The organism is Pseudomonas sp. SWRI92 (genome assembly GCF_014268685.1).
Taxonomy (GTDB): domain Bacteria; phylum Pseudomonadota; class Gammaproteobacteria; order Pseudomonadales; family Pseudomonadaceae; genus Aquipseudomonas; species Aquipseudomonas marvdashtae.
In genome coordinates this window covers 634388-691630 of record NZ_JABWQY010000001.1, presented here as the reverse complement: position 1 = coordinate 691630, position 57243 = coordinate 634388, and the positions used below count along the sequence as shown (strand labels likewise).

The window sequence follows — 57243 nt, the reverse complement described above, 5'->3', positions numbered from 1 at the left end:
ACCTTTAGCCTCCTGCGACCCTTTAATAAACCTGCGAACGCCGCAACTGCTCGATCGCGTCGATCAGTTCGTCATAGGACACCGGCTTGCCGATGTGCTGGTCGAAGCCCGATTGCTTGGATTTTTTCAGGTCGTTGGACGCGCCGTACCCGGTCAGGGCAATGGCGGGGATATGTTTGACGTGGGGCAACTGCCGCAACGCCTCCATCAATTCATGGCCGTTCATCACTGGCATGCCCAAGTCCGAAATCACTACGTCGAAACGGGCGTCCCTGGCTGCTTTCAAGGCTTCCTGCGGCTGGTCGAAAGCGAGGACATGGGCGTCTTCCATCTCCAACAGCAACTTCAGGGTATCGAGCACCTCGGGGGAGTCATCCACCAGCAGCACCGTCAAGCCGCTCAGGCGTCCGGATTGCTCCTCGCAGGCTTGCGGCGCGGGGACCATCTCGGCGTTGCTCAACGGCAGGCGAATGGTGAACGTGCAGCCTTTGCCCAGCCCTTCGGATTTGACTTCGACACTGCCGCCATGGGCTTCGGTCAACTGCCGTACCAGGGACAGACCGATACCGAGCCCTTCGCGTTGATGCGTGGCGTGCTGGGTCTCGGCCTGGCCAAACAGGTCGAACACCTCGCTCAGATGCTCCGCCGCGATGCCGACGCCGGAATCCTTCACGTCCAGGCGCGCCATGCGGCCGTCGTGGCTGGCGACGAGTTGCACGCGGCCACCGCTGGGGGTGAATTTCAGTGCGTTGTTCACCAGGTTCCAGATGATCTGCTCCAACCGGGTCGGGTCTGCGTTGATGATCAGCTCGGTGCCGGGCCCTTCGGGTAATTCCAGGGTGACCTTGTTCGGATGGTTATCGTTGATCACCACGGTGTAGATGTCTTGCAGCACGCGGGCAAGGTTGACTGCCTGGCGCTTGAGCTTGAGTTTGCCGGTGCGCACCCGCGCCACGTCCAGCAGGTCGTCGATGATCCGCGCCTGGCTGGTGACCGCGTCGCAAATGGTGTTGACCGCCTTGGCCGCCGCGCTGACCGACTTGGTCACGGGCAGGCGCCGGAGCAATTCGGCGTTGAGCTGGATCAGGTTCAGCGGGTGCTTGAGTTCGTGGGACATCACCGCGAAGAATTCATCTTTCAGGTGGCTGGTGTTCTGGGTTTCCATCAGCCGCTGGGTCTGTTCTTCGTGCATGCGCTTATGGCCGGTGAGGTCACGGGCGATTTTCACGTAGCCCTGCAAGTGGTCGCCTTTGAGCAGCGTGACTTCGCCGCTGCAATAAAAACGGCTGCCGTCCTTGCGTTGGTGCCAGCGCTCATCTTCGCAGCGGCCGTTGACGCGGGCGGTGCTCAGTTCGGTTTCCGGAGCGCCAAGCGCGCGGTCGTCAGGGGTGAAGAGAAAATCGTAATAGGCCCCTTCGGCTTCAGCCTTGGTGTGGCCGAAGATCAACTCGGCCCCGGTGTTCCAACTGGTGATCACACCATGCTCATCCAGCAGGATGATGGCGTAGTCCCGGGTGCTTTCGGCTACCAGGCGCATGCGCTCCTCTCCTATGCGCAGCTCGTCCTCGGCTAACCTGCGCTTGGTGATATCGATGAAGGTCAGCACGGTGCCGTCGATATGGTCCTCGCTGGAGCGGTATGGCAACAGTCGGGCGATGTACCAGCGACTGTCGTTGCTGCTGACCTCGCGCTCGATCATGTTCAGCGACTCGAACACTTGGGTTGCGTCCGCGGCCATGCCCGGGTAGTCCAGGCGATGGGTGATGTCCAGCAGCGAGCGGCCGGTGTCCACCGGCAGCATGCTGAAAATATCCGTGGCCCTCGGCGTAAACCATTTGATGCGCATGCTGCGATCGACGAACACCGTGGCGATGTCCGTGGAGGCGATCAGGTTGGTGAGGTAATCGTTGATCTTGTCGGTTTCTTCGACCTTGGTCTTGAGCTCGTAGTTGACCGTCAGCAGTTCTTCATTGATCGACTGCAGCTCTTCCTTGCTGGTTTCCAGCTCTTCGGTGGCCGAGCGCAGTTCCTCGTTGATGGCCTGCATTTCCTCGTTGGAGGCCTTCAGTTCTTCGCTGGATACCTCAGCCTGCTCGATCGTGTCCTGCAGGTGCACTTTGGTCCGCTGCAGCTCGCGCTCTAGGGTCGCCAACACCTGGTTTTCAGTCTGGCTGGTGATGGCGTCGGCCTGCAGGATGGGATCGGCTTCCTCCTCCTCGAACAGTACCAGTACGAACTCGCCGTCGGACTGGTCGTCGCGATAAGGCTGCACCAGCAAATCCACCAGGTAGCGTCGCCCGTCCCGCTCCAGATTGACCTGGCGGGATTTGACCGGCTGGCCGTTCTGTTGGACCTGGAACAGCGCGGTGCGGATCTCCAGGCGCAGTTGCGGGTTGACCAAGGTCAGCAAGTTACGCGACAGCTCGCCGCCTACATGGCGCAGGAAACGACCGGCGCTTTCGGACATGTGCATGATGTCAGCGTTGGCATCGACAATCATGCTGGGCGGGGCGGCGTGCTCGATGGCGCGCAGGTGGATATCGGAAAATGACACTTTGCGCACCACCGGTGCCAGCGGCGCGGCCGGCGAGGCGCTGCTGCGCACGTAACCGCCACGGGGCATGGTTGGCGTGCGGCGGCTGCTGGCGGTGCCGTACTTGGCGCGGAAAATCCGGTTGCGCTTGTCCACCGGGGCGAACAGTTCGTGGCAGGCATCGGCCGATTCCGACGAGCCAAGAAACAGATAGCCACCCGGTCGCAAGGCGAAGTGGAACATTTGCAGGATTTCGCGCTGCACCTCGCGGTCGAGGTAGATCAGCAAGTTACGGCAGACGATCAGGTCGATCTGGGAGAAGGGCGGGTCAGACAGCAGGCTGTGCTTGGCGAACAGTACGCGCTCGCGGATTTCCTTGCGCACCCGATAAGACGCGCCGTCCTTCATGAAGTACTGGCGCAAGCGCGTCGGCGGCACGTCGGTAATGATCGCTTCCGGGTAGGCGCCGTTACGCCCGACGGCTATGGCGCGTTCATCAATGTCGGTGGCGAAGATCTGCAGTTTGGCCGAGCTGTTCTCGTGTTGCAGCTGATCGCTGACCAACATTGCCAAGGTATAGGCTTCTTCACCGGTGGAGCAGCCGGCCGACCAGACGCGTATTTCCTCGGGCGGCGCACTGGCCGGCTCGAGCGGTTGCAGCAGCAGGGGCAAGACGTCCCGTTCCAAGGCCTCGAACGCATCGCGGTCGCGAAAGAAATTGGTCACGCCAATCAGCAGGTCGCCCAATAGCGCCTTGGTTTCTTCCGGATGGCCCTGCAAATATGCGTAATAGGCGCTCAGGTCCGGCTGGGCGGTAACCTGCATGCGCCGTTCTATGCGGCGCAGCACGGTGGCCCGCTTGTAGTGTTTGAAGTCGTGCCCGGTGCCGGACCGCAGCTGGACCAGGATGTCATGGAGCAACTGTTCGGCGACGGCGGCCTCACGTTCCGACGTAGGAGGCTGGGTATGGATCTCCGGGTCATTGGCGGTCGGCAGGCGGATGGCCTGGGAGTTGCGCCAGATCTCAAGGAGTTTTTGCGGCATCTCCGCAACGGGCAACACCAGGTCGACCATCTGAGTGTCGATGGCCGCTTGCGGCATGCCATCGAATTCCGCGTCTTCCGGGGATTGCGCGAGGGTCACGCCGCCTTGCTCCTTGATCCGCGACAGCCCCACCGCGCCATCCGAGCCGGTACCCGACAGCACCAGGCAGAAGGACCGTTCCTTGTGCACGTCGGCCAGGTCACGAAAGAACAGGTCGATGGCTACGTGTCCGCCCTGGCGTGGTTCGGCCGGGGAAATCTTCAAGTAACCGTCATTCATCAACAGTTGATGGGCCGGGGAGATCACGTAGACGTGATTTTTCTCGATAGGCACCGTCTCGGTGACTTGCAGCACGGTCATCTTGGTCGATTCCTGGATGATTTTATCCGCGACGCTTTGATGATCCGGTGCCAGGTGCAAGACGACGACAAACGCCATGCCATTGTCCTTGGGCATGTGTTCGAAAAATTGCTTGATGGCCTGCAATCCACCCGCGGAGGCACCGATTCCCACTACGGGGAAGTCCAATTCGCTGGGGCTCAGCTCTCGTCGTTGCGGCACGTTGGGAGAGCGTTTGCTAGGAGATGACATATAAGTTTGGCCTTAAAGGGCGGCGGGGCGGTCCGGCGCTGCCGACTCGATTTCATTGATACAAAAACTCGCAGGATAGTCGGGTTGCGCCAAGATTGCGAAAACGGACGCCTGCAACGCCGCCCCTCGGGGCATTGTGCGCCTTCAAGGCGAATCAGCCTACCGGCACGCGAAGGTACTCCGGCTGCAAGTAGTTGAACCACAGCAGGATCATTTCCACCATGATCGTCACCAGCACCAGCAAGCCGACACCCCAGACGCTGGCCGAGTACAAAAGGCCTTGTTCCTTCTTCAGGTTCATGAATTTCGGCAGCCCGACGAACAGCAAGAACGTCGAATAGGCCGACGCCGCCAGCAGCACCGCTACGGCCAGCCATCGGCTGGGATAGAGGCCGCAGATCCCGGCGAGGAAATAGGGTGTAGCGGTGTAGGCCGCGAATCCGATGCACTGGTTGATCGAGGGGCGAGCTTCGAACGTGCGCGACATCCAGCGGATGAACAGCCCCATCAACGTGACGCCAATGACAATGGTCAGGTACAGCAGCGCGCACAACTGCAATGCGCTGGCGCGACTCAGCCTCACCGTTTCGTTCTCGGCCAGGCTCCAACCGGTCCAGGTGGTGCCGATGAACAGGCACACCGCCGGAATCAGTGCGAGCAACAGCAAATGGGCCAGGTAGTGGTGTGGATGAGCCTGTTCCTGCTCGCGAATGTCCACCCAGGCGAATTCGGGATGGGTGAACAGTTTGACGAAAAGTACAGACATGACGACCTCCTGATCAGGGACAGCCTCCGCAATGAGGCTCATACCGTTATGAGGTACGGGATCGGCCGGGGGTTTCATTTATTTGGCCGGGCGGCGCGACGGCGCGATAAAGGGAATGATTCAAAACGGCAGGGGTCAACCCATCAGCATCCATGAAGGACTGTATGCCATGACTGTTGCCCAATCCCTGGTTGATTACATGCGCGAGCATGACTTGCGCCTGACCACCGCTGAATCCTGCACTGCCGGGCTGATCGTCACGCTCCTGGCCGAAGTGCCGGGCAGCGGTTCGCTGATCGAAAGCGGCTATGTGGTGTATTCCCCGGAAGCCAAGCAGCGCTTGCTCGGCGTTAAGCCGCGCACCATCGACACCTTCAATCTCACCAGTCGCGAAGTCGCCGAGGAGATGGCTCTTGGTGCGCTGTACGACGCCAACGCCAACGTCGCCGTCGCTACCACTGGCCTGCTCGGGCCGGACGATAAGGACGGCATACCTGCCGGCACGATCTGCTTTGCCTGGGCGTTCCAAGTGAACGGCCAGCGCGCGCTGTTCAGCCGCCAGGAACGCTTCTTTGGCGACCGTCACCAGGTGCAACTGCAGGCCAGCGAGTACGTCTTGCAGCAGTTGCCCCGGTATCACCAACGTGCCGTGGCGGGTGAACGCCGCTAGGAGAGTGCGCCCATGACCGATCAATGGGAGCAAGACGACCACCGTAGCCGCGAATTTCCGGTGCGCGAAGACATGGTGTACCAACATAAGGTCTGGCGGTTCGAGCGGGTGGGCTGGTACGTATTGGTGCTGTTGGTCATCCTGACCCTGCTCGGGCTGTTTTCCCGCGGGCCGTTGAGCAGCCGCGAACTGCAAAGCGCTGACGGCAACATTAGCGTCGAATACGAGGCGTTCCATCGCAACGGCTCGACCAATCCGATGGTCCTGCGTCTCAAAGGCGCGCCCAACGCGGTGCTGGAAGTCGAGCTCGGGGGCGATTGGCTGGAGGCGTTCGATGTCCAGAGCGTGCAACCGCAGCCCATACGCTCAGCTGCCGCCGGGCAGGGTGTAAAGCTCTGGATCCAGGCGGATAGCCAGGGGCAGGCCAACCTGCGCCTGTCATTGCTCAGCGAAGGCGTCGGGACTTATCACAGCCGCATCGTTATTCCTGGCGGGGCGACAGTGAGCTTCAATCAATTCATCTTCCCTTAGGTGACGTATGGATTCGGTACTGCGAGCCGCCGTTATGTATGCGGTATTGATGGTGTTGTTCAAGATCGCCGGCCGACGTTCGCTGGCGGAGATCACCACCTTCGATTTCGTCCTGTTGATGATCATTGGCGAGGCTACCCAGCAGGCGTTGCTGGGGGACGATTTCTCGCTGACCAACGCGTTCATGGTCATCGTCACACTGATCGCCATCGATGTCGGATTTTCGTTGCTCAAGCTGCGTTCCAATTGGGTGTCGCGGCTGATCGACGGCGGGCCGACGATCATCGTCGAGGACGGCCGCATCCTTCAGGGGCGCATGCGCCACGCCCGGCTGGTGGAAGCGGACATCATGGAGGCGGCACGCTCGAGCCAGGGCATCGAGACCCTGGAGCAGATCAAGTTTGCGATTATCGAGCGCAACGGCAAGATTTCGGTGATTGCCAAGGAGTGAGCTGACACCGTTACTGTGGCTAAGGAACTTTTGTGGCGAGGGGATAAATCCCCTCGCCACAAAAAGTCCCCTCGCCACATACATTTAGAGGATCGGCTTGCCGCCCGTCACCGCGTACCGCGAGCCGGAGATGTAGCTGGACTCATCCGACGCCAGCAGCACGAAAATCGGCGCCACTTCCACCGGCTGGCCAGGACGGCCCAGCGGTGTCTGGGAACCGAAATTCTGCACCTCTTCTTCGGGCATGGTGGCGACAATCAGCGGCGTCCAGATCGGTCCTGGCGCGACGCTGTTGACCCTGATGCCCTTGGACCCGAGCATTTGCGCCAGGCCACCGGTGAAGTTGGCGATGGCGCCCTTGGTGGTGGCGTAGGCCAGCAGCGTCGGCTTGGGCATGTCGGAGTTGACCGAGGTGGTATTGATGATCGAACCCCCGGCCTTCATGTGTGGCACGGCGGCCTGGCAGATCCTGAACATCGCCGTGATGTTGATATCGAACGTGCGCACCCATTCTTCGTCCGGGATCTCTTCCAGGGTCTCATGGGTCATCTGGAACGCGGCATTGTTGACGAGGACGTCGATGCGCCCGAAGCGCGCCACGGTCTCATCGACGACCTTGCGGCATTGCCCCTTGTCCGCCAGGTCACCGGGTAGCAACAGGCATTGGCGACCGGCCTCTTCGACCCAGCGTGCGGTCTCCTTGGCGTCCTCATGTTCATTCAAGTAGGAAATCGCTACGTCCGCGCCTTCTCGGGCGAAGGCAATCGCCACGGCGCGCCCGATGCCGCTGTCGGCGCCGGTGATCAGGGCGATCTTGTTCGCCAGGCGCCCGGAACCTTTGTAACTCTGTTCGCCGCAGTCCGGGTAAGGGTCCATCTTCTGTTGGCTGCCGGGCACGGGTTGGCTTTGTTTCGGGAAAGGTGGGGTTGGGTAGTTGGCCATTGTCGTTCTCCATCCAAGTGGTTGCGATGGAGGGTGGACTGCGGTTTTTTGGCCAGAGTTCGGTCGGATTTCCCCAACAATCGATGAGCGTGGCAGAGGCGTTTCGTCGACTGCCCAGGGGCTATCGGTGAACGCAGGCGACGCCGTATTCTCCAAACGGGATACGGCTTGAAAAGGAGAAGGGCATGTTCAGTCACATACAAATCGGTGCACGTGACCTGACTAGAATGGTCGCGTTTTATGATGCCGTCCTCGGTTGCCTGGGATTGGAGCGCATGCCCAGCGAAGACGATTCGGGCCCGCCCGGGGAAGGCTGGCATCAGCCCGGCAAACATTGGCCGCAGGTGTTCGTCCAGGTGCCCATCAACGGCCTGCCGGCCACGTGGGGCAACGGCATGCAAGTCAGCTTCGCCGCCGACTCGCAGCAGGCCGTACGCGACGCCTGGGAGACGGCGATCGACATGGGCGGCTTCGACGAAGGCGCCCCGGGCCCGAGGCCGCAATATTCAAAGGATTACTACGGCGCCTATTGCCGGGATCCGGAGGGAAACAAGCTGTGCTTCGTGCATACGCCGGATATGCATGACTGACCCCGGTCTGAAGTGATCCGCTCCTGTGGCGAGGGGATTTATCCCCGCTCGGTTGCGCAGCGACCGTAAGGAAAACGGGGCCGCTGCGCGACCCAGCGGGGATAAATCCCCTCGCCACAAAAGGGCTCATTGTCGGCCTGATCAGCTCCTGGCCTTGAGGCTGCGTTCCATCCGCGCGATTCCTTCTTCCAGCAACGCCCGCGGGCAACCGAAGTTCAGGCGCACGAATTGTCCTGCGTCGTCAGCAAAATCCAGCCCGGCGCTCAGTCCGACCTTGGCATCCTTCAGGAAAAACCCTTGCGGATCGTCCAGCCCCAGCGCCGAGCAGTCCAGCCACGCCAGGTAAGTACCCTGGGGCACGGTCATGGTGATGCCGGGAAGGCGAGTCTTGACCGCCTCGACCAGATAATCGCGGTTGGCCTGCAAGTAGCCTTTCAACGCGTCGAGCCACGGGCCCGCTTCGCTGTAGGCGGCACGGGTCGCTTCGAGGCCCAGGGCGTTGACGCTGTCGACCATGCCGGCCCTGGCGCCGTTGACGCGCTCGCGCAGCTTGGCATTCTGGATGATCGCGAACGAAGTCTTCAGCCCTGCGATGTTGTAGGCCTTGCTGGCCGACATCAGCGTGATGGTCCGGTCGGCAATCTCCGGGCTGAGGGACGCGGTGGGGATGTGCACGCGGCCATCGAAGCACAGCTCGGCATGGATTTCATCGGAGATGATCCAGGCGTCCTGCTCCAGGCAGATGTCCGCCACGGCCTTGAGTTCTTCGCGCCCAAACACCTTGCCCAGCGGGTTGTGCGGGTTGCTCAGCAACAGCGCGCCGCCGCCGCGCAAGGCGTCGCGCAGTTCGGCCAGGGGGGTATGGAACTCGCCATCGACCGGAGTGAACGCCAGCTCCACCTTGTTCAGGTGCCAATGGCCCGGCGCCTGCCGTAGAGGAGGGTAGTTCGGGACCTGCACCACGACGTTTTGCTGCGGCTCGACCAAGGCATGCAACGCCATGTTGAACCCCGGCTCGACCCCCGGCAGGAACAGGATCTGCTGCGCCTCGACGCGCCAGGCGTATTTGCTCCACAGATCCGCCACGATGGCGGCGCGCAGGTTGTCCTGGGCCACGCTGTAGCCGAGCATCGGGTGCTCCAGGCGCTTGCGCAGCGCATCGATGACCACTGGCGGTGCGGCGAAATCCATATCGGCCACCCACATCGGCAATACCTCGGCTGGATAGCGGCTCCATTTGGTGCTGCCGGTGCCGTGGCGTTCGAACACCAGGTCGAAATCGAAAGTCATCGTGGTTCCATCAGTCAGGGAGTCGGAATCGCGCCATCATAAAGCAAAGAAGCTGAACAAAAAGGTTGGTAGCTAATTGCCATTAATTGGTCGCAATGCGCTACAGTTTCGTCCCGAGACGTCGATACGCCGACGACGGACACCCGTTCATGACAAGGACAGCCCCGATGACATCGCCCCTGCGCTTTAACGATCACTACCGCAAAGCCGATCGCATCATGCTCGGGCTGCTCTGGCTCACGCTCTTGTATTCGCTGGGCCTGGCATTTCTTCATTCGACCTTCACCCAGGCATTGCTGATCGGTGCACCGACGTGCCTGCTGGCCACGCTGCTCTACCGCGGCCTTGGCGGCACCCGTGCCATGCGCTGCATCATCGCCATGGCGCTGATGGTCATGGCGGCGCTGCACATCAACCAGACTCGCGGCGTGATCGAGTTCCACTTCGGCATCTTCGTGCTGCTGGCGGTGTTGACGTTCTATCGCGATTGGCTGCCGATCGTCGTGGCCGCCGCCACCATTGCCGTTCACCACGTCGGTTTTCATTGGCTCCAGCATCTGGGATACCCGGTATTTGTGATGGATGCCCACGGTGGATGGACGATGATTTTCGTCCATGCCTTTTATGTCGTTGTCGAAAGCGTGATTCTGATCTACCTGGCGAACCAGAGCCTGGCCGATGCAACGGACAACCAGGACGTGCTCGACAAGGTGCTGGCCGCCGCTGCGCAGTTGAGCCGTGACCCCGGTACACAACGCAGCCAGGGCGTGAAAGTCTCGTCCGGCGAGCGTTTCGACCATTTCCTCGCGCAAGTGACCCGCCTGGTGGACGGCGTGGTACGCGACACCCGCCAGCTGTCGGACCTCGGCCAGGATTTGTCCCAGGTCGGCCAGACCCTGGAAAACGGTGCCCGGCACCAGTTGGACGAAGTGGCGCAGATGAGCGGCGCGATCGGCCAGTTGATGCAGGCCATGGAAAATATTACCGGCCATGTCGGCCAGACGCTGCAACGCGCCGGACAGGCCAACGAGCAAGTCAACCGGGGGCGCACCACCGTTGACCAGACCCGGGAAGATATTCTCGAATTGGCGGGGCGCATCAACCTGACCAATGAAACCGTGCAACTGCTCGCCGAGCAGGCGCAGCAGATCGGCCAGGTGCTGGACGTGATCAACAGCATCGCCGAGCAAACCAACCTGCTGGCCCTCAACGCCGCCATCGAGGCGGCCCGCGCCGGTGAGCAGGGGCGCGGGTTCGCCGTGGTGGCCGACGAGGTCCGGACGCTGTCACAACGGACCTCGACATCCACCACGGAAATCCAGCAGATCATCGCCAAGCTGCAACAGGGCAGCCGCCAGGCCGCCATCGCCATGCAAGACAGCCGCGAAGGGGTCGAGCGTTGCGTGTCCGCCAGCCAGCAGGCCTCGCAGCTGCTGCATGCCGTCGTGGAGGACATCGCGGTGATCAACCATTTCAACGATCTGATCGCCAGCACGACCCAGCAACAGTCCGCGGCGTCAATGGGCATCAATGAGCGGCTGCAAACCGTGCAGGCCGTGGCCGAGCGCAACGCCGACAACATCGCCGTGCTGACCCGCAGCAGCCAATGCCTGCCGCCTTTGGCGGAGCGGCTGGCGGCGCTGGGGCAGGCGTTTCATGGGACAGACCGGCAGCTTGGGCGAAAATAGCGTCGATACGAACTGATGATCGTTCCCACCCTCTGCGTGGGAATGCATCCCGTGACGCTCCGCGTCACCCCCCAGAAGCGGAACGCGGAGCGTCCCTGGCGGCGTTCCCACGCAGGAGCGTGGGAACGATCGACGATCGACGGGTTGTCACTTGCTTGCGACTACGCCAGGTTGAACGGCAACTGCCGCAGCGGTTTCCCGGTCAGGCTCGCAATGGCGTTGGCAAATGCCGGGGCCAAGGCGGGCAGGCCGGGCTCGCCCATTCCGGTCGGCGGCTCTGCGCTGGGGACGATGTGGACGGCGATCTGCGGCATGTCGGTAATGCGCGGCACGCTGAAGTCGGCGAAATTGCTCTGTTGCACGACGCCATCCTTGAGCGTGATCGCGCCACCGGGCAAGCACATCGACAGGCCCATCAGGGCTGCGCCTTGTACCTGGGCCTCGACACTGCGCGGGTTGACCACCAGATTACAGTGCACGCCCGCCGTCACGTTGTGCAGCACGGGACGACCATCCTGCACCGAGGCTTGCACCACATAGGCCACCACCGAACTGAACGACTCGTGCACCGCCACGCCCCAGGCCTGGCCGGCCGGCAGCTGGCGTTTGCCGTACTCGCTCTTGTCCACCGCCAGTTGCAGCGCGGCGCGATGGCGGGGATTCTGGTCGCCGAACAGCTTCATCCGGTATGCCACCGGGTCCTGTTTCGTCGTACGGGCGATTTCGTCGATCAGCGTCTCCATCACGAACGCGGTATGAGTAGAACCCACGCTGCGCCACCACAGCACAGGCACGTTGAGCTTGGGGTGATGCACGGTCAGTCGCATTGGCAAGGGATAGGGATCACGCATGCCTTCCGTCGCGGTGGGGTCGATGCCGTTCTTTATCTGCCCCGCGAACGGGGTGCCGACGAGGATGGACTGCCCGACCAGGGCGTGATCCCACGCCAACACCTTGCCGCTGTCATCAAAGCCGATGTGCGCGCGGTGCAGATTCAGCGGACGGTAGTAGCCGCCCTTGATATCGTCCTCGCGGCTCCACAGGGTGCGGATTGGCGCATCAAGCCCCGCAGCGCGCGCGGCCTTGGCCACTTCACAAGCCTGCACTGCAAAATCATTGGTCGGCACGCCACGACGACCGAAACCGCCGCCCGCCGTCTGTACATTTACCTGGACTTGCTCGGGCTTGAGGTTCAGCACCTTCGCCGCTGCCGCGGCGTCGCCGCCTGGGAACTGGGTGCCGACCCACAACTGGGCGCGGCCTTCGGATAGCTGAACAGTGCAGTTCAACGGCTCCATTGGGGCGTGGGCCAGGTAGGGGAACACAAACTCAGCCTCCAACCGATGCGGGGCCGAGGCGAGGGGTGTCATGTCGGCATCGAAATGGAGCGCGCCGGGTTGGCCGGCCAGCTCACGGTACTGGGCCAGTTGTTTTTCCGTGTCGACCTTTTCGACTTTAGCCACGTCCCATTCGACCTTCAGCGCATCACGCGCAAGTTTTGCCTGCCAGTAACCGTCGGCGACCACGGCAACGCCTTCGGCACCGCCGTCCAGCGGCACGCGCAGCACGGCTTTCACGCCTTTGGTTGCGCGCGCCGCGCTGTCGTCCAGAGACGCGATCCTGGCACCGAACACCGGCGGGCGAGCGACCACGGCGGTCAGTTGTCCCGGCAGACGCATGTCGATGCCGAAATCCTGCTGGCCGCTGCTCTTGACCTTGGCATCGAGGCGGGTGGTGGCCTGGCCGATGATGCGGAAATCCTTGGGATCCTTGAGCGTGACTTTCTCCGGCACGGGCATCGCCATGGCGGCTTCGGCCAGCTCGCCGTAAGTCGCCTTGCGGCCACCCGGGCCCAGCACTGTGCCGTTTTGCGTGGTCAGGCTCGCGGCGTCGACGTTCCAGCGCGCGGCTGCGGCGGCGAGCAACATGGCGCGGGCGCGGGCGCCCAGTTCGCGGTACTGGGTGTAGCTGTTCTTGATCGAATTGGAGCCGCCGGTGAGATGGATGCCAAACGCCGGGTCCATGTAGGCCGCATCGTTGCTGCCGTTGCGCGTGCGCACCAGGGTCCAGTCGGCGTCGAGTTCTTCGGCGAGGATCATTGGCAAGCCAGTCTGCACACCCTGGCCGAACTCCAGGCGATTGATCGTCACGGTGACTTCGCCGTTGGGCGCGATCTGTACGAAGGCCAAAGGTTGCTGAGTGGGCTTGAGCGGTCCTTCGCTAGCGCCATTGGCCTGTTGCGCCAAGGCGAGGTGCGGGAACGCGCCCAAGGCCAGGCCGCCGATGCCGACGATCTTGAGAAAGCTGCGCCGGGGCAGGGTGGCTGGGCCTTCAGTCCCGTCGCGATCCAGCAGGTGTTGCAGCGCGCGCGGCAGCTCATTTGGAAAAATCTCGTTCAGCATGGGCTAGCTCCTGTCAGGCGAGGGCTTTGGCGGCATCGGCCACTGCGGCGCGGATGCGGGCGTAAGTGCCGCAGCGGCAGATATTGCCGGCCATGGCCGAATCGATCTCGGCCGGCGTAGGTTGCTTGCCCTTGGGCTGGGCCTTGAGGAACGCCGTGGCGCTCATGATCTGGCCGCTCTGGCAGTAACCGCATTGCGCCACGTCGTGCTTGACCCAGGCCTCATGCACGGCGCTGCCCACCGGGTCGCTGCCATCGGTCGCCGCTTCAATGGTGGTGATCTTCTTGCCAACCGCCGCGGCGATCGGCGTCACGCAGGACCGGATGGCCTGGCCATCCAAGTGAACGGTACAGGCGCCACACAAGGCCGCACCGCAGCCGAATTTGGTACCGGTCATGCCCAGCGTGTCGCGCAAGGCCCAAAGAATCGGGGTACCGGGGTCTACGTCTACCGTGTGCTCACGGCCATTGATATTGAGGGCGCTCATTGTCGGACCAGCTCCAGAAGGTTTGGCACCGATTAATATAGAAAGCATCGGCTGGGATAGCTTGCACGATCCGGTCCGATGATTGCCCAATCTTGCAAAAATACCCTGTAGGTTTGGTTGGCAGTGAGCAAGCCTGAGCGCATGCGCTCAGGCGGGTTGCTCAGGGGCGGGCCGGGACAGACAAAACAACAACCCCGGCTCGGCCCTGCGCGCGACGAGCGTCCATCCGTGGGCCTGGGCGATCTCCTGGCAGATCGTCAGGCCCAGTCCCGCGCCGTGGTCGCGTCGATGAGCGCCGCGCCAGAAACGGGTGAATATCTGAGCGAGTTGGCCTTGTTCAACCCCGGGGCCCCAATCGCGCAGGGTCAACGTATCTGCGCTCAGCTCAACGCGTATCTCGGTTTCGGCAGGGGCGTGCTGGATGGCGTTTTCCAGAAGGTTTTTCAGCAGGGTGAAGAGGGCGCTGCGGTCGGCCTGCCAAGGCGCTTGCGCATCTACATGGCCCGCCAGGACGACGCGCACATTGGCCGCATCGGCCATGCGTTGCAGATAACTGGCGGCTTCCTGGGCGACCTCCATGACATCCACGGCGGCGAGGCTGTAGTTGTGCGCTTCGCTCGTCTCGGCCAGCAGCAACAGTTGCTGGACCTGGCGGGTCATGTGCCGGGCATCGTCGAGCAGCGAGTCGCGGCCCTTGCTGGGTTCCATCAATTCGATCTGGGCGCGGATCAACGCCAGGGGCGTCTTGAGCTCGTGCGCCGCGGTCGCCAGGAATTCCTGCTGGACGCGGTAGCCATGCGCCAGGCGCTCAAGCGCACTGTTGAAACTGGTCACCAGCGGCGCCACCTCGGACGGCACGGCCTTGACCTCCAGCCGCGAGTGCAAGGAGCGCGGGGAAATGGCCGCCGCTGATTCCGAGACCTCCCGCAAGGGCTTGAGCGCATAGCCCAAGGTAAAGTAGGCGCAGGCGCCGAAGACGAAAAGCAGCACTAGGCTGAACAGGACGATTCCGGCGCCCATGAACGGCCAGGCGAACCCCTCATGCAGCAGTTCCATGAGCCGTTCGCTGGCGGCGAATTGCAGATACCAGACCTTGCCGTCATGTTCCAGCGGGGCGGTGGCGGCGTACATCAGGATGCCTTCTCGCTCGAATTTGAAGCGCGACTGCTTCGTCGGATGCTCCGTTGCAACGGACGACCAGAACGCCGCGTCAGTGGACGTCTGGACGACGTTTGCCTCCGAATCCAGCACGCGGTAGCCGATTTCTGCCCCCAGGCTCTTGAAGGTCCAGATCCGGTCACCCTCGCTGTTGTCGAACCCGGTGGGCCGGCCGGTAGCGTCGAACAGCAGCTTGCCGGACAGTTCATGGGTGCGCTCGGCGACGTCCGTACTCAGCAGGATGTCGCTCCTGGAAGTGACCAGTGCGAACACGCCGAGTGCAATCAGCAAAATGCTCAATCCCACGCCCGCGACGTAGGCAAGCAGCACCTTGAAGCTGATGCTATTGCGCCAAGTCGTCCTGACGAAGGGCATAACCCAGGCCTCTCAAATTGACTATCCGTTGATGGGAGCCGATCGCCAGCAGCTTTCGGCGGATACGATGCAGGGCCACGTCCAGGGCGTTCGGCGTCACGGCTTCGCTCAGGCCCCACGCAGCCGCCTCTATGGCGCTGCGGCGGACGATTTCACCGGGTTTGCGCAGCAGCAACAGCATGATCTGCATTTCCGCAGGAGCCAGCGGCACGCTGCCTTCGGTGCTGCACATGATGCCCGTGTCGGGTTGCACGCTGAGGTCGCCGTGGGCAGGCGCCAATGGCCGGTGTTCCGCCGGGCGACGCAGCAATGCCCGTACGCGGGCAACCATTTCGTCCATGGCGAACGGCTTGGGCAAATAATCATCCGCCCCGGCGTCGAGGCCTTCGACCCGATCATGCAGCGCGTCCCGCGCTGTCAGGACCAGGCACGGCAGGCCCAGCCCGGCAGTGCGCAAACGCTGCAGCAGGACCAGCCCATCGCCGTCCGGCAAGCCCCGATCGAGGATCAGCGCCTGGTAAGGCACCTGCTGGATGGCCGCCCAGGCGGCATCGATGCGGCTGATGACGTCGACGGCGATCCCGGCGCTCGACAAGCCTTTGCTCACCAGGTGCGCCAGGCGTTCATGGTCCTCGACCAGCAGAATGCGGCTCATCAGAAACGGTACAGGTAGCCGAACAGCACGCTGTTCTCGGTTGATCGATCCACCAGCGGGCTGTCCTTGATTTCATCGGACAGGCGCGTCGCCTTGAGGTCCAGGAATACGGAGTGATGATCATCGAACATATAATTTCCACGAACGCCGAATTCGGTATTGATACCGGACTTCGCATCATAGGCCGCCCGGTCGGCGCGAGCTTCACTTTCGCGAACGCCGAAGTAGTAGTCGACGTATTTATCGTCCTGCCATAGGGCCGCCAGGCGTGGCGTCAGCATGATGTGCTCGCCAAATGTCCACGACCTCTCCAGTCCCAGGGCAAAGCGCTGGCCCTTGCTGTTGCCTGAAACGTCGGCCAGCCACTCGGCGCTGACATCGGCCACCTCGTTGCGCCATTTCACCTTGGCGCCTGCCCAGAAACCACCGTCGCGATCGCTCATGCCATCGAGAATCCGCGCGTCATCGTCGTCGTAGCCGCTGAAGTCGTACTCGCCGACGATGCTGAATTCGAGCTGTTGGGTCTCGCTGAGGTCCAGGCCCGGCAACTTGATCTCGGCGGTAGGGCCGAATACCCGCACATATTCATTCTCAAAGTAGATCAGCGGCAGGACTTCACTGTCCCGGTCGATGCCCTTGTACGGCTGCTGGCTGCTGACCGCACCCACGCCAAGCCCCCATTGGGAACCTTCCGGCTCGTCGGCGCTGGCCGCCATTGACGCGCACAAGCCCAGCACAAACACAGAGGTGGCCGTAGTCAGCCGTGTCGCAATTGAATTTTTCGAGGTGGGCAAGGGCATGGAACGCATGACGGTCTCCAGATCAATAGGATGAAAGCGTCCCTATCGTTGAAAACTTCTTCTTACTGGACACTTACCGTTGGGTCTGGATAACAACCTTTTCGCTGGTAAGAGTTCCGAAAGGTTCCCTGTCGGATAGTGGCCGCCTCAAGCAATCACGCGGCCTCTTGCGCAGGAATACGATCCCCATGAAAAAAAAGACACGGCATGTCGTTCTGTTTGTCGTGACCTTGGCCTGCGCCATCGTCGTCGTGATGATGACCGTTTCGCCTGGCGCGGGCCCCGATAGCGCCGAAGTTCCGGCCAGGCCTGCGCTCACGGTGGCCGTCACCCAACTCCAATCGGCCATGCAGCCGACCCGCGTCCTGGCGTATGGCAACGTCATGGCGTGGCAGGAAGCGAGCGTCGGCACCGAAGCCGATGGCTTGCGGTTGGCCGAGGTCAAGGTGAACGTCGGCGATGAGGTCCGGCGCGGCCAGGTGCTCGCCACATTTGCTCCGGAAACGCTCGCCGCCGAACTCGCGCAGCGTCGCGCCGCCACCGCCGAAGCGCAGGCGACGCTCGCCGAAGCACGGGGCAATGCCCAGCGCGCCCGGGAGCTGCAATCGAGCGGGGCGTTATCCAAGCAACAGGTTCATCTGCACGTGACGGCCGAACACACGGCGCGGGCGAGGCTGGACGCGGCCAGGGCGCTGGAGCGGCTGCAACATCTGCGCCTGGCCCAGACTCAGGTCATGGCGCCCGACGACGGGGTGATTTCCGCGCGCAATGCCACGGTGGGTGCGGTGCTGCCCGCCGGCCAGGAACTGTTCCGGCTGATTCGCGACGGTCGGCTCGAATGGCGCGCTGAAGTCGCCGCAGCGGACCTGGGTAAATTCACTCCCGGCCAGTTGGTGCGGGTGATCGCGGCCAATGGTGAGGCTATCGAGGGCAGGGTGCGCAGGGTCGCGCCGACGGTGGACATGCAGGTACGCAATGGTTTGGTTTACGTCGACCTCCCGGCGGGCACCGCGGCGCGTGCCGGGATGTTCGCGCGCGGCGAGTTCGAGGTCGGCACCGAGCGGATGATGACGCTGCCCCAGAGCGCGGTGCTGCAGCATGACGGTTTCAGTTACGTCCTTCAGATCGGACCCGAGTTCAAGGTGAGCCGGGTCAAAGTGACGGTGGGACGCCGCGTCGGCGATCGCGTCGAGATCATCGGCGGTATTGACGGCACGGCGGCCGTGGTCGAGGCCGGTGCCGGCTTTCTGGCCGAGGGAGACCTCGTGCGGGTGGTCCAGTCGCGCAGCCATCCGAGCAGCAACCCAGCCAGCCATTCGGCATACAGCCTGACACGCGGGAGCGCGAAATGAGCCTTAATCTATCGTCCTGGTCGATCCGCAATCCGACGCCTTCCGTCCTGTTGTTCCTCTTGCTGACCCTCGCTGGCTTGATGGGTTTCTGGAAGATGAAGGTCCAGAACTTCCCCGATGTCGACCTGCCCATGGTCACCGTTTCGGTGGAGCTGCCCGGCGCTTCACCCGAACAACTGGAAAACGATGTGGCGCGCAAGATCGAGGATTCGCTGGCGACGGTGCAGGGCGTCAAGCATATCCAGAGCATCTTGACCGACGGCAACGCCGATATCACGGTCGAGTTCCGCCTCGAGAAGCCCACGCAGGAAGCGCTGGATGATGTGCGCGACGCCGTCTCCCGGGTACGGGCGGACCTGCCCGCCGACCTGCGCGACCCAGTGATCCAGAAGAACGAGCTCGCCGGCTCGCCGATCCTGACCTACACGGTGGCGGCCACGCGCATGGACGACGAAGCGCTGTCCTGGTTCGTCGACAACACCCTCAGCAAGACCTTGCTGGCGGTGCCTGGCGTGGGGGCGGTCAATCGTGTCGGCGGGGTGACCCGGGAAATTCGCATCGACCTCGACCCGGCGCGCCTGCTGGCGCTGAACACCACGGCGTTGGACATTTCGCGGCAACTGCGCCAGATCCAACAGGAAGCCTCGGGCGGTCGTGTCGACCTGGGCGGGACCGAGCAAACGGTACGCACCCTTGCCACGGTGCAGTCGGCCGAGGAAATCGCCTTGCTTGATGTGACCTTGAGCGACGGCCGGCGCATTCGGCTCGACCAGGTTGCCACGGTGTCCGACACCGTCGGCGAGCGCCGTTCGGCGGCATTCCTGGACGGCGAGCCGGTGGTCGGCTTCGAAATCCTCCGGGCAAAAGGCGCCGGAGAAATAGAGGTCGACGAAGGGGTGCGCGCGGCCCTCGACACACTCAAGGCGCGGCACCCTGAAATCACCATCGCCCAAGCCTTCAACCTGGTCGATCCGGTGATCGAGAATTACCAGGGCTCCATGCACCTGCTTTACGAAGGGGCGGCGCTGGCGGTGCTGGTGGTGTTCCTGTTCCTGCCGGATTGGCGAGCGACCTTCGTCACGGCAGTCGCGTTGCCATTGTCGGCGATACCGACTTTTGCGGTGATGCATTGGATGGGCTTCACCCTCAACATCGTCACGCTGCTGTCGCTGTCGCTGGTGATTGGCGTGCTGGTGGACGACGCCATCGTCGAGGTCGAGAACATCGGGCGACATTTGCAGATGGGCAAGAAACCCTATCAGGCGGCCATGGACGCCGCCGATGAGATCGGGCTGGCGGTGGTCGCCACGGCGTTTACGCTGATCGCCGTGTTTCTGCCCACCGCATTCATGAGCGGCACGGTCGGCAGGTTTTTCGTCCAGTTCGGCTGGACGGCGGCGACAGCGGTGTTTTTCTCCCTCGTCGTTGCCCGCCTGCTGACGCCGATGATGGCCGCCTACCTGCTGCGGGCGCCGCAGAAGCCTGAGCGCAGGCCGGCCTGGTGGCTGGCCCCGTATTTGTCCTGGGCAGGCTGGTGCCTGCGCCATCGTGCCGTGACCAGCCTCGGCGCCGTGGTTTTTTTCGCTGCGGGGCTGATGCTCGCGACGGTGTTGCCGGGCACCTTCATTCCGCCGGAGGACGACTGGCAGACCCAAGTGACCCTCACACTTGCGCCCGGCAGCAAGCTGGGTGACACACTGGTGCTGGCCGAACAGGCGCGGGAGCTTGTCGGACAGAACCCACACGTCAAGAAGGTCTACACCGCCGTGGGCGATGGCCGCGCCGGCGCTGATCCGATGGCGCCGGCCGGCAGCGGACTCGCCAATGTCCGCACGGCGGTGCTGACGCTGAACCTGACTCACCGCGACGACCGTCCGGGCCTGACCAAACAGCAGATCGAAAACCAGCTGCGCGAAACACTCACGGTTTTGCCTGGCGTGCGCGTCAAAGTCGGCATGGGTGAATCGGAAAACTATGTACTGGTGCTGGCTGGCGAGGACGGCGCCTTGCTCACCCGGCATGCGCAGAAGGTCGAACGTGAACTGCGCGGGGTGCCGGGCGTCGGCGGCGTTATTTCGACCGCCAGCCTGATGCGCCCCGAGCTGGTGGTCCGGCCCGATTTCGCCAGGGCCGCCGACCTGGGCGTCACCTCGAACGCAATCGCCGATACGCTGCGCGTTGCAACCTTGGGCGACTACGACCAGGAACTGGCCAAGCTCAATTTCAGCGAGCGGCAGGTACCCGTTGTCGTGCGGCTGACCGATGCCGCTCGCCAGGACTTCGAGACGCTGAAGCGGCTGCCGGTACCCGGTGCCCGTGGTCCGGTCGCGCTGGAGAATGTCGCAACGCTGGAAATCGCCAGTGGCCCCGCGCAAATCGAACGATTCGACCGCATGCGCAACGTCAACATCGAGATCGAGACGAATGGCCAGGCGCTGGGCGACATCGAGCAAGCCGTGCTTGCCCTGCCGAGCTTGCGCGAGCTGCCGCCAGGTTTGGTGCAGACGTCCGTCGGCGATGCAGAAGCGATGGGCGAGCTAGCCTCGGGGTTTGGCGTAGCGATGCTGACCGGGGTGCTGTGCATCTACATGGTGCTGGTCCTGCTGCTGAAAGATTTCATGCAGCCGGTGACCATCCTCGTCGCCCTGGTGCTCTCGGTGCCCGGCGCGTTCCTGGCGCTGTTCATCACCGGCTCGACCTTATCGATGCCCTCGATGATCGGCTTGATCATGCTGATGGGCATTGCGACGAAGAACTCGATCCTGCTGATCGACTACATCATCCTGGCCCGTCGGGACCACGGCCTGGGTCGCCACGAAGCGATCCTGGATGCCTGCGCCAAGCGCGCACGACCGATCATCATGACGACAATCGCGATGGGCGCAGGCATGATGCCCATCGCACTGGGCTGGGGAACCGACCCGAGCTTTCGCGCGCCGATGGCGATCGTGGTGATCGGCGGGCTGGTCACCTCGACCGTGCTGAGCCTGTTGGTCATTCCCGTAGTGTTTTCCTACGTGGACGATGGCGCGCAGTGGTTGTACAAGCGCATCCATGGCGTGCTCTCGCAAGGGGAGCTACCTGACGAGGCGAACGGTTTGGGCAGCGAAGCGGGGAGTAAGCGTTGAAGGTTCCAGCAAAGACCAGCACTGTTTTTCCGTCGTGGCGTCCGCTCATGCTGGGCGTCGCCGCTACCGTGGCGTGCCTGGCGCTGATCGCCGGGTGTGCTCGGCAACCCAGCGCGGCCGACGCCCGGACGGAGCCTGCGACCTTTGATGATTACACACAGGCATCACGGGCATGGATCGAGGAACGGCGGGTGTTCCAGACTGCCAACCGCAGCGATGAACTGGCCTGGAACGCGCCTTACGAAGTGCGCCCCGACGGGCCGTCCAGCAAAGCTATCCTCCTGTTGCATGGCCTGGGGGATTCACCCTGGTCTTTCGTCGACATCGCCCAGGATCTCTCGGAGCAAGGCTTCGTTGTGCGCGTTGCGTTGTTGCCGGGGCACGGCACCCAGCCGGCTGACTTGATCGACGTGCAGCTGGAACAGTGGCAACAGTTGGTCGAAGAGCAAGTTGCTCTGCTGCGCAAGGATTATCCGGACGTTTACCTGGGCGGTTTCTCAACCGGCGCCAATCTTGCGCTGGCATACGCCATCAACGACCCGGACATCAGGGGCCTCGTGCTGTTTTCGCCGGCCTTTCGATCGAGCGAATCCTATGACTGGGCCACGCCCTGGCTGGCGCATTTCAAGACCTGGATATTGGCCCCCGACAACACCCGGCCACAACAATCGGCGGTGCGCTACCACAACGTCCCCACCAACGGCTTCGCCCAGTTCTACCGCAGCAGCGTCGCGGTTCGTCGGCTCATCGAACACCAAGACTTCGACCGTCCCGTGGCCATTGTCCTGACTGAGCAGGATTCAGTGGTCGACGTGCGCTACGTGCGGGAACTGTTCAAACACCGATTTACCCATTCCTCCAGCCGGTTGATCTGGTATGGGCAGGCGGCGCCGGCCGACAACAGCGGCGCCCCCCACGATTCACGCGTCCTGACGCGTACCGACCGCATCGCCGACGAACGAATCAGCCAGTTCTCCCACATGGGCATTCTGTTCTCGCCAACGAACCCGCTCTACGGTCGTTCCGGCACCCTGCGGTTCTGCCGCAACAGCCGCAACGCCGACGAAGTGGCCCGGTGCGAAGCGGGGGAAGAGGTCTGGTATTCGGATTGGGGTTACAGCGAGCCGGGTAAAATCCATGCGCGGCTGACCTACAACCCTTATTTCCAGTGGCAATCGGGGGTGATTCGTCAGGTGTTGGCGGTGGCTGAGTAAGGCGCCTTGTTCTCCACCAGGCAATTGCCACCATCCACCACCATGGTTTCACCGGTGTTGACTTGATGAGTACGCAGCGGTGTCAGTCACCACTGACGAGTATGGCAGCGAAAAAGAGCTGCATCGGGCAGCCGCTATTGCGGCCACTGTTCCAGCAGGATCGAGACAAATTTCTCCGCAGCGGGGGACAGCGATGCGCCCCGTCGATAGACCAGGCCCAGCGATCGATTCACCACCGGCTCAATCAGCGGCACGCTGACCAAGGTTGGATGGTCGCCGGCAGGCATTGCCAGGCTTGGCATCGCCGACACCCCAAGGCCCGCCTCGACCAGACCCAGCGAGGTGGACAGGTGCTGCACTTCATAAAACCACTGCGGACGCCAGCTCAGGCCGGACAAGGCGTGGTCGAGCAGCATGCGGTTACCGCTCAGGCGTCCCACGCCGATCAGTCGATAGTCGCTGAGTTCAGACCAGGTCACGGCGCTGCGTCCAGCCAGCTCATGGTCGCGCCGACAGGCCAAGACAAAGGGTTCGTTGACCAGTGGCACGAACTCGATATCCGGGTGTTGGCCGCTCATCATATTGATGCCGAAATCGGCTTCGCCGCGCAGGACCGCTTCCAGTCCTTCATTGGCGCTGAGATCCAGCAGGCGGATACGGATCTTGGGGTAGCGTTCGTTGTAGAGACGGATCACCGACGGCAGGAAATAGAATGCTGCCGTCGGGATGCAGGCCAAGGTCACCCGGCCGATCTGCCGTTCAGCCAGCTCGCGGATGTTGAGAATCGAATCGTCGAAATCGTCCAGCAAACGCCGGGCCTTGGGCAGGAAATCACGGCCGACGCTCGTCAGGCTGACCTTGCGGGTGGTGCGATCGAGCAGTGCGGTGCCCAGGCCTTCCTCGAGTTTTTTCATCCGTCGGCTCAGGGCCGGTTGCGACAGATGCAGCGCATCGGCAGCCTCGTGGAAACTGCCGAGTTCGGCGATTTTCACGAAAGATCGTATGTCCTGAAGCTCATATTCCATGTTTTTACCTCGGCGGAGAGGGGCTGCGCGATGCCAATTATCGTAAGGTAATTCATTTGTGAAACGCAATAATCTCTACGATCTTTGCATTGGAAACACTTTTTAAACCCTGCCACTCTTGTGTCCAGAACATCAATTATCCAGATTGATCAACAAGAGTTAATGTTCATGAAACGAATTCCTTGTGTGCTGATGCGCGGCGGTACGTCAAAAGGCCCGGTGTTTCTCGCCTGGGATTTGCCGGTCGCCATCGCCGAACGTGACGAGCTGCTGATCAACCTGATGGGTTCCGGTCACGAACTGGAAATCGACGGCATCGGCGGCGGCAGCCCACAGACCAGCAAAGTCGCGATTGTCAGCCCATCGCTGCATCCCGAAGCAGACGTGGATTATTTGTTCGTCCAAGTCATGGTTTCCCAGCGCCGGGTCGACACCGCGCCCAACTGCGGCAACATGCTCTGCGCCGTCGGCCCGTTCGCCATCGAGCAGGGGCTGGTCAAGGCTACCGGCGACCTGACCCGGGTGCGTATTCGCAACCTCAATACCGGGACGTTCGTGAATTCCGACGTGCACACCCCCCGAGGCAAGGTCAGCTATGAAGGCGACACCGCCATCGACGGCGTGCCCGGCACCGCCGCGCCGGTGCAACTGACCTTTCTCGACGCTGCAGGCAGCAAGACGGGGAAACTCTTCCCGACCGGGCAACCCCTGGACATGATCGACGGCATTGCGGTGACCTGCATCGACATGGCGATGCCGATGCTGATCGTCGAGGCCAGCCACCTGGGCAAACGCGGTGACGAAAGCCCCGCTGAACTGGACGCTGACAAGGCATTCATGCAGCGCCTGGAATCCTTGCGGCTCAAAGCCGGCCTGGCGATGGGCCTGGGTGATGTCAGCGACAAGGTGATTCCCAAGCCGGTCCTGGTGTCGCCGGCCTCGTCTGGCGGGACCCTCCAGGTGCGCTACTTCATGCCCCACAACTGTCATCGCGCCTTGGCGATCACCGGCTCCATCGGTATCGCGACGGCTTGCGTGACCGACGGCAGCGTCGCGGCCAACCTGATCGGTGGCGTCAGCGAGCCGCGTCTGCAGCAGGTTCGCATCGAGCACCCCAGCGGTGGCATCGATGTCGTGTTGTCCTACACCGGTGAAAAGGGTGAGACCATTCGCGCGTCGGTGGTACGTACCGCGCGCAGGCTTTTCTCAGGTTTCGTCTACGCCAAGGTTTCCCGGCGCATGGCCGGATAGCCAGGCAGACCTCGTCATTGCATCAGCGACTCAATAACAACAAGAGATCTGACATATGCTCGCTTTACTTGGCTTGGCCATGGTGGTGGTCTTCACCTTCCTGATAATGACCAAACGGCTGTCGCCCATCGTCGCCCTGACGGTGGTGCCGATCGTCTTTGCGGTGCTTGGCGGCTTTGGCGGGACCACCGGCAAGATGATGCTGGATGGCCTGAAGATGGTCGCACCGTCGGCGGCACTGCTGTTGTTCGCGATCCTGTTTTTCGGCCTGATGATCGACGCCGGCCTGTTCGACCCGCTGATCCGCAAGATTCTCAAGCGGGTCAATGGCGACCCGATGAAAATCGCCGTGGGCACCGCGCTGCTGTCGCTGTTGGTGGCGTTGGACGGTGACGGCACGACCACCTACATGATCACCTGTGCCGCGATGCTGCCGCTGTACAAACGCATCGGCATGAACCCGATGATCCTGGCGACCGTGTCCATGCTCTCCTTGAGCATCATGAGCGGCATGACCCCTTGGGGCGGCCCGGCGACCCGTGCCATCGCAGCGCTGGGCCTGGATGCCGGTGAGTACTTCGTGCCGTTGCTGCCGACCATGATCGGTGGGGCCGCATGGGTGGTGTTCACGGCATTCCTGTTGGGCCGTGCCGAGCGCAAGCGCATCGGCAACATCCAGCTGCAAAGCGGCGGCGGTAACTGCTACATCAACGCGATCATGGAAGACACGCCACACAAGCGCCCGAAACTGGCCTACGTCAATCTGCTGTTGGTGATCGCGGTGATGGTCGCGCTGGTAATGGGGATCATGCACTCGGCGATCCTGTTCCTGATCGGTTTCGTCCTGGCGCTGATGATCAACTATCCGCAACTGGATATTCAGAAGGAGCGCATCCTCGCTCATTCGGGCAACGCCATGACCGTGGTCTTGCTGGTGTTCGCGGCGGGCATCTTTGCCGGGATCTTCTCCGGGACGAAAATGGTCGATGCGCTGGCGCAGACCCTGGTCGACTGGATTCCGCCGTCCTGGGGCCATCTGTTCCCGCTGGTGGTGGCAATTACCAGCATGCCGCTGACCTTCGTATTGTCCAACGATGCCTACTACTTCGGCGTCGTGCCGATCCTCGCCAACGCTGCCGCGGCTTACGGCATTCATCCGGTGGAAATCGCCCGGGCTTCCATTCTCGGCCAGCCGGTGCACCTGATGAGTCCGTTGGTGGCCTCGACGCTGTTGCTGGTGGGCATGGTCGACCGCGATCTCGGCGATTTCCAGAAAGCCACGATCAAATGGGCGGTGCTCACTTCCCTGGTGATTACCGCACTGGCCCTGCTGACCGGGGCGCTGACGCTGTTTTCCTGATTCACCCCTCGCACCCTCTATTGCTTGCCTGACGCTCCCGCCCGCGGGAGTGCGCTGGCGTGCGTGCCTAATAACAACAATGAGAAAGTCGACATGAATATTCACCTGACCCGCAGGGCTTTGTTTCCATTCTTTGGCCTGTTGCCGCTGGCCACGGCCAACGCCGAAGGATTCATCGACGACAGCAAGCTGAAGTTGCAACTGCGCAACGTCTACTTCAACGAAAACTTTCGCGATGAGCACGGCATGAGCGCACGGTCGGCGAGGACCGCCAAGAGCGAGCGCACCGAATGGGCCCAGGGTTTTCTGTTGGATTACCAGTCCGGCTTTACGCCGGGCACCCTCGGTTTCGGCGTCGACGCTCTCGGCCTGCTCGGGGTCAAGCTCGACTCCGGGCGTGGCCGCAGCGGCACCGGGCTGCTACCGGTGCATGACGACGGCCGCGCCGCCGATGAGTTTGCCAGCGCGGGCATGACCGCCAAGGCCCGTGTCGCCAAGACCACGGTCAAATACGGCACCTTATTGCCGAAGAATCCGGTGCTGATCTACAACGATGCGCGCCTGTTGCCCCAGACCTACCAGGGGACCCAGGTCAGCAGCAACGACATTGACAACCTCACCCTCACCGGCGGGCACCTGGAGCGTTTCAAACTGCGGGACTCAAGCGACAGCATGCCGATCGTGCCCGACGGCTATGGCGGCGACCAGTCAGGCGACTTCAGTTATGCCGGCGGCGACTACAAGCTGGGTAAAACTGTCCGCTTGAGCTACTTCTACGGCGAGCTGGAAAACTTCTACCGGCAGAACTTTGCTGGCATCCAACATGACTTGCCGCTGGGCGCCGGCGTGCTGACCAGCGACCTGCGCTACTTCAACAGTGCCGATTCGGGCTCAGCCTACGGCGGTAAAGTCGATAACGACATGCTCAGCGGTCTGCTGTCGTACGCCGTCTCCGGCCACACACTCAGCGCCGGCTATCAAAGGCTCAGCGGGGAAGGGGGCTTGCCTTACATCAGCGGCGCCACCGTCTATTCCTTCAGCAACGCCGGGATCGGCAAATTCATCGAAGAAGACGAAAAGACCTGGATGCTCGGTTACGGCTACGATTTCGCTCGCCTCGGCGTGCCCGGCCTGACGTTTTCCACCCGTTACCTCAGCGGCAACGATGGCAAGTCCAACACCGCCGTGAAGGAATGGGAGCGTGACGCAGAAATTGCCTATGTGGTGCAGCAAGGCAACTTCAAGGGGCTAGGCGTGAAACTGCGCAACTATGTCTATCGCTCGGATTTTTCACGGGGACGCGATAGCAACCGTCTCTACCTCACTTATGATGTGGCGCTTTGGTAGTTTCATGACCGCTACCGCGCCCTTGGCAGTGCGTCGATGCCTCGTGCAAATGGGCAACCGGATCCATTTCTGACAGGAATGTCAGGAAGCGGTCAGCCTCCAGACACCTTTGCTGTCTAGACTCTGTAGGTTGCCCCCGTTTCCGCAGAGGAATTACTTGATGCGTCTGCTCATTGTCGAGGACGAAGAAAAGACGTCCTCCTACGTCCATCGCGGCTTGAGTGAGCTCGGCTACATTGTCGATGTCGCCACCAATGGCATCGATGGCCTGCACTATGCGCTGGAGATGGATTACGACGTGGTGATCCTCGACGTGATGCTGCCAGGCAAGGACGGCTACGGCGTGCTGCAAGGGCTGCGCCTGCAAAAGAAAACCCCGGTGATCATGTTGTCGGCCAGGGGCACGGTGGATGATCGTGTCCGCGGGCTGCGAGAGGGCGCCGATGACTACCTGGCCAAACCTTTTTCCTTTGCCGAGCTGGTAGCGCGCGTCCAGGCCTTGATCCGACGTCGCGCCGATGACAGCGCCGACCCGACGCACTTGCGCATCGACGATCTGGAAGTCGACCTGCAAGCGCGCAAGGTAACGCGTGGCGGCTTGCGGCTGGACCTGACGGCCAAGGAGTTCTGCCTGTTGAGCCTGCTGGCACGGCACCAGGGCGAAATTCTTTCCAAGTTGATGATTGCCGAACAGGTCTGGGACATGAATTTCGACAGCGACGCCAATGTGGTCGAGGTCGCGATCAAGCGCGTGCGCGCCAAGGTTGACGCGCCGTATCCGCGCAAGCTGCTGCACACCGTCCGGGGCATGGGCTATGTGTTGGAGAGTCGTGAGGCCAGCGACAGGCAAGTCGGTGCGCAGTGATGAAAGGATCGATAGCCAAGCGGCTTGCCCTGATGTTTGCCCTCGCGGTCACGCTCATCACCGCCGTGAGCGCGACGCTGTTGCGCTGTTCCTTGAAGCAATCGCTCGAAGACCAGATGCAAAACGAACTGACCCTGCGCCACTCCGTACTCGACCCCGTGCTCGCGAAATATGATTCGCCGGAATTCTGGGTAGGCTTGCGCCAGAAGCTCGATGGCCTGACGCCCGCGGACGAGCGGGTGCGTTATTGGGTCCTGGCCGACAACCCGGCCTACAGTTATGGCGGCGCGATGCCGGACGGCCAGGATTGGTCCAAGCGCCCGGATGGTTTTTCCACCGTCGAGGTACCTGGCCGGGATCGGCCCATGATGCTGATGGTCGAGACCATCGCGGCCATGGGCAGCCGACCGGAGGTGCGCTTTATCGTCGGGCTCGATTCAACGCCGTTCATGAAGACCCTGGACAATTTCACCAAGACCCTGGTCCTGACCTCGGCGCTGGGCGTCGTGCTGGTCGCGCTGCTGGGCTACTGGATCGCGCGTTTCGGCCTGGGGCCGGTCAGGCGCCTGAGCCGCCAGGCCAACAGTCTGCCGCCGGGGGATTCGAAGCAGCGACTGGACACCGAGGCGCTGCCAGGGGAATTGCAGGAATTGGCCGTGTCATTCAATGGTGCCCTGGCGCGCCAGGAAGCAGCCTGGTGCCAGCTCGAAGGGTTCAACGCCAACGTCGCCCATGAACTGCGAACGCCGCTGACCAACCTGATCGGCCAGACGCAGGTCGCGTTGGCCCACGGGCGGGACATCAACGAGCTTCAGGATCTGTTGCAGTCCAATCTCGAAGAGCTGGAACGGATGGGCACCATCGTCAACGACATGCTGTTCCTGGCAGGTGCCGAAAGCGGGCAACGGGCAACCGAACTCAGCGATGTCTCGCTGAATGAAGAGGCGTTGAAGACGGTGGAGTATCTGGAGCCGGTCCTGCACGACAAGCAGCTGAGCGTGGTGATCCAGGGCGACATGCAGGTGTGCATCGACCGACGCCTGTTCCATCGCTCCCTGGCCAATTTGATTCAGAACGCGGCGCGCTACGCGGTGCCGACCAGCACCATCACGGTGAGTCTGGTCAGCCATGGCATGCAGGCTGAAGTGAGCGTTTCCAACGCCGGTGAGCCGATTGACAACGTGCACCTGGAGCGCTTGTTCGAGCGTTTCTATCGGGCCGACGCCGCCCGGGCGCGAAGTGATGCGCACCACGGCCTGGGGCTTTCCATCGTGCGGGCGGTGGCCTCCATGCACGGCGGCCGTGTGTTCGCCTACAGCAAGAACGGCCTCAATACCTTCGGTTTTTCCCTGACGAGCCAGGCGGCGCGTTAGTCGCCGCCAAACGATCGGCTTGGCGCTGTTGCAGTCAGCGCAAGCCGACGTTTCTCCCTCGCCGGCGCTTGACATGTTCCTGTCAGGCGCCAGTCACCTTGACGTCAGCGTCCCGCTCCTAGAGTGCTACCACCATCCCGGTAAAGGCAGTCGCGGAGTCCATCATGAATATCCAGCACCTATCGATCGTCAGCCTGCTGGCGGTCATCTCCTTGAGCGGTTCACCTCTCTTCGCCAAAGAACAAGCGCAACCACCGGCCTACGAGTACGGCATGCCGCTGGACGTCGCCCAGGCCATTCGTATCGAGGCACCGCAATCGCCGGTGTGCGAAGTGGTGCCGGCAAAAATGACCTACGTGGATACGCACGGCGAAATCCGCCAGGTGAGTTTTCTGCAACTGGCTGATGCGTGCGCCATCCAGTGAGCGCCGGCCGTGTCGGTTAATCCTATAAATAGAGAGCACTCAACCATGTGGAATACAACAACAAGCTTTTGCGCAATCGACTCTAAAAACCGCACAAGTCCGCTGATGAGACTGGCCCGGACGCTGGCCGCCGGCGTTGCGCTGCTTAGCGTCATGAGCATCGAGGCTTCGGCACGAGTTGCCCCGAAACCCGACTGGTCGACCGACGACATGCCATCCCAGAAGGGCCGGATCGTACTGATCACCGGCGGCACCAGCGGCATGGGTTACGAGGATGCGCTGGCGCTGGCGCGCGCCGGTGCCGAAGTGATTATTGCGGCGCGCAATCCAGAACGCGGCGCCGAGGCCATTGCCCGGATCCAACAGTCGGTGCCCGACGCCAAGGTGCAGTTCGAGGCCGTGGACCTGGCTAACCTTTCATCCGTGCGCGGCCTGGCCCAGCGCCTTAACCAGAAGCTGCCGCGCCTCGACGTGCTGATCAACAATGCCGCCATCATGGCGCCGCCCGAACGCGGCACTTCGGCAGACGGTTACGAACTCCAGTTGGCGACCAATTACCTGGGCCATTTCGCATTGACCGGCCTGCTAGTGCCGCTCTTGCGTCAAAGCGAGGACGCCCGTGTGATAAGCCTTTCAAGCATTGCAGCGGCGCGCGGCACGGTGAACTTCGATGACCTTCAGGCCGAGCAGAAGTACGACCCCTATGTGACTTATGCGCAGTCGAAACTGGCGGTCCTGCATTGGTCCTTTGCGTTGCAACGGCGCAGTGATGCCCAAAAGTGGGGAATTCGCAGCATTGCCGCGCACCCAGGCGTTGCGGTCACCGAGTTGATTGCGCGTGGTCCGGGTCTCAACAGCGAGTTCGGCCAGCGCTGGGCAAAGGACCGCGACGTTTACCACTCAGCCGCGCAAGGGGCGTTGCCCACGCTGTATGCCGCCACGGCGCCGCAGACCGTGGGCGGGGCTTATTACGGCCCGACTGGGGACGAGGAGAAACGCGGTCCGCTGGGCTTCGCCAAGACGCCCGTCGCGGCGACCAACGTAGCGGATGCCGAGCGGCTTTGGGCGGTCTCCGAACGGTTGACCGGCGTTATCTATCCCTGATGCCGCCTCGGACACGGTCTTGTTCCGTGCCCACCCCTCTGGTCCGTAGCTGTTTTTTGGAGTTCCCATGCGTACGCCTTCCTATCTGCATCGGCTGAGCCTCGCCCTAAATGCTCGCGACGGTGAACTGCGCCCGGCGCTGTGCGGTTTTTTGCTGTTCCTGTGTCTGTTCACCGGTTATTTCATGCTGCGTCCGATCCGCGAGTCGATGGGCATCGCGGCGGGCGTGGAGAACCTGCAATGGTTGTTTACCGCTACTTTCGTAGCCATGCTGGTGGCCGTTCCTTTATTCGCTTGGCTCAGTGCCCGAGTGCCACGCCTGCGCCTCATCGACTGGGTGTACGGCTTCTTCGGCTTCAACCTGCTGATGTTCGTCGAGGTCTTCCAGTTCCAGCCGGACAGCATCTGGTTGGCCAGGGTCTTTTACGTCTGGATTTCGGTCTACAACCTGTTCGTGGTGTCGGTGGCCTGGAGCTTGATGGCGGATGTCTTCGACAGCGAGCAGGCCAAGCGTTTATTCGCCTTCATCGCGGCGGGCGCCAGCATCGGCGGCCTGTTGGGGCCGGCCCTGAGTGCGCTGTTCATCGAGTCCATCGGTGCGTCAGGCTTGATGCTGCTGGCGGCCTTGCTGCTCGGTGTCACGCTGGTATTGAAGCGGGCGCTGATGAAATGGCGCGAAACGGGCGGCGCTGGCCGACCTGGCGCCGCGCCGACGCAAAGCCCGCGCCAGCCATTGCAGGGCAACCCGCTCAGTGGTTTGACGGCGGTGTTCCAGTCGCCATACCTGCTGGGGATCGCCGGGTTCGTGGTGCTGTTGGCGACGGTCAGCACCTTTCTCTATTTTGAGCAGGCACGCCTGGTGGCCGAGCTTTACCCGGACCGAGCCTCGCAAGTCCGCATCTTTGGCACCATCGACATCATTGTCCAGGCGGGCGCTTTGCTGTCCCAGCTGTTCATCACCGGTCGTATCGCGCCGAAGCTGGGGATCCGTGCGTTGTTGGCCATCGTGCCGTTGCTTATGTGCATCGGCTTCGTCGGTCTTGCATTGGCGCCTGGATTTGCGCTGCTTGCGACATTGATGATCGTGCGACGCATCGGCGAGTACGCGTTCGTCCGCCCGGGCAGGGAAATGCTCTTTGCGCCGTTGGATGCCGAGAGTAAATACAAGGCCAAGAATTTCATCGACACCGTGGTCTATCGTGCCGGCGACGCCATGAGTGGCTGGGCCAAGAGTCTTCTCGACATGCTGGGGCAGGGCGCCGGTATGGCCGCGATGGTGGGGGCGTGTTGCGCGTTGCTGTGGGGATACCTGGGCTGGCAACTGGGCCGGCAGGCGGACTATGCCGCTTCCCGGGAGCTGCGCTTGGCGGCGATTTCGGCCAGGGCATGAAGAACGTTTGTTGAACGTCCATCTCAACACAGCCTCTGACAGTAATGCAGGGCGAACGCACTTCGCCCATTCACGTTCGGAGGATAGGTTCACATGAAGATTCTAATGGTCCTCACATCTCACGATCAGTTGGGCGACACCGGCCAGAAGACCGGTTTCTGGCTGGAAGAATTTGCCGCGCCCTATTACGCGTTCGTCGACGCCAGGGCCACGGTTACGCTGGCTTCTCCAAAGGGCGGCCAACCGCCGCTGGACCCCAAGAGCGATGAAGCGGATGCCCAGACCGATGCGACTCGCCGCTTCGGTGCCGATACCAAGGCCGAAGCGGCATTGGCCAATACGCTGCCACTGGGCGAGGTCGACCCCTATGACTTCGATGCCGTGTTCTATCCAGGAGGCCACGGGCCCCTTTGGGATCTCGCTGAGAACACCGATTCCAAAACTCTCATCGAAGCCTTCTATGCCTCGAACAAACCCATCGCAGCGGTTTGTCATGCCCCTGGCGTGCTGAAGAACGTCAACGCACCGGATGGCCAACCCGTGGTAAAAGGCAAAAAAGTCACCGGGTTCACCAACTCGGAGGAAGAGGCGGTGGGGCTGACGCACGTGGTGCCGTTTCTGGTGGAGGACATGCTCAAGGCCAAGGGAGGCGAGTACTCCAAAGGCGCGGACTGGGCGAGCTATGTAGTCGAGGATGGGCACCTGATCACCGGTCAGAATCCTGCCTCCTCCGAAGCCGCTGCCGAGGCGCTGCTCAAGCGGCTGAAGCAGGAACAGACGGCCTGAGTCAGCGTCGCAACTGGCGGTTGCGGATTGCCCAGGCGGCTGGGCTCTAGGTCATTCGGCTAGCCGCCATTTGTTCACGACTGATTCGCAGCATTGCCTGTCAGCAGCAATCCGGAAGCCAATGCCCGGAAACTTTCGACGGCTTTTTCCGAAGCCGCCTCTGGATCCGCGGCATGTGCGATCCACAAGGAAGCGCCAAGCAGGGCACCCATGACCAGCCGCGCCGTTGCTTCGGTGTCGACCGCGCGGATCGTTCCCTCATCGATCAGCTTTTCCAGGCTGTGCTGGGTGCTGCGAATACACGCGTTCTGGCTCGGCCATTGCGATGGATCGCCCAGCACAGCCGGCCCATCGAGGAATACCAGGCGTTGGATTTCCGGCTCCAGGGACATCTTGATATAGGCGATGGATTCATCGATGAAGCCGTCCCAGGTCGTGCTCGCTTCGTCAATGATCACCGACAAGCGCGCCATCATTTCTTCGTCGATCTGGGCGATCACCGCCTGCAGCAAACCCTTTTTGTCTCCAAAGTGATGGTACAGCGCCCCACGGGTCAGGCCCGCTTGACCGGTCAGGTCATCCATCGAACTCTCCGCATATCCCTTCGCGGCAAATGCGTCTCGCGCAGCCTTGATCAGCTTGCCACGGGTCTCTGCAATCATGTCCGCACGCTTTTGCGCCATCGGTCGTTTCCTTGAAGAAAATTTAACATTCGCTGCGCATGTGAATTGACATACAAGGCGTATGTCGTATTGTGTCTGACATACGCGGCGTATGCAATTGGCCCTGTGGGCCGGTTTTCCTGCCCTGCGGCCCGCCATTCAGCACAGGATACCGACCAATGCGTGAACAGCGCGATTTCGAAGTTTCACTTCATCCCGCCGGTTTAGAAAAAACCATCGGATTTATCGTCAACCCGGTGGCCGGCATGGGGGGAGCTGTGGGATTGAAGGGCACCGATGGTGTCGAGGTGCTGCAGGAAGCGCGCCGCCGTGGTGCGCGGCCCGTCTCAAGCGAGCGGGCTTTGCTCGCGCTTCAGCGGCTGGCGGCTTCGGCGACGTCGTTCCGACTGGTGACCGGCTCTGGGGCGCTGGGCGAAGACGTCGCTCGGGCCGCCGGTCTCGACCCACTTGTCGTCTACGCGTCTCCACAGGGCGAGAGCCGGCCCGACGACACGCGAAACGCTGCGTTGGTCATGGCTTATGCATCGGTTGACCTGCTGCTGTTTGCCGGTGGTGACGGCACGGCACGGGATGTGCTGAGCATCGTCGGGGACCGGCTGCCGATCCTCGGCATCCCCGCGGGTGTAAAGATGTATTCCGCCGTTTTCGGCACCACGGCGCAAAGCGCTGGAAATCTGGCTGCACGATTCATTGCCGCCCAACCTTCGGTACGCGTTCGCGACGCCGAGGTGATGGACATCGACGAGGCTGCAATGCGCAGCGATCAGCTCTCGGCGCGCCTTTATGGGTATGCGCGCAGCCCGCACGAGCGGCATCTGACGCAAAACGCCAAGTCAGGTTCCGTTGCCAATGAAGACATGGCGCTCGATGCCGTATCCCGGCAGGTTGTCAGGGAAATGAAACCCGGCTGCCTGTACCTGTTGGGACCGGGCACCACGACACGGCGGGTCACGGACAGACTCGGCCTGCCTTCGACGCTGCTGGGCGTAGACGCCATCATGGACGGGGCTCTGGTTGGCGCTGATCTCGATGAACATGGGTTGATCCGTCTGATGAAAGGGCGCGAAACCCACATCGTGGTTGGCGTCCTTGGCGGTCACGGCAGCCTGTTCGGCCGTGGCAATCAGCAGATCAGTGCCGAGATCATCCGCCGGGTAGGGCGTGAACGCATCATCGTCATCGCTTCAATGAACAAGCTGCTTTCCCTGGATTCCGGCTGCCTGCGGGTCGACACGGGTGACGCCGAAGTCGACGCCATGCTCAGCAGCCCTATACGCGTGCACACAGGACCTGACCGGTCCGTCTTCTTCAGGGTTCGCGCCTGATCATTTGTTTCATCCGAAAATGAGGATAACCCCATGAATCATCATGTCGCCCACCCCTACATGGCGAACTCTGTTCCCGCGCTCAAACAGGAGATGCTCGACTCGATCGGTGTCGACAGCATAGAGGATTTGTTCCGACAGATTCCCCCTGAGCACCGACTGCAACGTCCGATCGATTTGCCGCCGGCACTTAATGAAAGCGAGCTGCGCCGGCACCTGGTCAGTACGTTGTCGAAGAACAGGACCTGCGAGCAGAACCTGAATTTCCTCGGCGCCGGTTGTTGGCAGCACCACGTTCCCGCGGCGTGCGACGAGGTCGTTCGTCGCAACGAGTGGCTGACCTCAGTCTTTGGCGAGCCGAGTTCCGACCACGGTCGCAATCAGGCCTGGTTTGAATTCTGCAGCCAGCTCGGTGAATTGCTCAACATGGACCTGGTCGGTCTGCCTGTGCGCAGTTGGGGCTGTGCCGCAGGCCACGCCATCCGCATGGCCACGCGCATCACCGGGCGCAGCGAAGTGGCGGTGGTTCGTGCCATCGACCCTGAGCGATTGTCGGTCATCCGCAACTATTGCGAGCCCGTGGAGATGCCCGGCCACATCGCAGTCCAACTTATCGACTACGACCCGAACACCGGCTTGCTTGACCTGGATCACCTTCGCGCTTGCGTCGGGGCGCAAACGGCGGCTGTCTATTTCGAAACGCCGTCGTACTTCGGTGTGATCGAGCAGCAGGGCGCGGAGATCGCCGCCATCGCCCATGCCGTGGGTGCCGAAGTCATCGTCGGTGTCGATCCGATTTCCCTGGGCGTGCTCGCTGCACCGATTGATTTCGGCGCTGACATTGTAGTGGGCACTACCCAGCCGCTCGGCGTGCACATGAACTGCGGTGGCGGCGTCAGCGGCTTTATTGCCACCCGCGACGAGGAGCTGTACGCCCACCAATACCCGACGCTGTTCATCAGCATCGCCGAAACCATCGAGCCTGGTGAATTCGGTTTTGGCCTGAGCCTATTCGAACAATCGTCCTACGGCTTGCGCGACAAGGGCAACGACTGGACCGGCCACTCAGTGTACATGTGGGCCATCGCCAATGCCGTGTACATGGCGATGATGGGACCAAAAGGCTTCGAGGACGTGGGCAATCTCATCCTGCAACGTGCCCACTACGCAGCGAAGCTCCTTGGCGAAATCCCGGGCGTAAAGGTGACGTTCCCTTCCGGTTTCTTCAAAGAGTTCGTCGTGAATTTCGACGCCACTGGGTTGAGCGTCAAGGACATCAATAAGCAGCTGCTCGTACTCGGAATCTTCGGCGGCAAAGACCTGACGCAGGATTTTCCAGCGTTGGGGGCCAGCGCCCTGTACTGCGTCACCGAGATCCACACCCAGGCTGATATCCAGCGGCTAAGCACTGCACTGAAAAAGGTCATCGCACAATGAGCACGACACTCAAGCAATACCATGCGCCGGTCTGGAGCGAACCCGTCATTCTGGAAATGGGCTATCCGGGCCGTCGGGGGGTGATTTTTTCCGAGGCCGAAGCGGACATTCAGGCAGCGGTCGGCAGTGCCGGGGATTTGATTCCGGCGAACATGCGCCGCTCACGTCAGCCGGCCTTGCCGCAGATGTCGGAGCCCGAAGTGCTGTATCACTACCTACGACTGTCCCAGCAGACGCTGGGCATGATGAACATCAGCCTGTTCGGTACCTGCACCATGAAGTACAACGCCCAAATCAACGAGGCGATGGCCTGGCGTCCGGAAATCACTCATGTTCATCCGTATCAGGACGAGGACACGTTGCAAGGCGCGCTGCAAATCGTCCATGGCATGGACACCATCCTGCGCGAGTTGTCCGGCATGGATCAGTTCATCTTCCAGGCGGGCGGCGGTGCCGACGCCGCGTATACCAGTTGCGCCGTGACCCGTGCCTACCACGCGTCCCGTGGTGAACTGGAGCAACGGGACGAGATCATCACCACGATCCAGACCCACCCCAGCAGTGCCGCGACTGCCGCTGCCGCCGGGTTCAAGGTCATCACCCTGATGATCGAGGAGAACGGGTACCCATCACTCGAATCGCTCAAGGCCGCGGTGTCCAATCGCACGGCCGCGTTGATGGTGAACAATCCCGACGACATGGGCGTGTACAACCCGCACATCCGCGAGTGGGTGCAGGTGGTGCACGAAGCAGGCGGCTTGTGTTTCTACGACCACGCCAATTTCAACGGTGCGATGACCAAGATTCGTGCGCGAGAGCTGGGCTTCGACGCGTGCATGTTCATGCTGCACAAGACATTCGGCGCGCCTAAAAGTGGAGTAGGGGGACCGGCAGTGGGAGCCTATGGTTGTTCGGCGCAACTTGCACCGTTCCTGCCGGCACCGGTGGTGGACTTTGACGGTGATCGCTACAGTCTCGATTACGACCGTCCACTGAGTTCGGGCAAGATCCGCGAGTTCTGGGGCAACGTTCCGGTCATCCTCAAGGCCTATGCATGGTGCCGTTCCATGGGGGCGGACGGGATGGCAGAGGCATCGGACATCTCGGTCCTGGCCAACAACTACATGGAAAAAGGCTTGCTGGCGATACGCGGCGTAACCCGTTCCCATCCCGAAGCCACGAGCCCGAGGATGGAGATGACACGCTATAGCCTCGAGCAACTCAAGGAAGACACCGGCGTCGACGTCCACGATGTGCAGAATCGCATGAGCGATTTCGGTATTGACCCGATGTGGAGCAGCCATCACCCATGGCTGGTGCCGGAACCTTTTACGCCCGAGCCGGGCGAGATGTACGGCAAGGAGGCGCTGGACACCTGGATTGCGGTGCTCGCGCAGATATCCGACGAGGCCTACTCAAACCCGGAGATCGTCAAGACGTCACCGCATAACCAGGCGATCCACCGATTGAAAAGCGCACCGCTGGAAGACCCGGAACATTGGGCCATGACCTGGCGCGCTTACTTGCGCAAGAACAAGCAGCAGACTGCTTGAGGCGCCAGCTACGCCGTTGCAGCGGTCTCATCGATCAGGTGGGGCCGTTAGCGCCTGAACAGAGCTAACAATCAGCCATACAGGATATTCTTATGTCGATTTTCGAAACGGACCTGGCGCCCTCGGCAGTCAATCATATTGCGCTGTCCCCCCTGAGCTTCATTGAGCGCACGGCCTCTGTCTACGGTCAGTATCCGGCGGTCATCCACGGCTCGATACGCCGCAACTGGCAACACACCTACGAGCGCTGCCGCAGCCTTGCCGGTGCACTGAGCCGGCGAGGTATCGGCAAGGGCGATACGGTGGCGGTCATGCTGCCCAATATCCCGGCGATGCTCGAAGCGCATTTCGGCGTACCGATGATCGGCGCGGTCCTTAACACCCTGAATGTTCGCCTGGATGCGCAGGCCATAGCCTTCATGCTTGAACACGGCGAAGCCAAGGTGCTGATCACCGATCGGGAGTTTCACGCCGTTATTCGTGACGCCCTGAGGTTGCTCGCTCATCCGCCACTGGTGGTCGATGTGAACGATCCGGAGTTCGGCGAGGGCACCGCCGTCAGCGACCTGGACTATGAAGCGTTTCTTGCTGAAGGCAACCCTCAGTTCGCCTGGCAATGGCCTGAAGATGAATGGCAGGCCATCTCGCTCAACTACACATCTGGCACCACCGGAAATCCGAAGGGCGTCATCTACCACCATCGTGGTGCCTATCTCAATTCGCTGGGCAACCAAATGACTTGGGCGATGGGGCACCACCCGGTTTTTCTTTGGACCTTGCCGATGTTCCATTGCAACGGGTGGTGCTACCCGTGGACAGTCACCGCACTGGCTGGGACTCATGTATTTCTGCGTCGCGTTGATCCCCAAAAGATCCTTTCGTTGATCAACGAACACCGGGTCAGCCATCTATGTGGTGCGCCGATTGTCTTCAATGGGTTGGCCAACCTGCCCGAATCGGCGAAGGTCGTCCTTGATCATCCGGTTGATGCCATGCTGGCGGGCGCGGCACCGCCAGCCAAGGTTATCGGTGCGGTCGAAGAGATGGGCATCAAAGTCACCCACGTTTATGGCCTGACCGAAGTTTATGGACCGGTGACCGTGTGCGCCTGGCAAGCGCAATGGGACGAACAGCCATTGACTGAGCGTGCGAAGATCAAGTCGCGTCAAGGCGTGCGCTATCCGACCCTGGAAGGGTTGATGGTTGCCGATCCGCAAACCCTTGAGCCGGTGCCTTTCGACGGCACACGTGTTGGTGAGATCTTCATGCGCGGGAACACCGTCATGAAGGGCTACTTGAAAAATCCCAAGGCGACGCTAGAAGCGTTCGAAGGTGGCTGGTTCCATACCGGTGACCTGGCCGTTCGTCATGCTGACGGCTATATCGAAATCAAGGATCGTCTCAAGGACATCATCATTTCCGGCGGGGAGAACATTTCCACCATCGAAGTCGAGGCCGTTCTTTACCGCCACCCTGGTGTACTCGAGGCGGCCGTGGTTGCCCGGCCCGACGAAAGATGGGGTGAAACCCCTTGCGCCTACATCCATCTAAAAGCTGACTGCCAGGACACTCAGGAAGCCGACATCATCCTGTTCTGTCGTGAGCATTTGGCGGGCTTCAAGGTGCCCAGGACCGTGGTGTTCAGTGAGCTGCCGAAAACCTCGACAGGCAAGGTCCAGAAATATCTGCTGCGCGACTGGGCCGGGGCACTTCGATAAGAGCGGAGCGCGGACGGGCGTCACGCTGCCTGACGCGCTCACTGAAGCAGGAGAGCGAATCATGCAGGATACTTTCAATCTGTCCCGTTTCGTCGAGGCCCAGCGCCCGGTGTTCAGTCGAGTCATGGACGAGCTGCGCGCGGGCCGCAAGACCAGTCACTGGATGTGGTTCGTCTTTCCGCAACTCCAGGGGCTCGGACGTTCCGAAATGGCCGGACGCTTTGCGATTTCCGGCCCTGCCGAGGCTCGCGCTTATCTACAGCACGAGTTGCTCGGCCCCAGGCTGGAGGCGAGCGTTGCAGCCGTTTTGCAGCACCGAGGGGTCAGTGCCGAGCAGATATTCGGTTCGCCCGATGACCTGAAGTTTCGCTCTTGTCTTACGCTTTTCATGAATGTCCCGTCCGGATCCCCTGTGTATCAACAGGCACTCGACCAGTTTTATTCGGGGGAGCCAGACCGCAAGACCCTGCTCTTGCTTGGGCAGTAAACCTAGCCGATGTAACGCCGATCTCACGCTCAGGCTTCCCGGTCAGCCTCAAGCATCAACGGGCTTCGTGTCTTGGCAAACCACCACAGCGCGGCGGCTCCCAGGAACGTGGTCAGCACGGCCAGGATCAGGATCACCCGATGCGTGCCCAACGGCGATGCCAGCAACGCCACCAGCAAACCGGCATAGTTGTCCTTGCCGGCGTTGAACTCGCCGATCACCATGGCCGCCGAGGTTGCCAAGGTGACGCCAACGATCAGGTTGGCAGGTATTGATCAAGCTTGTTGCTACGAAAGGGGCCTTGCTCAGTTCGAACTCAAAACGCCTCGGATCAGCGAAGCGAACGCTTCAATGACTTCGTCCTCGCCATGTCGCCCCCTGACCAAGGCACCCGAAAGCGCCTCTCCCGCACCAATCAGGCCAACGCAGCAGCGCTCAAGCTCGACGGCGGGCAACGTTGCGTGAGGCGCGAGCACGGTCACGAACATCTGTACGCAGTTATCCAGCAGTTCCTGAAAAACCGCTGCCTTCTCTTCGCTGCCGGCCAGGGCAGCGCCCACCGCATGAAATTCGTCGGTATTGTCCGCAGCGCACTGGATGTAGGCACTGGCCAGGACATGAGCTGTCTCCTGCGGGCTACGCGCAGTGTTGGCCATCGCCTCACGAAAAGCGCTGACCCGCTCGGTATCGATCCACTTGTAGAGCTCGATCAGCAGGCCCGAACGGGTGCCGAAATGATCGTACACGACAGGCTTGGACACGCCAGCGCGAACGGCAAGATGGCCCAGGGTCAAGCGGTCGGCGTTCTCCTCGCGCACGATCAATAAGGCGGTGTCGAGCAACTGCTTGCGCCGTTCGGCTTTGGAAAGCCGACGGGGCGATGAATCGGTGGAGGAGGGCTCGATTTTTTTCTGCACGTTGTCGTTCCAAATCAAGAAACCTACCAATGGTAGGCAAAAGTTTGTGATGTTGTGCTAGCTTACCTACTAACAGTAGGTGTAACCCAAAAAACGAGGAGAATTTGCAATGTCACTTGATCCTATCTTGTTCATGGGCGGTTCTGGCGCCATTGGTCATCAAACCGCCCGCGCCCTGCGCGCGATCCATCCTGACGTGCCGCTGTTGATTGGCGGTCGCGATCTTGCCAAGGCCCAGCGGGCCGCCGAGCAAATGAGTGGGGCGCAGGCCGTGGTGATTGACTCCGCCGCCGAAGACCTGGGCCTCGGCGATCGCCCGATCAGCGCCGTCGTGGTTTTTTATATGGACCACGCACTTGCTGGATTACGTTATGCGCAAAAACGTCGAGTGCCGCACCTGAGCATTTCCTCCGGAGTCTTCGAGATCGCGCCGGAAATCGCAATGCATATTCACACGCCTGACGCCTCGCCTATCGTCCTCGGTTATGAATGGTTGGTGGGCGCGACGACCGTATCGGCGTTGAGCATTGCCCGGGCGTTCAGACGGGTCAACGCCATCCGTATCAACGCGTTGGTCGATGAGCAGGACACCGGCGGCCCGACCGTCGCCAGCGACTTTGAACACCTGAATAAAATGCTGCCCGCCGCAATGACGCGGCGCGACGGTGTGTTCGTCTGGCGCGAAGGAGAAGAGTCCAAGACTAGATTCCACGCGGTAGACGGCACGGAAATCGAAGCCTCTGGTTTCTCCTCCATCGACGTCGCCGGCCTGGCCGCCGCGACGGGCGCGGCTAACGTCCAGTTCAACATTGGTATTGGGGTGAGTTCAACCCGACGCCAGGGTAAACCAATGTCGACCGAGATCATCATCGAGCTCGCCGGCGAAGGCCTGAAGGGTGAACCGCTGCGCACACGTCATGCCGTGATTCACCCTGCGGGTGCGGCGGCACTGACCGGCCTCAGCGTCGCCATGCTGCTGGAGCGTCTGACTGGGTTGGATGGGTATCCACCGACTTCACCGGGGCTCCATTTTCCTTATCAATTGCTGAACGCCGATGTGTATCTGGAGCGCCTCAAGGAAGAGGGTGGGGAGTTGCGCCAGTTGCAGGTGTATTGACTTGCAAAACAACCGCCAAAAGGCGAGGGCGGCTACTGCAGTTCTACGAAACCTTGATCACCACCTTGCCAAACGCCCCACGAGCCAAGTGCTGGAAGGCCTGCTGCGCTTCTTCGAACGCATAGGTCTGCTCGATCACCGGGCGGATCGCGTGCTGGTTGAGGAATTCGTTCATGCGGTCGAACGATGAGCGAGGCGCGACCGCAATGCCGCGGATGGTGGTCTGGCGGAAGATCAGCGGCATCAGGCTCAGCGTGGTGATTTGCCCGGTCAGAAAGCCGATCTGCGCGATCTTGCCGGCGGCCTTGGTCGCCAGGATGGATTGATTCAGGCCTTCACCGCCGGCAACATCAAGCAGAAGGTCCACGCCCTTGCCGTCGGTCAGTTTCAGCACTTGTTCTTCCCAGCGTGGGAAGGTCCGATAGTTCACGCCGGCGACAGCGCCGAGCTTCTTCACCGCTTGCAGATTTTCGTCACTGCTTGAGGTGACGATAACCTTGGCGCCAAGCGCGGTCGCCAGCTGCACCGCGAAAATCGAGACGCCCCCGGTCCCCTGTACGAGGACTGTCTGACCTGGCTGAATCTGGCCATAATCCACCAACGAATACCAAGCCGTCAGCGCTGCAATCGGCAAGGTCGACGCTTCTTCATCCGACATGTTATCTGGCGCCCGAACGGCACTTTCTTCGTGAATGATCATGTACTCGGCCAAGCCGCCTGGGAGCGGCATGCCCAAGCAGTAGGCAGGCTCGTTCGGGCCAGGCTCGCCATCGATCCAGCTCGAATACAGATGCGAGTTAACGCGGTCACCCACCTTGAAGCGGCTGACGCCTTCGCCGACCGCGACCACGGTCCCTGCTGCGTCACTCACCGGGATCAACGGCTTGGGCACCAGATGGGGTTCGTAAATACCATCGATGATCGCTTTGTCACGAAAATTCAGGGAGACCGAGCCAATTTTCACCAACAACTCGCCGACCTTGGGTACAGGGGTGGGAGTTTCATCCAGTACAAGATTGTCGAGACCAAAATCTTTCAGAAGCCACGCTTTCATTTGTCTTTCTCCAGAGGGACAGGAACCAACTGGCGACAGTGTTGCGCAGGGGAGGGGCGCAATAAATGCGCGGACAGGCACAAGATTGGTATGTCTTATGGCAATAGTTTTGCTAAAACTTGTCGTTCTGGCGTTAACAATCAACAACAGAAAGAGGTCCCATGGAGTTGCTTCAGTCAATGCAGGTGTTCGCCAGGCTGGCCGAACTCGGCAGCTTCACCCGAACGGCAGACGCCTTGCAGCTAGGCCGCCCCCAAGTCAGTCGTGCGATTCAAGAGCTGGAGACTTCGTTAGGCGTGCGGCTATTCCAGCGAACCACGCGAAAGGTGCGGCTCACTTCTGAAGGTGAGCGCTTTTACGAGCGAGTGAAAGGCATTCTTGGCGACGTTGCGCAGGCCACTTCGATGTTTGGGCTGCCAGGCTCGGCGATGCGCGGACGGCTACGTGTCGACATCCCGACAGCTTTTTCCCAGCCGGCGCTCATCGAGAGCTTCAGGGATTTCACCACGCGATACCCGGCCATCGAGCTGGCACTTGGCGTGACGGATAGGACAGTGGACTTGGTGGCGGAGGGCGTGGACTGCGCGCTGCGTATCGGCGATCTGCCCGATTCGAGTCTCGTCGCCCGTAGCATCGGCCACGCCACGATGATCACTTGCGCTGCGCCCAGATACCTTCAGGAGCATGGAGAACCCAAGACGCTTGATGACCTGAGCGCGCACCGTGGCGTCACGTTTCTCTCCGGCCAGAACCAGCGCCCGTTGCCTTGGCAGTTTATCGATGGTGCTAGCGAGCGAGCCTACGTCAGTCGCCATGGCATCACAGTCAACGAGTCCAACGCCTATGTGGAATGCGGCGTTGCCGGCTTCGGCATTCTGCAAGCGCCTGGCATTACCCTTGACCGTTACCTTGCTGACGGTTCATTGGTCGAGGTGCTTCGGCGCTATCGACCTCGTCCTAGACCTGTATCGGTCTTGTATCCGAGCAGGTCTCACCTGGCCCCGCAAGTTCAAGCGTTTATCGAGTGGATGCGCGTGCAATTACCTCAGCTCTTTGGGCAGTGGCTGGAGAGATAGCAGGCTGGCCAGAAACTGAATTGACGTTGCGTATTGACATATCGAAAAATCTCGATATCCTCGGGGTATGGAACTGATCGAAATATTCAAAGCCCTCTCGAATCCTACACGCCTTGAAATCTTGAAAGGCTTGAAGGATCCCGCAAAGAACTTCCCTCCGCAGGATGAGGGTGACGTTCTCACGGTGGGAGTCTGCGTCAGCAGTATTCAAGAAGGCATCGGACTCTCGCAGTCAACGGTGTCGGGTTATCTGGCCACGTTGCAACGAGTGGGCCTGGTAGAGGTCAGGCGCATCGGTCAGTGGACTTACTACAAACGGAATGAAGCAACCATCAGCGCCCTGGCCGAGATCATTGGAAAAGAGCTGTAATTTTTTACCGCAGCATATCGAGATATCTCGATATCCCTTTTTGTAGATATGAGGAGATACCCATGAAAGCGATGATCCTGAAATCATTTGGCGGCCCTGAATCGTTCGAGCTCAGCGACGTGCCCAAGCCCGTGCCCCAGTCGGGACAAGTCCTGGTCCGAGTCCACGCAACCTCCATCAACCCATTGGATTTCCAGGTCCGACGGGGTGATTACGCCGACCTAGTGCCACTGCCGGCGATTACCGGCCACGACGTATCTGGCGTTGTCGAAGCCGTTGGGCCGGGTGTGACGGCCTTCGTTCCAGGAGACGAAGTCTGGTACACCCCGCAAATATTTGATGGGCCAGGAAGCTATGCCGAGTACCACGTCGCTGCCGAAAGCATCGTCGGGAAGAAACCCGCCTCGCTGAGCCATCTTGAGGCGGCGAGCCTGACCTTGGTTGGCGGCACGGCGTGGGAAGCATTGGTCGTGCGTGCAGCCCTCAAAGTGGGCGAGAGCATTCTGATACACGGCGGCGCGGGGGGCGTCGGTCATGTAGCGATCCAGTTGGCGAAGGCCATTGGAGCGCGGGTCTTCACGACGGTGCGAGAAGTGAACTTTGAATTCGCACGAAGCATGGGTGCCGATGTGCTCATCGACTACGAAAAGGAGGATTACGTCGACGCCATCAATCGGGAAACCAATGGCCGCGGCGTCGATGTGGTGTTTGACACCATCGGCGGCAACACATTATCCCGCAGCCCCGACGCCCTCGCTCAACTTGGCCGGGTTGTCAGCATCGTGGACATTGCCCAGCCACAAAACGTTATCCAGGCCTGCGGCAAGAACGCGAGTTATCACTTCGTTTTCACTCGACAAAACCGCGGCAAGCTGGACGAGTTGAGCACCCTGATAGAGCGCGGTCAGCTGCGCCCGCACGTCGGCGCCGTCTATTCACTCGCCGACCTCGCGCTCGCCCATGCGCGGCTGGAGAGCCCCAACAATGGTCTCCAAGGAAAAATCGCGATTGCAGTCGAGCCATCGCTCATCCCGTGAGTGCGCAGTCACAATCAATCTGGAGAAACGCCATGATCTACGAGATCGCTCTGCTGCCCATTCACAAAGAACGCATTGAATCGTTCAAAGGTGCATTTGCCGAGGTCGCTCCCTTGCTTACCCGCGCAAAGGGTTACTGCGGTCATTTGCTGGCGCAAGGGATTGAAACGCCCGAGCAATTCAATCTGATCGTGCGATGGCAATCGCTTGAGGACCACACGCCAGGTTTTGAAGAGAGTGAAGACCATCGGGTGTTCATGATGGGCTTGGAGGAATATTTTTCCGAAGAGCCGACGGTCTACCATATTGAGGAGGCGGCGTTTTCGGATCTCGCGCCTTTCCCCTGATCGCCCTGTCGGGGCCAAGTGGAGGAGGGCGCTTGAGCCCCTAGTAGACTGATCGTCTAGTAAAGAATAAGATGCCGCCCATGAGCCGTCCAAAGACCCGCGAAACCACCGACGTCCGCCAGGAAATCCTCGATGTAGGCCAACGAATCATGGCCGCGAAAGGATATTCCGCCGTGGGCTTGAATGAAATCCTGGCCACCGCTGGTGTGCCGAAAGGGTCGTTTTACCATTACTTTGGTTCAAAGGACGCTTTCGGCGAGGCGCTGCTGGAAAGCTATTTCGAGGCCTATCTGGCCGAGCTGGATGAAGTCCTTGCGCTGCCTGGCCTGACCATGGCCCAGCGCCTGATGAAATACTGGGACATCTGGCAGCAAACCCAATCGTTCCAGGACTGCCAGGGTAAATGCCTGGCGGTGAAACTGGGCGTGGAGGTGGCCGACCTTTCGGAGACGATGCGCGCAGTGCTCAAGCGAGGTACGTCGGGTATTACCGACCGCATTGCGCAGGCGATCGAGACCGGCGTCGCGCAAGGGTCACTGACAACCGCCGGGGAGCCCCATGCGGTCGCGCAGAGCCTCTATCAATTGTGGGTCGGCGCCAGTGTCATGGTGAAAATCACCAAGAGTGTCCAGCCCTTTGAGACGGCGATGTCGACGACGCGTCAGATTCTCAACCTTTCCTGATCCCTGTGGGCGGGCCGCGTTCCTCGCGGTCCCGATACACCTTCAGAACCTCCAGTAAAGCGATCGAAAAAAAACCAAAAGAGAACTAGACGACTGGTCTAATTGTTATTAAGGTAGCCACACGTCAAGACGGCCCAGCAACTTTCGATCCGTCCCGATAGTAGACGACCAGTCTAATAAACTCTTTATCTGAAATTGGAAAATCCAAAAATTAAAATTCTCATGGTACTGACTTCCCACGACACTCTTGGTGACACCGGCCGTAAAACCGGCTTCTGGCTCGAAGAATTGGCGGCGCCTTACTACGCGTTCCTGGACGCCAACGCTGAGGTCGTCCTGGCTTCGCCGAAAGGAGGGCAGCCGCCGCTTGATCCGAAGAGTAACGAGCCTTCGTTTCAGACTGAGCTGACTCGCCGTTTCGAGGCTGACAGCGCAGCCACCGCATTGCTCGCCAGCACCGTGCGTCTGGACAGTGTCTCGCCAGACGATTTCGATGCTGTCTTCTATCCGGGTGGTCACGGCCCGCTGTGGGATCTGGCGGAGGATCCGGTCTCGATCCAGTTGATCGAGTCCTTCCAATCCGCCGGCAAACCCGCGGCGTTGGTATGCCACGCACCTGGCGTGCTCCGCCACGTCAAGAAGCCTGACGGCACTCCGCTGGTCCAGGGCAAAAAAGTCGCCGGCTTTACCAATTCTGAAGAAGAGGCAGTGGGCCTGACCGACGTAGTGCCGTTCCTGGTGGAGGACATGCTCAAGGCCAACGGCGGCGTTTATTCCAAAGGCGCTGACTGGTCTTCCTACGTGGTTCGGGACGGCCTGCTGATCACCGGTCAAAACCCGGGTTCGTCAAGCGAAGCCGCGACGGCGCTGATAGACCTGCTCGACAACGTCTGAAGAAACGCCCTTAGGCGGGGCCGGGCCGCGAAAGCTCGGCCCATAGCCTCGACAAATACCTCAACTGTAGATATTCCAGCCTGGGCGGTCTTCGAGCCGCCGAGACTGACGCACCCAGGAAGCGAATCATGAAACACCGCTCGCTGTTCGAGCCCACTTCAATGGGCGCCATCACCCTGAAAAACCGCATCGTCATGCCGCCGCTTACCCGCCAGCGCAGTAGCCAGCCCGGCGACGTACCGACGCCCCTTATGGCGCGCTATTACCAGCAGCGTGCCAGCGCTGGCTTGATCATCAGCGAAGGCACCCAGATCGAACCCCGCGGCAAGGGCTATGCCTGGACGCCGGGCATCCACAGCCAAGCGCAGATCGATGGCTGGCGCACCGTGACCGAGGCCGTGCACGCTGAAAGCGGGGTGATTTTTGCCCAGCTGTGGCATGTCGGCCGCGTCTCCCATCACGCACTACAACCGGACAATGCCGCTCCCATCGCGCCGTCGGCGGTCCAGGCGCAGAAAGCCAAGGCTTTTATCGAAACCGGCCCAGGCACCGGCACGCTGGTCGAGCCGTCCATCCCCCGAGAGCTGAGCGTTGCCGAAATCAAGGTGCTGGTCGAACTCTACGCCCAGGCCGCGCGCAACGCCTTGAGCGCCGGGTTCGATGGCGTCGAAATCCACTCGGCCAACGGCTACCTGGTCAACCAGTTCATTTCCGCCCATGCCAACCAGCGCACCGATGAATACGGTGGTTCGCTGCACAATCGCCTGCGTTTCTTGCGTGAGGTCGTGCAAGCCGTCAGCGCGGTGGTCGGGTCCGATCGCCTGGGTGTGCGCTTCTCGCCGCTGTTCTCAAGCACCGAGGAAGACCGCGTCTACATCGGCTTCGTCGAGGACGACACGCATCAGACGTACATCGAAGCCATCAAGGTGCTTGAGCAAGAGGGCGTTGCCTACCTGTCCATCGCCGAAGCCGATTGGCCGAACGCTCCGGACCTGCCCGAAGCGTTTCGCCGTGAGGTAAGAAGTACCTTCACCGGACGGATTATCTATGCCGGGTTGTACACCGCCACCCGCGCGGCGCGCCTGATCGAGTCAGGCATGGCCGATCTGGTTGCGTTCGGTCGGCCATTTATCGCCAACCCCGACTTGCCACGGCGCATCGCCAATGGCTGGCCGTTGAATACCCTGAACACCGTGGGGCTGTACGGCGGCGATGAACAAGGGTTCACGGATTACCCGCGATATTTCCCGGGCAAAGCCCACGCTTGATTGGATCACTACTTTTCCCGACAGGGCAGCGCCGCGTTGCACGCGGATATCGAAAAAACATTGGATCCTAAAGGCAGGGAAGCAGCACCTCGGCGGGCCTGGAAGCGTTGATTTACCCGGCTTCGTGCGGAGCTTGTCATGCTGCGACGGGTTTTCCCGAGCGTTGGCGGTATCTGGCGGATACAGCTTGGTTGCCTTATTGTGCAAAGCAATAAACCGTTTGTCGGTTCTGTCTCTTGGCGCCTGGCTCTCCATTAGGCCGACCTCGCTGGATTTCCGAGAGCGTAATCTTCAATGCCTGATCGTAAAGCAAGCCTTCTTTTCGCCGCGGGTGCCGCGACGTTTGTGATGGCCGTCACGGCGGCCGTTGGTCCCATCACGTTGTTCTGGACAAACGAGACGCGCCTGGAGCGAAACGTTGTCGAGGTGCAGATAGATCGTATCCGCAACGTCCAGGGCTTGTTGGTTGATGCCGAAACCGGTGAGCGCGGGTACGCGTTGACGGAAAAGGACATATTTCTACAACCTTACTATATCGCCGTATCCCAACTGCCTTCGGCCCTCAAGAGCCTGCGCCTTTCCTATCAAGGCGATCCAGCCGAAGAGGTTGGGCGTGTTGAAGAATTCATCCGCCATGCTGAACTGAAGATGGTGCACCTGGATCGGGTGGTGAAGCTGGTAAGTCTTCATGGAAATGATGCTGCCGAGGAGGAAATCGCTGCTGGCGGTGGTAAAGACCTGATGGACGTCGTCCGTACCATCAGCGCAGAACTGATCATTGACGAAACAAAGGAACTGGCAGCGCTCGAACGTAAGCTTTTAAGCAACATTCGCTGGGCCGTTGCGATTTCGATCGCAAGTTTCATCGTTACCCTGGGTTTAGGTCGTTTCATTTACGTATCCATGCGCCGCAGCGTCCGTCGTCAGTCGGAGTCCGCCGCAGCGGCGATCCTGGCCAGCGACCAACTGAGCCAGAGCCTGGAACGCTTGAAACGCCGTAATGGCGAGATCGGCCTTCTCGCTGACATGGCGAGGTTGCTGCAGACAGAGCTGTCCCAGATGGAAATACTCCAGCTGGCCAGCACTTACTGCCAGCGATTGATACCTGCCAGCGAAGGGGAGTTTTTTCTCTATCGCAACTCCGCTGATGTTCTTCAGCACGCTGCGTCCTGGGGGCAGGCTGAGGAAAAGGGCGCTGATGTCATGCTCAACCCCAAGGATTGCTGGGCAATCAGGCGAGGGCGATCGCATTTGACCGAGCATCACCGCGATCTCTGTTGCCCTCATTACCCCGCGGCGTCGGACGCCGAGCAAGTGACCGATTGTTGTCTGCCGTTAATGGCGTACGGCGAGATCCTGGGGCTGTTGCATATCCGTCAAGTTGGGCTGCGTGACTTGGCCGAGGAGGGGCTCCAAGTCGCTGAAGCCGTGGCCGAACAAACCGCGTTGGCGTTGGCGAATGGCAGGATGCGCCAGGTACTGGAAACCCAGTCCATCAAGGATCCGCTGACGGGGCTGTACAACCGGCGCTTCATGGATGAGACGCTCAAGCGCGAACTCGCGCGCTCCGAGCGCAACGGCTCTTGCCTGAGCGTCATCATGCTGGACCTCGATAACTTCAAGCAGTTGAATGACTCTTACGGCCATGCAGCCGGCGATGCCGTGCTGCGTGCGGTCTCCGCGTTGATCGTGCAATCGCTCAGGTCATCCGATATTGCCTGTCGCTTTGGCGGCGAGGAGCTGATTGTGATCCTGCCGGAATGTTCAGCCGAGGTCGCGGCGTCACGAGCCGAAGCCATACGAGCATCGTTGGAAGAGACGAGCCTGACAGACCACGGGCAGACATTCACGGTGTCGGCTTCGTTTGGGGTGGCTTCCACAGAAACCAGCGGGGCCGATCAAGGTACTCTGTTAAAAGCGGCTGACTCGGCGCTTTACGCGGCCAAGCGACTGGGGAAAAACCGGGTTGAATCCTGGCCGGTGCGCAAAGTGGGAGCCGTTTGAGCGAAGAGTTTTCGTATAGCTGCCTAGTAAGCCAGGCGAAACTGCGAGTTAACTTGCGCTCGATCTTTCCAGTGACTGGATCCGGACCGACTCGTTACCCGTAGCCTTCAAAATTGCATTGCACAGGGCCCGGGCAACAGGTGCGTAGCTGGTCTGGCTGGGCTGGCCGGCTTCGCGCGCGCCGGTGGGATTGATCAGGTGCACCGCGATCTGTCCTGGCAGCCAAGAGACGAGTGGCCAGCGGGTGCGATAGGCAGGTTTAGCCCGGGCGTCTTTAGTGGTCGGATCAAAATCACTGGACGTCACAAACGCTATCCCCATCAGGCAAGCGCCTTCGAGCTGCGAGCGCACGCGACCAGGATTGGCCACGAAACCCAAGTCCGCAACCACGACCGCGTCATGAATGATCAAGCGGCCTTCGTCGCTCACCTCGATATCGAGTACAACCGCCATGCAGGTCTGCGCGTCATAGTGGGCGGCGATGCCTTGCGCCCGACCATGTCTTGGGAGCGTGCCCCAATGGGCTTTTCTTGCCGCTTCGGTGATGACGCTCCGCATTCGATGGCTATCGACGCTTGATGAGTGCCGAGTGTCGTCGTCCGTCGTCGACGCCGGATCAATCAGCGAAAGCAGGTAATCCTTGTGATCAAGCTTGCAGGCGTGCACCTGCGCGGCCATGAATCGCTGTTCGGCGAACAGCCGGAGCAACAGGCCTTTTCTGTCCAGATTGCTGTCGAGTGTCGATTGCCAGGTAAATTGCTCGAGAGCACTGACGTGCGCATCAGGATGGCTCATTGCGTTTCTCCTTCCGGCTGATAGCAAGAGTTCCAGCTAAAGCGATGGGCCCTGTATCGGTACCTGGTCACGGCGGCACCGCAGGGGCAGTCACGCAGTACTTTAGGGGAGAGGATCTGACGTCAGGGTGACGGTCGGCTGACAGGAACATGTCAAACACGCAGGCAAGACATATGCGCCGCCGAATACCGCCGCCTTAAATGGGCGAAAAGACGCCCATCGATGAAAGCCTGAGTTATGCAACCACCGGGTTGTCTCCTGCCTCCCATGAAATGGCCTTTCTCACCGGCGCGGAGGGTACAAGGTTGCTGACACTATCAAGCAGGCCGATGTGTTCAGCCGAAAGCTCAAGCGGGAGCGCGCCGAGGTTGTCGGCGAGTTGGGGCAGGGTGCGTGGGCCGAGAATCGGCACGGCCCCGTGCGTGCCCGCCCACGCGATGGCGACTTGGCCCGGGCTGGCGCCCAGTTCGCCAGCGATGGCGAGTACCGTGTCGAGTACTTGTGTGCGTTGCGCCGAGTCCTCGGGTTGAAACACGCGACCGCCGAAGCCTTCGGCACGGCCTTTTTCACCTTTGCGATATTTTCCGGTGAGCATCCCGCCACCCAACGGCGACCACGTGACGACGCCCAGCCCAAGGGCATGGCTCGCGGGGAAAAGATCGGCTTCAGGATCGCGGTGGACCAGGCTGTGTTCAAACTGGGCGGCGGCAATAGGTATCACGCGATTGAGCTCAGCCAGCGTGGCCACTCGGGCGAGTCGCCACGCGGGAAAATTCGACAGGCCCGCATAGAGGATCTTGCCAGCGCGGGCAAGGTCCTCGAAACCGCGGACTATTTCCTCGGCGGGGGTTACGCCGTCAGGATGGTGCACCCAGTAGAGATCAATGTGATCGGTCTTCAGCCGTTTAAGGCTCGCTTCCACTGAGGCGGCCATGGCCTTGCGGCTGTTGCCAGTGACTAGCCTGTCGGCGTTTGGCGCGGCGCCATTGCTGAATTTCGTCGCGAGGACGAATTGATCGCGCCGGCCTGCGAGCAGCTTGCCGAGTAGCTCTTCAGACTGGCCGAACTGGTAGGCGTCCGCCGTGTCGATGAAATTTCCTCCGGCTTCGGCATACGCATTGAACACGGTCTCGCTGGTGTCTGGATCGGCACCGTATCCCCAGCCCGTGCCAAAATTGCCGGTGCCGAGGGCGACTTGGGAAACCCTGAGCCCAGTCTTGCCAAACGATAGATATTTCATGGTCTACTCCGTTGATCCAGCCACTGATGAGCGCGTCGAGGTGCTTGAAGCATAGACAGGCGTCGGATTTAGGCCCGGGCGCTGCATACATGTGCCGTTGGTGCGGGATTCTGGACGGGCCTGATAGAAGCTGTTCGGCGACGTGGTGCGGTGGGTATGCAGTCGCCTACACTGGCATTTCAACAACCGAACGCAAGGAACAGCGCTCAATGGACTGCGTTATTCGAAAGGCAATCAGTACGGATGCCGTAGCAATCAGCCTGGTCGTGGCAGCGGCACTGCGCGAGTCCAATGCCCAAGACTATTCATCAGACATCATCGAGCAGGTGCAGCGAAGCTTTTCACCGTCGGCAATCCTGGACTTTCTAAGCCTGCGCGAGGTGTATGTCGCGAGCTTCGATGGTCAGCTCGTCGCAACGGGAAGTCTTGATAAAGACACCGTCCGAAGCGTATTTGTTGACCCGTCCTATCAGGGCAGGGGCATTGGTCGTCAGTTGATGGCCACGATCGAGTCGGCGGCCTCGGAAAACGGCGTTGAATGGTTGCGAGTCCCTTCCTCGATCACGGCAGAGACGTTTTATTACTCCCTGGGTTTCCGCAAAGTCCGCGACGCGTTTCACGGCGCAGAGCGCACAATCGTCATGGAAAAATCTTTGAACGGATAATCTTGCCCTCCATCCAAACCCTTCAAAGCAATCTTTAGATGCCAATCTCCTTCTTGGATCGTCATGGAGACACCATGCTTCACGCATTTGAACAACGGCTCGACCCTTTTCCGCCCGACGAGGCGCCGCCACCACCGGACGGTCTGGCGCGGTTCCTGTGGGCCTGTACGCGGGGTGCCCGCGGTTACATCCTGGCGCTTGCGCTGCTTAGCGCCGGAGTGTCTATTTACGAAGCCTGGCTGTTTTCTTTTCTCGGCCAGGTCGTCGACCTGCTCTCGACCTGGCAGGCCGGTGGTGATGCGACCAGGCAGGAAAGCCGAGTCCTTTGGGGCATCGGCATCATGCTGGTGACCAGCATCGGGCTGGTGGCGTTGCGCACGATGGTGCAGCACCAGGTATTGGCGATCAATCTGCCGTTGCGACTGCGTTGGGATTTTCATCGGCTGATGCTGCGGCAAAGCCTTTCGTTCTTCTCGGATGAGTTCTCCGGCCGGGTCACTACCAAAGTGATGCAAACGGCGCTGTCCGTGCGCGAGGTGCTGTTCACCATCATCGAGATCGCGCCGGGGATTGGCGTGTATTTCATCGCGATCATTGCTCTGGCTGGCGGCTTTGATTTGAAGCTGATGCTGCCTTTCATTGCCTGGGTTGCGTTGTTCGGCCTGGCCATGCGGTACTTCGTGCCGCGCCTGGAGAAAGTCGGCCAGGAGCAGGCCAATGCGCGGTCGTCGATGACCGGGCGTATCTCGGACGCCTACACCAACATCACCACGGTGAAGCTGTTCTCCCACTCAAAACGCGAAGCACACTTCGCCCGCGCTGCCATGGAAGATTTCAAGCAAACCGGTTTTCGCCAGATGCGCTTGGTCAGCCAGTTCGAGATCGTCAATCAGGCTTTGGTCGTCGCATTGATCATGGGTTCGGGCGGTTATGCGCTGTGGCTATGGCATCAAGGCGAAGTCGGCACCGGTGCCGTGGCGGCGATTACGGCCATGGCTTTGCGCATCAATGGCATGTCGCACTGGATCATGTGGCAAATGACCTCGCTGTTCGAGAACATCGGCACTCTGCAGGATGGCATGGAGACCTTGACGCGCGGTCCCAAGGTTAAGGATGCGCCGGACGCCGGTGTGCTGGTGACCACCGGTGGTGCGGTGACCTTCGACAACGTCAGCTTCAATTACAACGGCGAACGCCAGGTGCTTGATGGCCTGAGCCTGAGCATCCGGCCAGGTGAAAAGATCGGCCTGGTAGGTCGCTCCGGTGCCGGCAAATCCACGCTGATCAACCTGCTGCTGCGCTTCTACGACGTGGACAGCGGTGAGATTCGAATCGATGGGCAGAACATCGCGCATGTCACGCAGGACAGCCTGCGCAGCGCCATCGGCATGGTCACCCAGGACACGTCGCTGTTGCACCGGTCCATCCGCGACAACATTGCCTACGGTCGCCCCGACGCCACCGATGAGGAAATACGCAGTGCCGCCGCCAGCGCCCAAGCGGATGGGTTCATCAATCAACTGAGCGACAAGCAAGGCCACAGCGGCTACGACACCCTGGTGGGCGAGCGTGGCATCAAGCTTTCAGGCGGCCAGCGCCAACGCATCGCCATTGCCCGGGTCATGCTCAAGAACGCGCCGATCCTGCTGCTGGACGAGGCCACCAGCGCGCTGGATTCGGAAGTCGAAGTGGCCATTCAGGAAAGCCTCGATGAAATGATGAAGGGCAAGACTGTGATCGCCATCGCCCATCGGCTGTCCACGATCGCGGCGATGGACAGGCTCATCGTCATGGATGAAGGGCGGATCATCGAGCAGGGCACCCACGCCGAATTGCTCGGCAAGAACGGCACCTATGCGCGATTGTGGCACCACCAGAGCGGCGGGTTTCTGGGCGAGGATCAGGGGGTGGTTGAGGCGGTGGAGTAGGTGAGGGCAATGGTTCTGTTCGCTGAAACAGCCGACGCATCAGTTCTGCACGCCAGCCACCCGACGACCGTTCATGAAACACAAGAATCCACCCATGGCGGTCAGTGCAATCAAGGCATAGGACATCCGGCAATACAACACGGTGCGCAGCCCGCGGGTCAAGGCGTTTGTCCAAGCGCTGGGCGTGGATTTGAAGGCTTCGGTTTGATTGCTTCAGGCGCCAGAGCTGATCTCGATTCGATCAGTTTTGACGCCTTCAGAACGTTGCATGGTTTCCGGAACCCCAAACCATAGCAGTAAAAACGCCGTCCCGGCGACGCCAGCAAGTGTCAGGAATGCTGCATCGTAGCCAGCCGCTTCAACTACAAATCCCGCCAGACCGTTGCTCAACGCCGCGCCCAGACCGAACACCGTGGTGAGTGCACCGAGGCTGATATTAAAGTGGCCGGAACCAAGCGTGAGGTCCTTGATCATGACCGGGAACAACGCGCCGAAAAGGCCGGCGCCGACGCCGTCGAGCAGTTGTACCGCGACCAGCCAGTACGGATCATCCGACAGGGTATAGAGCACACCGCGCAACGGCAGAATCAGAAAACCCGCCAACAACAGCGGTTTGCGGCCCCATTGATCGGCTTTGGCGCCAGCCAGCAGCGCCATCGGCACCATGACCAGCTGCGCCGCGACGATGCAGGCGGAGGTGAGCGGGGTGGCCATGTGCAGATTGGCGTGGGCAAGCTTTTGGCTCACCAGCGGCAGCATGGCTGCATTTGCCAGGTGGAACAGCGCGCAGCAAACCGCAAACATCAGCAACGGCCGGTGGCTGAGCAACACGGCAAACCCGGAGGGCTGAGGGTGATTGGTGCCACGAGGTTCGAGACCGCGAGCCAGATCATGGTCGATGGCTTCAGCTGAGACGAACGCCACGGCGCACATGCTTGCCAAGGCCATGAACGCCATCAGGTAAAACACCGCCACCGGGCCGAACAAATAAGCAAACAAACCGGCCAGCAAGGCCGCGCAGGCGTTGCCGGCATGGTTGAAAGTTTCGTTGC

General features: G+C 61.0%; 50 protein-coding genes and 1 pseudogene (1 of these 51 running past the window's edge). 33 read left to right on the top strand and 18 right to left on the bottom strand.

Going from position 1 to position 57243, the window contains the following annotated elements; all coding sequences use genetic code 11:
- Positions 1 to 22 precede the first annotated feature (22 nt).
- Positions 23 to 4168 carry a CheR family methyltransferase gene (locus tag HU762_RS02765; RefSeq protein ID WP_186632570.1) on the bottom strand — a complete coding sequence of 1382 codons (4146 nt, stop codon included), beginning with the start codon at positions 4166 to 4168 and terminating at the stop codon, positions 23 to 25.
- Between the two features lie 154 nt (positions 4169 to 4322).
- Positions 4323 to 4934, bottom strand: coding sequence for a Yip1 family protein (locus HU762_RS02760; protein WP_186632567.1), 612 nt, complete (start codon positions 4932 to 4934; stop codon positions 4323 to 4325).
- Positions 4935 to 5103: 169 nt separating this feature from the next.
- Here HU762_RS02760 and HU762_RS02755 point away from each other — a divergent pair, with 169 nt between their 5' ends.
- The 3 genes from HU762_RS02755 to HU762_RS02745 are packed head-to-tail and all read left to right on the top strand — an operon-like array spanning position 5104 to position 6586.
- Positions 5104 to 5604: a CinA family protein gene (locus HU762_RS02755; protein WP_186632564.1), complete on the top strand. Its 501-nt coding sequence runs from the start codon at positions 5104 to 5106 to the stop codon at positions 5602 to 5604.
- A gap of 12 nt (positions 5605 to 5616) precedes the next feature.
- Positions 5617 to 6135 (top strand): hypothetical protein, encoded by a 519-nt coding sequence (locus tag HU762_RS02750; RefSeq protein ID WP_186632561.1) that lies wholly within the window; start codon positions 5617 to 5619, stop codon positions 6133 to 6135.
- A 7-nt stretch (positions 6136 to 6142) separates the two neighbouring features.
- On the top strand, positions 6143 to 6586 hold the full coding sequence (locus HU762_RS02745; RefSeq protein WP_186632558.1) for a YetF domain-containing protein: 444 nt from the start codon (positions 6143 to 6145) through the stop codon (positions 6584 to 6586).
- Positions 6587 to 6670: 84 nt separating this feature from the next.
- On the opposite strand, the gene HU762_RS02740 is transcribed toward HU762_RS02745, so the two are convergent.
- Positions 6671 to 7528: an SDR family oxidoreductase gene (locus tag HU762_RS02740; protein WP_186632555.1), complete on the bottom strand. Its 858-nt coding sequence runs from the start codon at positions 7526 to 7528 to the stop codon at positions 6671 to 6673.
- Between the two features lie 185 nt (positions 7529 to 7713).
- Here HU762_RS02740 and HU762_RS02735 point away from each other — a divergent pair, with 185 nt between their 5' ends.
- Positions 7714 to 8118 carry a VOC family protein gene (locus HU762_RS02735; RefSeq protein WP_186632552.1) on the top strand — a complete coding sequence of 135 codons (405 nt, stop codon included), beginning with the start codon at positions 7714 to 7716 and terminating at the stop codon, positions 8116 to 8118.
- A gap of 141 nt (positions 8119 to 8259) precedes the next feature.
- Here HU762_RS02735 and HU762_RS02730 read toward each other — a convergent pair whose 3' ends face one another.
- Positions 8260 to 9408 carry a PatB family C-S lyase gene (locus tag HU762_RS02730; protein ID WP_186632549.1) on the bottom strand — a complete coding sequence of 383 codons (1149 nt, stop codon included), beginning with the start codon at positions 9406 to 9408 and terminating at the stop codon, positions 8260 to 8262.
- Positions 9409 to 9575: 167 nt separating this feature from the next.
- Here HU762_RS02730 and HU762_RS02725 point away from each other — a divergent pair, with 167 nt between their 5' ends.
- Entirely contained in the window at positions 9576 to 11096 is a 1521-nt protein-coding gene (locus tag HU762_RS02725; RefSeq protein WP_186632546.1) for a methyl-accepting chemotaxis protein, read from the top strand.
- A gap of 161 nt (positions 11097 to 11257) precedes the next feature.
- Here the strand turns inward: HU762_RS02725 and HU762_RS02720 are convergent, their stop codons facing one another.
- The 5 genes from HU762_RS02720 to HU762_RS02700 form a co-directional block, all read right to left on the bottom strand.
- Positions 11258 to 13498, bottom strand: a complete 2241-nt coding sequence (locus HU762_RS02720; RefSeq protein ID WP_186632544.1) for a xanthine dehydrogenase family protein molybdopterin-binding subunit — start codon at positions 13496 to 13498, stop codon at positions 11258 to 11260.
- 13 nt (positions 13499 to 13511) lie between these two features.
- The gene (locus HU762_RS02715) at positions 13512 to 13985 is read right to left on the bottom strand and encodes a (2Fe-2S)-binding protein (RefSeq protein ID WP_186610296.1); all 474 of its coding nucleotides are present in this window, start codon (positions 13983 to 13985) and stop codon (positions 13512 to 13514) included.
- A gap of 147 nt (positions 13986 to 14132) precedes the next feature.
- The gene (locus HU762_RS02710) at positions 14133 to 15518 is read right to left on the bottom strand and encodes an ATP-binding protein (RefSeq protein ID WP_186632541.1); all 1386 of its coding nucleotides are present in this window, start codon (positions 15516 to 15518) and stop codon (positions 14133 to 14135) included.
- Entirely contained in the window at positions 15487 to 16173 is a 687-nt protein-coding gene (locus HU762_RS02705; protein WP_186632538.1) for a response regulator transcription factor, read from the bottom strand. The genes HU762_RS02710 and HU762_RS02705 overlap by 32 nt, the downstream gene beginning before the upstream one ends.
- Positions 16173 to 16982, bottom strand: a complete 810-nt coding sequence (locus tag HU762_RS02700) for a MipA/OmpV family protein (protein WP_238340330.1) — start codon at positions 16980 to 16982, stop codon at positions 16173 to 16175. Before HU762_RS02700 ends, HU762_RS02705 begins: the two co-directional genes overlap by 1 nt.
- A gap of 179 nt (positions 16983 to 17161) precedes the next feature.
- Between HU762_RS02700 and HU762_RS02695 the strand changes: the two genes are divergently transcribed.
- Genes HU762_RS02695 through HU762_RS02685 form a run of 3 tightly spaced genes read left to right on the top strand, consistent with a single transcriptional unit; the run spans position 17162 to position 22667 of the window.
- Complete coding sequence (locus HU762_RS02695; RefSeq protein WP_186632535.1) at positions 17162 to 18325, top strand: efflux RND transporter periplasmic adaptor subunit; 1164 nt, start codon at positions 17162 to 17164, stop codon at positions 18323 to 18325.
- A complete protein-coding gene (locus HU762_RS02690; protein ID WP_186632532.1) occupies positions 18322 to 21453 on the top strand; it encodes an efflux RND transporter permease subunit in 3132 nt (1043 codons plus the stop codon). The genes HU762_RS02695 and HU762_RS02690 overlap by 4 nt, the downstream gene beginning before the upstream one ends.
- Positions 21454 to 21500: 47 nt before the next feature.
- Positions 21501 to 22667, top strand: a complete 1167-nt coding sequence (locus HU762_RS02685) for an alpha/beta fold hydrolase (protein ID WP_186632529.1) — start codon at positions 21501 to 21503, stop codon at positions 22665 to 22667.
- 134 nt (positions 22668 to 22801) lie between these two features.
- Here HU762_RS02685 and HU762_RS02680 read toward each other — a convergent pair whose 3' ends face one another.
- The gene (locus HU762_RS02680; protein ID WP_024777250.1) at positions 22802 to 23692 is read right to left on the bottom strand and encodes a LysR family transcriptional regulator; all 891 of its coding nucleotides are present in this window, start codon (positions 23690 to 23692) and stop codon (positions 22802 to 22804) included.
- Between the two features lie 168 nt (positions 23693 to 23860).
- On the opposite strand from HU762_RS02680, the gene HU762_RS02675 reads away from it, so the two are divergent.
- From HU762_RS02675 to HU762_RS02635, 9 genes are all read left to right on the top strand, one after another.
- On the top strand, positions 23861 to 24943 hold the full coding sequence (locus HU762_RS02675; RefSeq protein ID WP_186632526.1) for a 4-oxalomesaconate tautomerase: 1083 nt from the start codon (positions 23861 to 23863) through the stop codon (positions 24941 to 24943).
- A gap of 55 nt (positions 24944 to 24998) precedes the next feature.
- Complete coding sequence (locus HU762_RS02670) at positions 24999 to 26303, top strand: citrate:proton symporter (protein WP_186632523.1); 1305 nt, start codon at positions 24999 to 25001, stop codon at positions 26301 to 26303.
- A gap of 93 nt (positions 26304 to 26396) precedes the next feature.
- Entirely contained in the window at positions 26397 to 27650 is a 1254-nt protein-coding gene (locus HU762_RS02665; RefSeq protein WP_186632520.1) for an OprD family porin, read from the top strand.
- Between the two features lie 160 nt (positions 27651 to 27810).
- Positions 27811 to 28515, top strand: a complete 705-nt coding sequence (locus HU762_RS02660) for a heavy metal response regulator transcription factor (protein ID WP_186632517.1) — start codon at positions 27811 to 27813, stop codon at positions 28513 to 28515.
- Complete coding sequence (locus tag HU762_RS02655) at positions 28515 to 29888, top strand: heavy metal sensor histidine kinase (RefSeq protein ID WP_186632515.1); 1374 nt, start codon at positions 28515 to 28517, stop codon at positions 29886 to 29888. The genes HU762_RS02660 and HU762_RS02655 overlap by 1 nt, the downstream gene beginning before the upstream one ends.
- 164 nt (positions 29889 to 30052) lie before the next feature.
- Positions 30053 to 30313, top strand: a complete 261-nt coding sequence (locus HU762_RS02650; RefSeq protein WP_186632512.1) for a DUF2790 domain-containing protein — start codon at positions 30053 to 30055, stop codon at positions 30311 to 30313.
- A 105-nt stretch (positions 30314 to 30418) separates the two neighbouring features.
- Positions 30419 to 31417, top strand: coding sequence for an oxidoreductase (locus HU762_RS02645; RefSeq protein WP_238340329.1), 999 nt, complete (start codon positions 30419 to 30421; stop codon positions 31415 to 31417).
- 67 nt (positions 31418 to 31484) lie between these two features.
- On the top strand, positions 31485 to 32807 hold the full coding sequence (locus HU762_RS02640; RefSeq protein WP_186632506.1) for an MFS transporter: 1323 nt from the start codon (positions 31485 to 31487) through the stop codon (positions 32805 to 32807).
- A gap of 93 nt (positions 32808 to 32900) precedes the next feature.
- Positions 32901 to 33593 (top strand): type 1 glutamine amidotransferase domain-containing protein, encoded by a 693-nt coding sequence (locus tag HU762_RS02635; RefSeq protein WP_186632503.1) that lies wholly within the window; start codon positions 32901 to 32903, stop codon positions 33591 to 33593.
- 74 nt (positions 33594 to 33667) lie between these two features.
- Here HU762_RS02635 and HU762_RS02630 read toward each other — a convergent pair whose 3' ends face one another.
- Positions 33668 to 34276: a TetR/AcrR family transcriptional regulator gene (locus HU762_RS02630; protein ID WP_186632500.1), complete on the bottom strand. Its 609-nt coding sequence runs from the start codon at positions 34274 to 34276 to the stop codon at positions 33668 to 33670.
- A gap of 158 nt (positions 34277 to 34434) precedes the next feature.
- Between HU762_RS02630 and HU762_RS02625 the strand changes: the two genes are divergently transcribed.
- The 5 genes from HU762_RS02625 (at position 34435) to HU762_RS02605 (ending at position 40796) form a co-directional block, all read left to right on the top strand.
- Positions 34435 to 35601: an ATP-NAD kinase family protein gene (locus tag HU762_RS02625; protein WP_186632497.1), complete on the top strand. Its 1167-nt coding sequence runs from the start codon at positions 34435 to 34437 to the stop codon at positions 35599 to 35601.
- Positions 35602 to 35634: 33 nt separating this feature from the next.
- A complete protein-coding gene (gcvPA, locus tag HU762_RS02620; protein WP_186632495.1) occupies positions 35635 to 37038 on the top strand; it encodes an aminomethyl-transferring glycine dehydrogenase subunit GcvPA in 1404 nt (467 codons plus the stop codon).
- Positions 37035 to 38591 (top strand): aminomethyl-transferring glycine dehydrogenase subunit GcvPB, encoded by a 1557-nt coding sequence (gene gcvPB, locus HU762_RS02615; RefSeq protein ID WP_186632492.1) that lies wholly within the window; start codon positions 37035 to 37037, stop codon positions 38589 to 38591. Before gcvPA ends, gcvPB begins: the two co-directional genes overlap by 4 nt.
- 92 nt (positions 38592 to 38683) lie before the next feature.
- Positions 38684 to 40309 (top strand): acyl-CoA synthetase, encoded by a 1626-nt coding sequence (locus HU762_RS02610; protein WP_186632490.1) that lies wholly within the window; start codon positions 38684 to 38686, stop codon positions 40307 to 40309.
- A 61-nt stretch (positions 40310 to 40370) separates the two neighbouring features.
- Entirely contained in the window at positions 40371 to 40796 is a 426-nt protein-coding gene (locus HU762_RS02605; RefSeq protein ID WP_186632487.1) for a DUF1810 domain-containing protein, read from the top strand.
- Positions 40797 to 40825: 29 nt separating this feature from the next.
- Here the strand turns inward: HU762_RS02605 and HU762_RS02600 are convergent.
- Both HU762_RS02600 and HU762_RS02595 read right to left on the bottom strand, forming a co-directional pair.
- Positions 40826 to 41071, bottom strand: a pseudogene (locus HU762_RS02600) (hypothetical protein); the annotation flags it as partial.
- Between the two features lie 30 nt (positions 41072 to 41101).
- Positions 41102 to 41713: a TetR family transcriptional regulator gene (locus tag HU762_RS02595; protein ID WP_186632484.1), complete on the bottom strand. Its 612-nt coding sequence runs from the start codon at positions 41711 to 41713 to the stop codon at positions 41102 to 41104.
- 109 nt (positions 41714 to 41822) lie between these two features.
- Between HU762_RS02595 and HU762_RS02590 the strand changes: the two genes are divergently transcribed.
- A complete protein-coding gene (locus HU762_RS02590; RefSeq protein ID WP_186632481.1) occupies positions 41823 to 42830 on the top strand; it encodes an NAD(P)-dependent oxidoreductase in 1008 nt (335 codons plus the stop codon).
- Positions 42831 to 42873: 43 nt separating this feature from the next.
- On the opposite strand, the gene HU762_RS02585 is transcribed toward HU762_RS02590, so the two are convergent.
- Positions 42874 to 43884 (bottom strand): NAD(P)-dependent alcohol dehydrogenase, encoded by a 1011-nt coding sequence (locus tag HU762_RS02585; protein WP_186632966.1) that lies wholly within the window; start codon positions 43882 to 43884, stop codon positions 42874 to 42876.
- Between the two features lie 161 nt (positions 43885 to 44045).
- On the opposite strand from HU762_RS02585, the gene HU762_RS02580 reads away from it, so the two are divergent.
- The 8 genes from HU762_RS02580 to HU762_RS02545 all read left to right on the top strand — a co-directional run bounded on the left by HU762_RS02580 (position 44046) and on the right by HU762_RS02545 (position 51563).
- Positions 44046 to 44960 carry a LysR family transcriptional regulator gene (locus HU762_RS02580; RefSeq protein ID WP_186632479.1) on the top strand — a complete coding sequence of 305 codons (915 nt, stop codon included), beginning with the start codon at positions 44046 to 44048 and terminating at the stop codon, positions 44958 to 44960.
- A 67-nt stretch (positions 44961 to 45027) separates the two neighbouring features.
- Positions 45028 to 45330 (top strand): metalloregulator ArsR/SmtB family transcription factor, encoded by a 303-nt coding sequence (locus tag HU762_RS02575; RefSeq protein ID WP_186610312.1) that lies wholly within the window; start codon positions 45028 to 45030, stop codon positions 45328 to 45330.
- 62 nt (positions 45331 to 45392) lie between these two features.
- A complete protein-coding gene (locus HU762_RS02570; RefSeq protein WP_186632477.1) occupies positions 45393 to 46367 on the top strand; it encodes a zinc-dependent alcohol dehydrogenase family protein in 975 nt (324 codons plus the stop codon).
- Positions 46368 to 46399: 32 nt separating this feature from the next.
- Positions 46400 to 46714, top strand: a complete 315-nt coding sequence (locus HU762_RS02565; protein ID WP_186632475.1) for an antibiotic biosynthesis monooxygenase — start codon at positions 46400 to 46402, stop codon at positions 46712 to 46714.
- Positions 46715 to 46794: 80 nt separating this feature from the next.
- Complete coding sequence (locus tag HU762_RS02560) at positions 46795 to 47397, top strand: TetR/AcrR family transcriptional regulator (RefSeq protein ID WP_186632472.1); 603 nt, start codon at positions 46795 to 46797, stop codon at positions 47395 to 47397.
- Positions 47398 to 47607: 210 nt separating this feature from the next.
- On the top strand, positions 47608 to 48291 hold the full coding sequence (locus tag HU762_RS02555; protein WP_186632963.1) for a DJ-1/PfpI family protein: 684 nt from the start codon (positions 47608 to 47610) through the stop codon (positions 48289 to 48291).
- Positions 48292 to 48419: 128 nt separating this feature from the next.
- Positions 48420 to 49559, top strand: a complete 1140-nt coding sequence (locus tag HU762_RS02550) for an alkene reductase (protein WP_186632469.1) — start codon at positions 48420 to 48422, stop codon at positions 49557 to 49559.
- A gap of 294 nt (positions 49560 to 49853) precedes the next feature.
- Positions 49854 to 51563: a diguanylate cyclase gene (locus HU762_RS02545; RefSeq protein ID WP_186632466.1), complete on the top strand. Its 1710-nt coding sequence runs from the start codon at positions 49854 to 49856 to the stop codon at positions 51561 to 51563.
- Between the two features lie 48 nt (positions 51564 to 51611).
- Here HU762_RS02545 and HU762_RS02540 read toward each other — a convergent pair whose 3' ends face one another.
- Both HU762_RS02540 and HU762_RS02535 read right to left on the bottom strand, forming a co-directional pair.
- The gene (locus HU762_RS02540) at positions 51612 to 52358 is read right to left on the bottom strand and encodes a molybdopterin cofactor-binding domain-containing protein (RefSeq protein ID WP_186632463.1); all 747 of its coding nucleotides are present in this window, start codon (positions 52356 to 52358) and stop codon (positions 51612 to 51614) included.
- 235 nt (positions 52359 to 52593) lie between these two features.
- On the bottom strand, positions 52594 to 53598 hold the full coding sequence (locus HU762_RS02535; RefSeq protein WP_186632460.1) for an aldo/keto reductase: 1005 nt from the start codon (positions 53596 to 53598) through the stop codon (positions 52594 to 52596).
- 209 nt (positions 53599 to 53807) lie between these two features.
- Here HU762_RS02535 and HU762_RS02530 point away from each other — a divergent pair, with 209 nt between their 5' ends.
- Both HU762_RS02530 and HU762_RS02525 read left to right on the top strand, forming a co-directional pair.
- Positions 53808 to 54263, top strand: coding sequence for a GNAT family N-acetyltransferase (locus HU762_RS02530; RefSeq protein ID WP_186632457.1), 456 nt, complete (start codon positions 53808 to 53810; stop codon positions 54261 to 54263).
- Positions 54264 to 54337: 74 nt separating this feature from the next.
- Positions 54338 to 56191, top strand: coding sequence for an ABC transporter ATP-binding protein (locus HU762_RS02525; protein ID WP_186632454.1), 1854 nt, complete (start codon positions 54338 to 54340; stop codon positions 56189 to 56191).
- Between the two features lie 39 nt (positions 56192 to 56230).
- Here HU762_RS02525 and HU762_RS26885 read toward each other — a convergent pair whose 3' ends face one another.
- Together HU762_RS26885 and HU762_RS02520 are read right to left on the bottom strand one after the other, a co-directional pair.
- On the bottom strand, positions 56231 to 56353 hold the full coding sequence (locus HU762_RS26885; protein WP_264082721.1) for a hypothetical protein: 123 nt from the start codon (positions 56351 to 56353) through the stop codon (positions 56231 to 56233).
- Positions 56354 to 56404: 51 nt separating this feature from the next.
- Positions 56405 to 57243, bottom strand: partial view of an MFS transporter gene (locus HU762_RS02520; protein WP_186632451.1) — the 3' portion only. Its footprint extends 418 nt past the window's final position; only the last 839 of its 1257 coding nucleotides appear in the window; the start codon falls outside the window, past its right edge; its stop codon occupies positions 56405 to 56407.

Excerpts from the sequence above, each read along its gene's own strand:
- HU762_RS02650 (WP_186632512.1), top strand. The coding sequence starts at position 30,053 with ATGAATATCCAGCACCTATCGATCGTCAGCCTGCTGGCGGTCATCTCC.
- HU762_RS02545 (WP_186632466.1), top strand. The coding sequence starts at position 49,854 with ATGCCTGATCGTAAAGCAAGCCTTCTTTTCGCCGCGGGTGCCGCGACG.
- HU762_RS02635 (WP_186632503.1), top strand. The coding sequence starts at position 32,901 with ATGAAGATTCTAATGGTCCTCACATCTCACGATCAGTTGGGCGACACC.
- HU762_RS02570 (WP_186632477.1), top strand. The coding sequence starts at position 45,393 with ATGAAAGCGATGATCCTGAAATCATTTGGCGGCCCTGAATCGTTCGAG.
- HU762_RS02535 (WP_186632460.1), bottom strand. The coding sequence starts at position 53,598 with ATGAAATATCTATCGTTTGGCAAGACTGGGCTCAGGGTTTCCCAAGTC.
- HU762_RS02610 (WP_186632490.1), top strand. The coding sequence starts at position 38,684 with ATGTCGATTTTCGAAACGGACCTGGCGCCCTCGGCAGTCAATCATATT.
- HU762_RS02740 (WP_186632555.1), bottom strand. The coding sequence starts at position 7,528 with ATGGCCAACTACCCAACCCCACCTTTCCCGAAACAAAGCCAACCCGTG.
- HU762_RS02630 (WP_186632500.1), bottom strand. The coding sequence starts at position 34,276 with ATGGCGCAAAAGCGTGCGGACATGATTGCAGAGACCCGTGGCAAGCTG.
- HU762_RS02580 (WP_186632479.1), top strand. The coding sequence starts at position 44,046 with ATGGAGTTGCTTCAGTCAATGCAGGTGTTCGCCAGGCTGGCCGAACTC.
- HU762_RS02735 (WP_186632552.1), top strand. The coding sequence starts at position 7,714 with ATGTTCAGTCACATACAAATCGGTGCACGTGACCTGACTAGAATGGTC.
- HU762_RS02750 (WP_186632561.1), top strand. The coding sequence starts at position 5,617 with ATGACCGATCAATGGGAGCAAGACGACCACCGTAGCCGCGAATTTCCG.
- HU762_RS02715 (WP_186610296.1), bottom strand. The coding sequence starts at position 13,985 with ATGAGCGCCCTCAATATCAATGGCCGTGAGCACACGGTAGACGTAGAC.
- HU762_RS02730 (WP_186632549.1), bottom strand. The coding sequence starts at position 9,408 with ATGACTTTCGATTTCGACCTGGTGTTCGAACGCCACGGCACCGGCAGC.
- HU762_RS02560 (WP_186632472.1), top strand. The coding sequence starts at position 46,795 with ATGAGCCGTCCAAAGACCCGCGAAACCACCGACGTCCGCCAGGAAATC.
- gcvPB (WP_186632492.1), top strand. The coding sequence starts at position 37,035 with ATGAGCACGACACTCAAGCAATACCATGCGCCGGTCTGGAGCGAACCC.
- HU762_RS02760 (WP_186632567.1), bottom strand. The coding sequence starts at position 4,934 with ATGTCTGTACTTTTCGTCAAACTGTTCACCCATCCCGAATTCGCCTGG.
- HU762_RS02530 (WP_186632457.1), top strand. The coding sequence starts at position 53,808 with ATGGACTGCGTTATTCGAAAGGCAATCAGTACGGATGCCGTAGCAATC.
- HU762_RS02575 (WP_186610312.1), top strand. The coding sequence starts at position 45,028 with ATGGAACTGATCGAAATATTCAAAGCCCTCTCGAATCCTACACGCCTT.
- HU762_RS02675 (WP_186632526.1), top strand. The coding sequence starts at position 23,861 with ATGAAACGAATTCCTTGTGTGCTGATGCGCGGCGGTACGTCAAAAGGC.
- HU762_RS02565 (WP_186632475.1), top strand. The coding sequence starts at position 46,400 with ATGATCTACGAGATCGCTCTGCTGCCCATTCACAAAGAACGCATTGAA.
- HU762_RS02585 (WP_186632966.1), bottom strand. The coding sequence starts at position 43,884 with ATGAAAGCGTGGCTTCTGAAAGATTTTGGTCTCGACAATCTTGTACTG.
- HU762_RS02755 (WP_186632564.1), top strand. The coding sequence starts at position 5,104 with ATGACTGTTGCCCAATCCCTGGTTGATTACATGCGCGAGCATGACTTG.
- gcvPA (WP_186632495.1), top strand. The coding sequence starts at position 35,635 with ATGAATCATCATGTCGCCCACCCCTACATGGCGAACTCTGTTCCCGCG.
- HU762_RS02540 (WP_186632463.1), bottom strand. The coding sequence starts at position 52,358 with ATGAGCCATCCTGATGCGCACGTCAGTGCTCTCGAGCAATTTACCTGG.
- HU762_RS02700 (WP_238340330.1), bottom strand. The coding sequence starts at position 16,982 with ATGCGTTCCATGCCCTTGCCCACCTCGAAAAATTCAATTGCGACACGG.
- HU762_RS02625 (WP_186632497.1), top strand. The coding sequence starts at position 34,435 with ATGCGTGAACAGCGCGATTTCGAAGTTTCACTTCATCCCGCCGGTTTA.
- HU762_RS02690 (WP_186632532.1), top strand. The coding sequence starts at position 18,322 with ATGAGCCTTAATCTATCGTCCTGGTCGATCCGCAATCCGACGCCTTCC.
- HU762_RS02725 (WP_186632546.1), top strand. The coding sequence starts at position 9,576 with ATGACATCGCCCCTGCGCTTTAACGATCACTACCGCAAAGCCGATCGC.
- HU762_RS02705 (WP_186632538.1), bottom strand. The coding sequence starts at position 16,173 with ATGAGCCGCATTCTGCTGGTCGAGGACCATGAACGCCTGGCGCACCTG.
- HU762_RS02765 (WP_186632570.1), bottom strand. The coding sequence starts at position 4,168 with ATGTCATCTCCTAGCAAACGCTCTCCCAACGTGCCGCAACGACGAGAG.
- HU762_RS02550 (WP_186632469.1), top strand. The coding sequence starts at position 48,420 with ATGAAACACCGCTCGCTGTTCGAGCCCACTTCAATGGGCGCCATCACC.
- HU762_RS02745 (WP_186632558.1), top strand. The coding sequence starts at position 6,143 with ATGGATTCGGTACTGCGAGCCGCCGTTATGTATGCGGTATTGATGGTG.
- HU762_RS02670 (WP_186632523.1), top strand. The coding sequence starts at position 24,999 with ATGCTCGCTTTACTTGGCTTGGCCATGGTGGTGGTCTTCACCTTCCTG.
- HU762_RS02720 (WP_186632544.1), bottom strand. The coding sequence starts at position 13,498 with ATGCTGAACGAGATTTTTCCAAATGAGCTGCCGCGCGCGCTGCAACAC.
- HU762_RS02605 (WP_186632487.1), top strand. The coding sequence starts at position 40,371 with ATGCAGGATACTTTCAATCTGTCCCGTTTCGTCGAGGCCCAGCGCCCG.
- HU762_RS02640 (WP_186632506.1), top strand. The coding sequence starts at position 31,485 with ATGCGTACGCCTTCCTATCTGCATCGGCTGAGCCTCGCCCTAAATGCT.
- HU762_RS02680 (WP_024777250.1), bottom strand. The coding sequence starts at position 23,692 with ATGGAATATGAGCTTCAGGACATACGATCTTTCGTGAAAATCGCCGAA.
- HU762_RS02665 (WP_186632520.1), top strand. The coding sequence starts at position 26,397 with ATGAATATTCACCTGACCCGCAGGGCTTTGTTTCCATTCTTTGGCCTG.
- HU762_RS02655 (WP_186632515.1), top strand. The coding sequence starts at position 28,515 with ATGAAAGGATCGATAGCCAAGCGGCTTGCCCTGATGTTTGCCCTCGCG.
- HU762_RS02685 (WP_186632529.1), top strand. The coding sequence starts at position 21,501 with ATGCTGGGCGTCGCCGCTACCGTGGCGTGCCTGGCGCTGATCGCCGGG.
- HU762_RS02660 (WP_186632517.1), top strand. The coding sequence starts at position 27,811 with ATGCGTCTGCTCATTGTCGAGGACGAAGAAAAGACGTCCTCCTACGTC.
- HU762_RS02525 (WP_186632454.1), top strand. The coding sequence starts at position 54,338 with ATGCTTCACGCATTTGAACAACGGCTCGACCCTTTTCCGCCCGACGAG.
- HU762_RS02710 (WP_186632541.1), bottom strand. The coding sequence starts at position 15,518 with ATGCCCTTCGTCAGGACGACTTGGCGCAATAGCATCAGCTTCAAGGTG.
- HU762_RS02695 (WP_186632535.1), top strand. The coding sequence starts at position 17,162 with ATGAAAAAAAAGACACGGCATGTCGTTCTGTTTGTCGTGACCTTGGCC.
- HU762_RS02645 (WP_238340329.1), top strand. The coding sequence starts at position 30,419 with ATGAGACTGGCCCGGACGCTGGCCGCCGGCGTTGCGCTGCTTAGCGTC.
- HU762_RS02590 (WP_186632481.1), top strand. The coding sequence starts at position 41,823 with ATGTCACTTGATCCTATCTTGTTCATGGGCGGTTCTGGCGCCATTGGT.